Annotated in this window: 50 protein-coding genes and 1 pseudogene (3 of these 51 cut by a window edge); 27 read left to right on the forward strand and 24 right to left on the reverse strand. The window is 71.5% G+C overall.

Annotated features, from left to right (window positions below; translation table 11 throughout):
• The 4 genes from AB0C12_RS41850 to AB0C12_RS41865 form a co-directional block, all read left to right on the forward strand.
• A protein-coding gene (locus AB0C12_RS41850; RefSeq protein ID WP_360556551.1) for a hypothetical protein crosses the window boundary here: on the forward strand, nt 1-86 show its final stretch. The gene continues 103 nt to the left of window position 1, outside the view; 86 of the gene's 189 nt are visible here — the last part of the coding sequence; the start codon falls outside the window, past its left edge; the stop codon is at nt 84-86.
• Entirely contained in the window at nt 83-1471 is a 1389-nt protein-coding gene (locus tag AB0C12_RS41855) for an NAD(P)/FAD-dependent oxidoreductase (RefSeq protein WP_360556553.1), read from the forward strand. Before AB0C12_RS41850 ends, AB0C12_RS41855 begins: the two co-directional genes overlap by 4 nt.
• Nucleotides 1471-1683 carry a DUF2007 domain-containing protein gene (locus tag AB0C12_RS41860; RefSeq protein ID WP_360556554.1) on the forward strand — a complete coding sequence of 71 codons (213 nt, stop codon included), beginning with the start codon at nt 1471-1473 and terminating at the stop codon, nt 1681-1683. The genes AB0C12_RS41855 and AB0C12_RS41860 overlap by 1 nt, the downstream gene beginning before the upstream one ends.
• A 246-nt stretch (nt 1684-1929) precedes the next feature.
• Nucleotides 1930-3129, forward strand: coding sequence for an MFS transporter (locus tag AB0C12_RS41865; RefSeq protein WP_360556556.1), 1200 nt, complete (start codon nt 1930-1932; stop codon nt 3127-3129).
• A gap of 17 nt (nt 3130-3146) precedes the next feature.
• Here the strand turns inward: AB0C12_RS41865 and AB0C12_RS41870 are convergent, their stop codons facing one another.
• Both AB0C12_RS41870 and AB0C12_RS41875 read right to left on the reverse strand, forming a co-directional pair.
• On the reverse strand, nt 3147-3494 hold the full coding sequence (locus AB0C12_RS41870; RefSeq protein ID WP_360556557.1) for a hypothetical protein: 348 nt from the start codon (nt 3492-3494) through the stop codon (nt 3147-3149).
• 73 nt (nt 3495-3567) lie between these two features.
• A complete protein-coding gene (locus tag AB0C12_RS41875; RefSeq protein WP_360556559.1) occupies nt 3568-12378 on the reverse strand; it encodes a DNRLRE domain-containing protein in 8811 nt (2936 codons plus the stop codon).
• Between the two features lie 400 nt (nt 12379-12778).
• Here AB0C12_RS41875 and AB0C12_RS41880 point away from each other — a divergent pair, with 400 nt between their 5' ends.
• Complete coding sequence (locus tag AB0C12_RS41880) at nt 12779-13894, forward strand: hypothetical protein (protein WP_360556560.1); 1116 nt, start codon at nt 12779-12781, stop codon at nt 13892-13894.
• A gap of 34 nt (nt 13895-13928) precedes the next feature.
• On the opposite strand, the gene AB0C12_RS41885 is transcribed toward AB0C12_RS41880, so the two are convergent.
• Together AB0C12_RS41885 and AB0C12_RS41890 are read right to left on the reverse strand one after the other, a co-directional pair.
• A complete protein-coding gene (locus tag AB0C12_RS41885) occupies nt 13929-15422 on the reverse strand; it encodes a hypothetical protein (RefSeq protein WP_360556561.1) in 1494 nt (497 codons plus the stop codon).
• On the reverse strand, nt 15413-15778 hold the full coding sequence (locus AB0C12_RS41890) for a hypothetical protein (protein WP_360556562.1): 366 nt from the start codon (nt 15776-15778) through the stop codon (nt 15413-15415). Before AB0C12_RS41890 ends, AB0C12_RS41885 begins: the two co-directional genes overlap by 10 nt.
• Nucleotides 15779-16034: 256 nt before the next feature.
• Here AB0C12_RS41890 and AB0C12_RS41895 point away from each other — a divergent pair.
• From AB0C12_RS41895 to AB0C12_RS41905, 3 genes and pseudogenes are all read left to right on the forward strand, one after another.
• Nucleotides 16035-16262, forward strand: a pseudogene (locus AB0C12_RS41895) (MFS transporter); the annotation flags it as partial.
• Between the two features lie 94 nt (nt 16263-16356).
• Nucleotides 16357-16548 (forward strand): MFS transporter, encoded by a 192-nt coding sequence (locus tag AB0C12_RS41900; RefSeq protein ID WP_360556564.1) that lies wholly within the window; start codon nt 16357-16359, stop codon nt 16546-16548.
• 92 nt (nt 16549-16640) lie between these two features.
• Complete coding sequence (locus AB0C12_RS41905; protein WP_360556566.1) at nt 16641-17858, forward strand: cytochrome P450; 1218 nt, start codon at nt 16641-16643, stop codon at nt 17856-17858.
• 19 nt (nt 17859-17877) lie between these two features.
• On the opposite strand, the gene AB0C12_RS41910 is transcribed toward AB0C12_RS41905, so the two are convergent.
• The 6 genes from AB0C12_RS41910 to AB0C12_RS41935 all read right to left on the reverse strand — a co-directional run bounded on the left by AB0C12_RS41910 (nt 17878) and on the right by AB0C12_RS41935 (nt 25361).
• Nucleotides 17878-18528: a hypothetical protein gene (locus AB0C12_RS41910; protein WP_360556568.1), complete on the reverse strand. Its 651-nt coding sequence runs from the start codon at nt 18526-18528 to the stop codon at nt 17878-17880.
• Between the two features lie 26 nt (nt 18529-18554).
• The gene (locus tag AB0C12_RS41915) at nt 18555-20816 is read right to left on the reverse strand and encodes a heavy metal translocating P-type ATPase (RefSeq protein WP_360556570.1); all 2262 of its coding nucleotides are present in this window, start codon (nt 20814-20816) and stop codon (nt 18555-18557) included.
• A gap of 12 nt (nt 20817-20828) precedes the next feature.
• Nucleotides 20829-21758, reverse strand: a complete 930-nt coding sequence (locus tag AB0C12_RS41920) for a hypothetical protein (RefSeq protein ID WP_360556572.1) — start codon at nt 21756-21758, stop codon at nt 20829-20831.
• A 2-nt stretch (nt 21759-21760) separates the two neighbouring features.
• A complete protein-coding gene (locus AB0C12_RS41925) occupies nt 21761-21967 on the reverse strand; it encodes a heavy-metal-associated domain-containing protein (RefSeq protein WP_360556574.1) in 207 nt (68 codons plus the stop codon).
• 47 nt (nt 21968-22014) lie between these two features.
• Complete coding sequence (locus tag AB0C12_RS41930) at nt 22015-23985, reverse strand: heavy metal translocating P-type ATPase (RefSeq protein WP_360556666.1); 1971 nt, start codon at nt 23983-23985, stop codon at nt 22015-22017.
• Between the two features lie 614 nt (nt 23986-24599).
• Nucleotides 24600-25361 (reverse strand): methyltransferase domain-containing protein, encoded by a 762-nt coding sequence (locus AB0C12_RS41935; protein WP_360556576.1) that lies wholly within the window; start codon nt 25359-25361, stop codon nt 24600-24602.
• A 74-nt stretch (nt 25362-25435) separates the two neighbouring features.
• Between AB0C12_RS41935 and AB0C12_RS41940 the strand changes: the two genes are divergently transcribed.
• Complete coding sequence (locus AB0C12_RS41940) at nt 25436-25852, forward strand: MerR family transcriptional regulator (protein ID WP_360556578.1); 417 nt, start codon at nt 25436-25438, stop codon at nt 25850-25852.
• Nucleotides 25853-25875: 23 nt separating this feature from the next.
• On the opposite strand, the gene AB0C12_RS41945 is transcribed toward AB0C12_RS41940, so the two are convergent.
• Both AB0C12_RS41945 and AB0C12_RS41950 read right to left on the reverse strand, forming a co-directional pair.
• Nucleotides 25876-26535: an alpha/beta hydrolase gene (locus AB0C12_RS41945; protein WP_360556668.1), complete on the reverse strand. Its 660-nt coding sequence runs from the start codon at nt 26533-26535 to the stop codon at nt 25876-25878.
• A gap of 797 nt (nt 26536-27332) precedes the next feature.
• Complete coding sequence (locus AB0C12_RS41950) at nt 27333-28298, reverse strand: helix-turn-helix domain-containing protein (RefSeq protein ID WP_360556580.1); 966 nt, start codon at nt 28296-28298, stop codon at nt 27333-27335.
• A gap of 70 nt (nt 28299-28368) precedes the next feature.
• On the opposite strand from AB0C12_RS41950, the gene AB0C12_RS41955 reads away from it, so the two are divergent.
• The 9 genes from AB0C12_RS41955 to AB0C12_RS41995 all read left to right on the forward strand — a co-directional run bounded on the left by AB0C12_RS41955 (nt 28369) and on the right by AB0C12_RS41995 (nt 37388).
• On the forward strand, nt 28369-29373 hold the full coding sequence (locus AB0C12_RS41955) for an EamA family transporter (protein WP_360556582.1): 1005 nt from the start codon (nt 28369-28371) through the stop codon (nt 29371-29373).
• Entirely contained in the window at nt 29343-30695 is a 1353-nt protein-coding gene (locus AB0C12_RS41960; RefSeq protein ID WP_360556583.1) for an extracellular solute-binding protein, read from the forward strand. Before AB0C12_RS41955 ends, AB0C12_RS41960 begins: the two co-directional genes overlap by 31 nt.
• A 1-nt stretch (nt 30696) precedes the next feature.
• A complete protein-coding gene (locus AB0C12_RS41965; RefSeq protein ID WP_360556585.1) occupies nt 30697-31596 on the forward strand; it encodes a sugar ABC transporter permease in 900 nt (299 codons plus the stop codon).
• Between the two features lie 4 nt (nt 31597-31600).
• Nucleotides 31601-32494, forward strand: coding sequence for a carbohydrate ABC transporter permease (locus AB0C12_RS41970; RefSeq protein WP_360556587.1), 894 nt, complete (start codon nt 31601-31603; stop codon nt 32492-32494).
• Nucleotides 32495-32502: 8 nt separating this feature from the next.
• The gene (locus AB0C12_RS41975; protein ID WP_360556589.1) at nt 32503-33471 is read left to right on the forward strand and encodes an NAD(P)/FAD-dependent oxidoreductase; all 969 of its coding nucleotides are present in this window, start codon (nt 32503-32505) and stop codon (nt 33469-33471) included.
• Nucleotides 33472-33565: 94 nt separating this feature from the next.
• Nucleotides 33566-34387, forward strand: a complete 822-nt coding sequence (larE, locus tag AB0C12_RS41980; protein WP_360556591.1) for an ATP-dependent sacrificial sulfur transferase LarE — start codon at nt 33566-33568, stop codon at nt 34385-34387.
• Nucleotides 34380-35060 (forward strand): nickel pincer cofactor biosynthesis protein LarB, encoded by a 681-nt coding sequence (gene larB, locus AB0C12_RS41985; RefSeq protein ID WP_360556593.1) that lies wholly within the window; start codon nt 34380-34382, stop codon nt 35058-35060. The genes larE and larB overlap by 8 nt, the downstream gene beginning before the upstream one ends.
• Nucleotides 35057-36283, forward strand: a complete 1227-nt coding sequence (larC, locus tag AB0C12_RS41990; protein WP_360556595.1) for a nickel pincer cofactor biosynthesis protein LarC — start codon at nt 35057-35059, stop codon at nt 36281-36283. Before larB ends, larC begins: the two co-directional genes overlap by 4 nt.
• Before the next feature lie 25 nt (nt 36284-36308).
• Nucleotides 36309-37388, forward strand: coding sequence for a LacI family DNA-binding transcriptional regulator (locus AB0C12_RS41995; RefSeq protein WP_360556597.1), 1080 nt, complete (start codon nt 36309-36311; stop codon nt 37386-37388).
• Here AB0C12_RS41995 and AB0C12_RS42000 read toward each other — a convergent pair.
• From AB0C12_RS42000 to AB0C12_RS42035, 8 genes are read right to left on the reverse strand one after another with little or no spacing between them, the layout of a single operon-like run.
• On the reverse strand, nt 37289-38611 hold the full coding sequence (locus AB0C12_RS42000; protein ID WP_360556599.1) for a lactate racemase domain-containing protein: 1323 nt from the start codon (nt 38609-38611) through the stop codon (nt 37289-37291). The two genes, AB0C12_RS41995 and AB0C12_RS42000, sit on opposite strands and share 100 nt — an antisense overlap.
• A gap of 5 nt (nt 38612-38616) precedes the next feature.
• On the reverse strand, nt 38617-39495 hold the full coding sequence (locus tag AB0C12_RS42005) for a sugar phosphate isomerase/epimerase (protein WP_360556601.1): 879 nt from the start codon (nt 39493-39495) through the stop codon (nt 38617-38619).
• Entirely contained in the window at nt 39492-40541 is a 1050-nt protein-coding gene (locus AB0C12_RS42010; RefSeq protein ID WP_360556603.1) for a Gfo/Idh/MocA family oxidoreductase, read from the reverse strand. The genes AB0C12_RS42005 and AB0C12_RS42010 overlap by 4 nt, the downstream gene beginning before the upstream one ends.
• Nucleotides 40538-41365 (reverse strand): sugar phosphate isomerase/epimerase family protein, encoded by an 828-nt coding sequence (locus AB0C12_RS42015; protein WP_360556605.1) that lies wholly within the window; start codon nt 41363-41365, stop codon nt 40538-40540. The genes AB0C12_RS42010 and AB0C12_RS42015 overlap by 4 nt, the downstream gene beginning before the upstream one ends.
• Nucleotides 41366-41387: 22 nt before the next feature.
• Nucleotides 41388-42374, reverse strand: a complete 987-nt coding sequence (locus AB0C12_RS42020) for a Gfo/Idh/MocA family oxidoreductase (protein ID WP_360556607.1) — start codon at nt 42372-42374, stop codon at nt 41388-41390.
• A gap of 5 nt (nt 42375-42379) precedes the next feature.
• The gene (locus AB0C12_RS42025; RefSeq protein WP_360556609.1) at nt 42380-43285 is read right to left on the reverse strand and encodes a carbohydrate ABC transporter permease; all 906 of its coding nucleotides are present in this window, start codon (nt 43283-43285) and stop codon (nt 42380-42382) included.
• Complete coding sequence (locus AB0C12_RS42030) at nt 43282-44283, reverse strand: sugar ABC transporter permease (RefSeq protein WP_360556611.1); 1002 nt, start codon at nt 44281-44283, stop codon at nt 43282-43284. The genes AB0C12_RS42025 and AB0C12_RS42030 overlap by 4 nt, the downstream gene beginning before the upstream one ends.
• Before the next feature lie 6 nt (nt 44284-44289).
• Nucleotides 44290-45627, reverse strand: coding sequence for an ABC transporter substrate-binding protein (locus AB0C12_RS42035; protein ID WP_360556612.1), 1338 nt, complete (start codon nt 45625-45627; stop codon nt 44290-44292).
• A 178-nt stretch (nt 45628-45805) separates the two neighbouring features.
• Here AB0C12_RS42035 and uxaC point away from each other — a divergent pair, with 178 nt between their 5' ends.
• Together uxaC and AB0C12_RS42045 are read left to right on the forward strand one after the other, a co-directional pair.
• Nucleotides 45806-47203: a glucuronate isomerase gene (gene uxaC / locus AB0C12_RS42040; RefSeq protein WP_360556613.1), complete on the forward strand. Its 1398-nt coding sequence runs from the start codon at nt 45806-45808 to the stop codon at nt 47201-47203.
• A complete protein-coding gene (locus AB0C12_RS42045) occupies nt 47200-48501 on the forward strand; it encodes a mannitol dehydrogenase family protein (protein WP_360556615.1) in 1302 nt (433 codons plus the stop codon). Before uxaC ends, AB0C12_RS42045 begins: the two co-directional genes overlap by 4 nt.
• A 7-nt stretch (nt 48502-48508) precedes the next feature.
• On the opposite strand, the gene AB0C12_RS42050 is transcribed toward AB0C12_RS42045, so the two are convergent.
• Together AB0C12_RS42050 and AB0C12_RS42055 are read right to left on the reverse strand one after the other, a co-directional pair.
• Nucleotides 48509-49066: a hypothetical protein gene (locus AB0C12_RS42050; protein WP_360556617.1), complete on the reverse strand. Its 558-nt coding sequence runs from the start codon at nt 49064-49066 to the stop codon at nt 48509-48511.
• Nucleotides 49063-49533, reverse strand: a complete 471-nt coding sequence (locus AB0C12_RS42055; protein WP_360556619.1) for a MarR family transcriptional regulator — start codon at nt 49531-49533, stop codon at nt 49063-49065. Before AB0C12_RS42055 ends, AB0C12_RS42050 begins: the two co-directional genes overlap by 4 nt.
• Before the next feature lie 71 nt (nt 49534-49604).
• Here AB0C12_RS42055 and AB0C12_RS42060 point away from each other — a divergent pair, with 71 nt between their 5' ends.
• Together AB0C12_RS42060 and AB0C12_RS42065 are read left to right on the forward strand one after the other, a co-directional pair.
• Nucleotides 49605-50636: an LLM class flavin-dependent oxidoreductase gene (locus AB0C12_RS42060; RefSeq protein ID WP_360556621.1), complete on the forward strand. Its 1032-nt coding sequence runs from the start codon at nt 49605-49607 to the stop codon at nt 50634-50636.
• A gap of 3 nt (nt 50637-50639) precedes the next feature.
• On the forward strand, nt 50640-51332 hold the full coding sequence (locus AB0C12_RS42065; protein ID WP_360556623.1) for an NAD(P)-binding domain-containing protein: 693 nt from the start codon (nt 50640-50642) through the stop codon (nt 51330-51332).
• A 6-nt stretch (nt 51333-51338) separates the two neighbouring features.
• On the opposite strand, the gene AB0C12_RS42070 is transcribed toward AB0C12_RS42065, so the two are convergent.
• Nucleotides 51339-52058 carry an SDR family oxidoreductase gene (locus tag AB0C12_RS42070; RefSeq protein WP_360556624.1) on the reverse strand — a complete coding sequence of 240 codons (720 nt, stop codon included), beginning with the start codon at nt 52056-52058 and terminating at the stop codon, nt 51339-51341.
• 10 nt (nt 52059-52068) lie between these two features.
• On the reverse strand, nt 52069-53559 hold the full coding sequence (locus AB0C12_RS42075; RefSeq protein WP_360556626.1) for a DHA2 family efflux MFS transporter permease subunit: 1491 nt from the start codon (nt 53557-53559) through the stop codon (nt 52069-52071).
• Between the two features lie 237 nt (nt 53560-53796).
• Here AB0C12_RS42075 and AB0C12_RS42080 point away from each other — a divergent pair, with 237 nt between their 5' ends.
• The gene (locus AB0C12_RS42080) at nt 53797-54414 is read left to right on the forward strand and encodes a VOC family protein (RefSeq protein ID WP_360556628.1); all 618 of its coding nucleotides are present in this window, start codon (nt 53797-53799) and stop codon (nt 54412-54414) included.
• A complete protein-coding gene (locus AB0C12_RS42085) occupies nt 54411-54566 on the forward strand; it encodes a hypothetical protein (protein WP_360556630.1) in 156 nt (51 codons plus the stop codon). Before AB0C12_RS42080 ends, AB0C12_RS42085 begins: the two co-directional genes overlap by 4 nt.
• A 49-nt stretch (nt 54567-54615) precedes the next feature.
• Nucleotides 54616-55191 carry a TetR/AcrR family transcriptional regulator gene (locus tag AB0C12_RS42090; RefSeq protein WP_360556632.1) on the forward strand — a complete coding sequence of 192 codons (576 nt, stop codon included), beginning with the start codon at nt 54616-54618 and terminating at the stop codon, nt 55189-55191.
• 126 nt (nt 55192-55317) lie between these two features.
• Nucleotides 55318-56228: the 5' portion of a chlorophyllase gene (locus AB0C12_RS42095; protein ID WP_360556633.1), read on the forward strand. Its footprint extends 1 nt past the window's final position; the window shows 911 of its 912 coding nt (coding positions 1-911); it begins with the start codon at nt 55318-55320; its stop codon straddles the right edge of the window (only 2 of its three bases are visible, at nt 56227-56228).
• Nucleotides 56226-56228: the 5' end (the start) of an LLM class flavin-dependent oxidoreductase gene (locus AB0C12_RS42100; protein ID WP_360556635.1), read on the forward strand. Its footprint extends 855 nt past the window's final position; the window shows 3 of its 858 coding nt (coding positions 1-3); it begins with the start codon at nt 56226-56228; its stop codon lies off the right edge, out of view. The genes AB0C12_RS42095 and AB0C12_RS42100 overlap by 4 nt, the downstream gene beginning before the upstream one ends.

Below are 56228 nucleotides of genomic sequence, written 5' to 3' on the forward strand. Positions count from 1 at the left end.
CCTTCGTCGTCGCCCGCCGGCAGGGCCGGACCGCGGAAGAGGCGTACCGGGACGCCACCGCCGCGCTGGAGGGGACGCCGCGATGAGCACCGACTTCGACGTGATCGTGCTGGGGGCCGGCGCGCCCGGGGAGCACTGCGCCGCGGCGCTGGCCACTGGTGGGCTGCGCGTGGCCATGGTCGAACGGGAGCTGCTCGGCGGCGAGTGCTCGTACTGGGGCTGCATTCCGTCCAAGACTCTGCTGCGGCCCGGGGAGGCGCTGGCAGGGGCCCGTAACGCCCCCGGCGCCAAGGAGGCCGTGACCGGGACCGTCGACGTGAAGTCGGCGTTGGCCTGGCGTGACTTCATGGTGTCGAACTACGACGACGCCGGCCAGGTGGCGTGGGCGCGCGGTGCCGGGATCGAGGTGATCCGCGGCCGGGGCCGGCTGGCCGGACCGGGTGCTGTCGAGGTGGACGGGACGACGTACACCGCCCGGCACGTCGTGGTCGCCACCGGTTCGGATCCCGCGTTCCCGTCGCTGCCCGGGCTGTCCGAACTGCCTGGGGTGTGGACGGACCGGGAGGTCACCGGCCTCACCGAGGTGCCGCGGCGGCTGCTGGTGCTCGGCGGCGGGGCGATCGGGGTCGAGATGGCGCAGGCGGTCACCCGGCTCGGCGGGTCCGTCACGCTCGTGCAGCGCGGCGACCGCCTGTTGCCGCGGGAGCCGCGGGCTCTCGGTGACCAGGTGGCCGAGGTCCTGCGGGCCGACGGCATCGAGGTGCGGCTCGGCCAGGCGCCGACCGCCGCTCGGCTCGACGGCGACGAGTACGTGCTGGCGTCAGCGGACGGCTCCGAGGTGCGCGGTGACCGCCTGCTCGTGGCGACCGGACGGCGGCCGCGGGTCACCGGCATCGGGCTCGAGACGGTCGGCATCACGCCGGACCCCCGCGGGATCGCCGTCGACAGCCGGCTCTCCGCCGGGCCGAACCTCTGGGCCATCGGCGATGTCACCGGGCTGTGGCTGCTCACCCACGTCGGCGAGTACCAGGGCCGGGTCGTCGCGTCGAACATCCTCGGCGGGCAGCGCGAGGCGCACTACGAGGCGGTGCCCCGGGTGATCTTCTGCGACCCGCAGGCGGCCGCGGTCGGTGCGGCTGAGGGCGACTTCACCGCCACGATCCAGCTCAGCGGGGTCCCCCGCACGTCGACCTACACCCGCGCCTACGACACCCAGCCAGGCTTCCTGACCCTGGTGTCGGACGGTGAGCGGATCACCGGGGCCTGCGCCCTGGGACCCGAGGCGGGCGAGTGGCTTCAGCAGGTCACGCTGGCCATCCGTACGGGCACTCCGGTGCCGGTGCTGCTCGACGTCATCCAGCCGTTCCCGACGTTCTCCGAGGCCGTGTTCCAGGCCCTGCGCGACCTCGACGCGCAGATCGCCGGCGCGCGGGCCGCCGCCGTGGCCGCGCCCGCCGGTCAGGAGGCGTGATGAACCGCGCCGCGGTGTCCGTGGCGGTCGTCGGCAGCCGCACCGAGGCGGAGCTGATCGTGGGCCTGCTGCGCAGCCACGGTCTCCGGGCCGCCTCGGCGGCCGACGACGCCGGTGGGCAGGAGCCACAGTTGCAACTGCAGGGGGTGCACGTGCTGGTGGCCGCCGCCGACGAGGCGGCGGCGCGCCGGTTGCTCGCCGACGTCGACTGAGCCGCTAGAGTTGCAGCCGTTACGGCGCGTCCGCCCGGAGACATTCCGCCCGGAGAAATGAGGAGCACTGATGGCCACCACGATGACCGGAGCTTCCGTTCGCCCCTTGGTGACCGCGGTCGCCGGCTGCTAGAGCCGCGCGGGTAGCAACACAGCACCCATCCCGGTCGCCCGGGGCGAGGTGACACCTGTCACCGGCCCGTGGCGCTGTCTGGCGTCTCCGTTCGCCTTTCCGGGAGTTCCGCTGTGTTCGCTCGTCCGCGTTCCGCCGCTACACCTGTCCCCCGCAACGTCCGCCTGCTGAGCTGGTTCAACTTCTGCGGTGACTTCCGCCTGTACGGGCCCATCATGGTCATCTACTTCGCGCAGGTCACCGGCTCGTACACCGCCGCCGCCAGCCTCCTGGCGGTGAAGATGCTGTCCTCGGCGGCGTTCGAGGTCCCGACCGGGGTGCTCTCCGACCGCCTCGGGCGGCGCGGCACCATGATCGCCGGTGCCGTCGTCATGGTGGCCGCCCATCTCGGGTACGCCGCCGCTCCGGGCTACGGCCTGCTCCTGGCTGCTGTCGTGCTGGAAGGCACAGCCACCGCACTGTGGAGCGGCAACAACGAGTCTCTGCTCTACGACACGCTGCTCGAAGCCGGCCGGGAGGACGAGTTCCCGCGGCACTCGGGCCGGGTGAACTCGATGTTCCAGCTCGCGCTCGCCCTGGCGGCGGCCGTGGGGGGCGTGGTCGGCGACGCGTGGTCCCTGCGCGGCGTGGTCGTACTGTCGGTCGTACCGCAGGTCCTGTGTGTCTTCATCGCCTGGCGGGTCCGGGAACCGCGGGTGCACGGCCCGCTGGAGTCGACCGTACTGGTGCATCTCGGATCGGCCCTGCGCGGCATCCGCCGTAATCCGGTGCTCCGCCGGATGACTCTGGTGTCGGCCCTTCGCTACAGCAGCGAGAGCGCGGCGCAGTTGTCGCCGGTCTTCGTGGCCGGGCTGTGGCCGCTCTGGGCGCTGGGCCTGTGGCGGACCTTCGGCCACGCCGTGGCCTTCGCCGGCTTCCGCGTCAGTGGCTGGGTGATCGGCCGGCTGGGCGCGACCCGCACTCTGCTGTCCGGTGAGCTGTTCGACACCGTGGCGAACGTCGTGGCGCTGGTCAAGCCGACGGTGTTCTCGCCGGTGCTGCTGGGCTCACCGGCCTACGGCATGTCGACGATCGCCCAGCAGACGCTGCTCCAGCGGGAGTTCACCGACCGGGAACGCGCGACGATGGGTTCGCTCGCGTCGCTGCTCGGCAGCGTGCTGTACGCGCTCGTCGCGCTCGGAGCCGGACTGGTGGCCGACCGCTGGGGCATCGTCGCCTCGCTGCTCGCGATCCAGGCGGTGGTGCTGACCGCCCTCCCCCTCGCCTGGTGGGTGCACGCGCACGCCTCTTCCCGGCGGCTGCTCGGCGCGTAGGACCCGCAGCGAGCGGCTCACCGCGCGGCGCCGCCGGATCGGACCTCCACCGTGGCCGGAGCCATGTCGTCCGAGCTCATCCTGGCCTCGAGGCCGGCGGACCGCAGGATCTCCAGGATCGCGGTCGCCATCAGGTGCTTGACCCGTCCCATGTGCAGGACCGCCTCGTGCTCCGTCTCTCCCGCCATCATCTTGTCGAAGGCGACGGAGCTCATGGCCTCGGACGGCGTCCAGACCACCGAGACGAAACCGTCGTCCGGTTCGACACCGAAGCCGCCGGCCCGGGGCTCGTCGAATGACGAAGCCTGCAGTCCGGCGGCCCGCAACTCCCGCGCCACTGTGGTCTCGAGTGCGTCGTCAGCCATTCGCCGAGACTAATCCATTCACCGCACGACGACAGAAGGGGCCCGGGAATTCTTTCCCGGGCCCCTCGCCGCACTACCGTCCGCCGCTGGCTCTTCGGATCATCCCGGCCAGCATCTCATTGGCCACGGAATTGACCAGCGCATTGTCGCCCCAGGGGACCGACCACGTCACTCGCGCATTGTCCGCCAGATAACCGGACAGCTTGCTGGCACACGCGGAGCAGGGTTGCCGTTCGCTGTACAGTTCGGTGATTTTCCCGACGTTGTTGCCCTTGGCCTTCATCGCGTTGATCTGGTCGATGATGTGGTCCTCGGAATGGTAGCCGTCGCCCTTGCTGAATCCGGTGATCAGGCCGTTGTGACCGTCGACCTTGGCCACCGCGACGTTGCCGCCGGGCGCCTTGGTCCGCGGACCGGTGGGGAATCCACCACCCCCACGGGCCTTGTACGCCGCGGTGCTGAGACCGTCGCTGTTGTACGGGATCTTGCCACCGCAGTTGTGCACCAGAACCGTGGCGGTCCCGACGACGACGTAGTACGTGTGGATGCCGTCGACGGTCAGGTTGTGGACCTGCCGGGTCTCCTTCCAGGTGTGCGTCGCCTTGACCTCGAGGAGATTGCCGTCGACGTCCTCGACCAGGTCGCCGGTCTGCAGCTCCGCGGCGGGGACGAACTTGCCCAGCTGGTCGACCCAGAACGGGTGGCCGTCGGTCGCGATGACGCTTCCCGTGGCTTTCCCGGCCGCGCCGTCGGTGTCGACGGTGATCTCGACCAGTTGCTTTTCCCCGTCACCGGTGATCAGGTCCGTGACCGGCCGGCTCTCGGTGATACCCAGCTCCGGGTCGCCGGCCAGCACCTCGTCGCCGAGGTCGATGTCCTCGATGGGCTTCAACGAGCCGTCCGCCATGAGCACGGCCGTGCCGGGCACGAAGCTGTTGCTCGCACAACTGCCCCCACGGGAGGCCGCCGTGCCGCCGCTCTTCGCGCCACCACCGCCGCCACCACTGCCGCGTGCCTTGGCTGGTCCTGCGCTACCACCGCCGCCGGTTGCCTTGGCGCCGCCGGTCGGTCCACCGCCGCCGGACGATGCCTTGGCGGGCGACGGTGCTGCTTTGCCGCCACCCTGGGCCGCGTTGGCCGCCTTCGACCCGCTGCGCGCGGCGTCGGCACCCTTGGCCGCCGACTGGGCGGCGTCCACGCCCTTGGCGGCGTACTTGGCGCCCTTGGCGGCGCTGGCCGCGTAGCCGGCGAACGGGATCGCCGAGGCCGCCGACAGGGCCGCGTTGCCGTAGTCGCCCTCGGCCGCGTACCAGGCCGCGTTGGCCAGGTCGGCGACCTCTCCGACACCGGGGACGAGGCCGGCGACGTCCAGCGCCGCGTGGCCGACGTCGCTGAGGGAGAAGTGGCCGTCGATCTCCACCTGCGAGATCGGGTTGCCGCCGCCGAAGGCGTACCGGTTGTTGGTGAACGGGTCGGTCGACAGGTTCATGTCGTCCAGGGCGCCGTTGTAGCTGTCCTGGGTCAGGAACCGGTTCAGGCCGGGGTCGTAGTCACGGAACCCCATGTCGTACGAGCCGGAGGACTGGTCGAACCGCTTGCCGTTGAACCGGTAGGCGTTGTACGGCTCCTTGTTCGGGTCCTCCGGATTGCCGGCGTCGGGCTTGTCGGCGCCGCTGAACTGGGCGTCGTCGTTGCTGCCGTACGCGGTGTAGCCGTACGTCGCCCGGGAGTCGCCCTGCTCGTCGGTGATCTGCTCGACGTCGGTGTGCGGGTTGTAACCCTGGTAGGACGTCTCGAAGCTGCCGTCGTCCTTGAACTTCGCCTGCGACAGCAGGTTACCGTCCGGCCCGTACTGGTAGGTCTTGCGGAGCTTGCCGCCCTCCTCCTCCGACAGCACCTGCTCGGCCAGCCCGAGGTAGGAGAACTTGGTGGTCTTGTCGTTCTGCTTGCGGGTGAGCTGACGGTCCAGCGGGTCGTAGGTGTACTCGGTGTCGCCGCCGGGCGTCTTGGTGTACTTGGTCGTGCGGTCGAAGCCGTCGTAGGTGTACTTCTCGGTCTCCTTGCCGTCCGTCGTCGTGCTTTCCTGCCGGCCGAAGTCGTCGTACTTGAACGTCGAGCTGACCGAGACGCCGGCGGTGGTGGACGTGGAGGTCTTGAGCCGGTTCCTGTCGTAGTTGAACGTGGTCCTGGTGTTCTTGACCGACTGCTCGATGACGTTGCTGTTGGCGTCGTGGACATACGTCTCGGTGCCGGCACCGCTACCGGTCTTGACCTGCTTGCGGATCCGGTCCCTGGGGTCGTACTCGTACGTCGTGGTGGTGTCGATCGTCGCCGACTTGTTGTCCGCGTTCTGCTTCTTGGCGACGTCCTTGGCGCGGTGGCCGTTGGCGTCGTACTCGATGGCGTGCTCGTTGACCACCGTGCCGCTCGACTTCTTCTCGACCTGCTTCTGCAGCTGCTCGTCGAGGTAGTAGTCGTAGGTGACGGTGTTGCCGTTGCCCTTCTTCTCCGTGGCGACCTGGCCCCGCTTCGTGTACGTGAAGGTGGTCGTCTTCGCGTCGGAGTCGGTGGCGGTCTTGCCGTTCTTCAGCTCCGAGACCAGGTCGCGGGCGTCGTAGGTGTACTTCGAATACGTCTTGTCGTGGGTCAGCTCGAGCAGGTTGTCGTTGACGTCGTAGCCGTACCGGGTGGTGTTCTTGACCGAGCCGTCGAGCTTCTCCTCGACCTTCTCCATGCGGTTGACCACGTCGTACGTCATCGCGTACGTGTCGACCCTGGCGTCGGTGCTCTTGTCGAGCATCGTGGTCAGGTTGGCGTTGGCGTCGTAGGAGAACTCGAAGTTCTTCCGGGCGGTGCCGGACCCGGCGCCGTCGTCGGACTGGGTCTTCTGCTTGCCGTCCGGGAAGAACGTCCAGTTCATCTGCCGGGTCTTGTTGTTCGCCCCGGTCACCTTGCGGGAGGTCTGGTTGCCGATGGTGTCGTAGTCGTACTCGGTCCGGATGCCGAAGGCGTCGGTGCTGGTGCGGTTCCAGCCGTTGTCCCAGTACGTGTACCTGGTCTCGGGCCGGGTCGTCTCACCCTCCGACGGTGGGGAGCTCACCGTCTTGGTGTTGCCGACCTCGTCGTAGGTGTAGACGGTCTTGTCGGCCGTCTTGTACCGCTCGTCCCCGGAGGCGTACGGCTCCTGCTGCTCCTTGACCCGGTTCAGCACGTCGTAGACGGTCACCGTGGCGAAGTCGTTCAAGTCGCCGGTGGTCTCGACACCCCGTGGTGAGATGGCCCGGGTCTTGTTGCCGACCTCGTCGTACTCGAACTTCGAGGTGCGGTACGTCGTCGTGCCGTCGACGGTCTTGTGCGGAGCCTTGATCTCCTCGACCGCGGAACGCGCGTCGAACTTGACGGTGGTGCGGTTGTTCTCCCGGTCCACCGTGGCGGTCGGGTTGCCGTCGCGGTCGTACTCCGTCTTCGTGACGTTGCCGGCCGCGTCGGTGATCGCGATCTGCCGGTGGTTGAGGTCGTAGTCGTACTTCGCGTTGTAGTCGTCGGGGTCGGTGGTGGCCGACTTGCGCTGGTCCGCCGCGGTCTTCAGGTTCCCCACGTTGTCGTAGGTGGAGACGACCCGGCCGCCGAGCGGATCGGTGGCCTCGACGACCTGGTTCAGCTCGTCGTAGCGGTAGGTCGTCGTGTAGTCGTCCGGAGTCGCCGTCAGGTTGCCCTTGGGCTCGGTGTCACGCAGCAGGTTGCCGACGTTGTCGTAGTCGTAGGTGGTGATGCGCTCCGGCGCACCACTGCCGTCACTGGGCTCCTTGCGGAACTCCAGCCGGTCGGTCGGATCGTGGCCCGACTCCGTCACGGCCCCGTTGGCGGCCTCCTCGCGGACGACGTTGTCGTTGCCGTCGTAGGTCGGGCCGGGCGTGACGATGAAGACGTTGTTCGCCGCGTCCTTCGGTTCCCGGGAGTTCAGCGGCCGGCCGAAGACGTCGTAGGTGTACGTCGAGGTCTTGCCGGCGGCGTCGGTGATCGCGACGACGTTGCCGATGGCGTCGTACTCGTAGGTCTCTTTCTGGTTGAGGGCGTCGATGATCGTCTTCGGGTAGCCGACCGGGTCGTAGTCCTCGTACTTGGTGGTGTTGTCGTTGGCGTCGGTCGACGTCTTCTGCTGACCCCAGGTGTCGTACGTGTAGACCGAGGTGTAGTCACCGGCGGCCGCGGTCGCGTTGCCCTTGGGGTCGGTGACCGAGGTCAGGTTGCCGTAGGCGTCGTAGCCGAAGGTGTGCCTACGGCCCTCCGGGGACGTCTTGGCGGTCAGCTCGGCGGTGTGGCCCTTGAGACCGAACCGGTATTCGAGCTTCTGCGCCGGCCAGTTGTTCTTGTTGGCCTCCGGATCCTTGATCTCCAGCGGCAGGCCGGTCTTCTCGTCGTAGACCCAGGTGGTGACCGCGCCGTTGTCCTCGGCCAGGCGCCGCACGTTGTTGTCGGCGTCCCAGGTCAGCTCGGTCTTCTGCTGCTTGGCGTTGGTCAGCAGGGTGGGCCGGCCGAAGCCGTCGAGCAGGTACTTCGAGGCGTGCCCGTTGGCGTCGGTGACGACGTTCTCGATGAACGAGCCGGTCGAGCCGTCCGGGTCGGTGTAGGTGAAGTCGATGTTCTTGTCGTTGCGGTCGACGACCTTCTCGGTCCGCCACTTGAGCAGGTTGCCCGCGGAGGCCGGGAAGTAGCCCAGCTTGGTGCCGTGGCCGCGGGGGTCGTCGACCCGGACGAGCTTGGGGTTGTTGAGTCCCGACGCGTCGTCGTAGTAGAAGCCGAACGGCTTCTCGTCGGCCGTGCCCTGCCCGTCGAGGACCTCACGCAGCAGGCCCTTGTCGTTGTAGGTCAGGGTGATGCGGCGCCCGGTGACGTCGGTGATGGCCCGCAGCTGGTTGACGATCTGGCCGTTGGCCAGGTTCGTGCCGGACTGCTTGGAGTCGCTGTTGCCGGTGAAGAAGGCGAAGTTGTCGCCGCTGTTGAAGTACTCGAAGGTCAGTGTGCGGCGGCCGGTGGCGTCGGTGATGTACTTCAGCACCCCGGTGTTGCGGTTGCCGACCTTGACCCGCTCGTAGGTGAACCGCAGGTCGTTGCCGTTCTTGTCGATGACGGCGGTCTGGTAGCCGTCCACGTCGAAGTAGAACTGGCTGCGGTCCGGCCGGGTCATCACCCAGGTACGGGTCGGGTCGTCGCCGTTGCGCTGCAGATAGAGGTGCATACCGGAGGGACTGTCGTAGTCCCAGTCGGCCTCGTTGGTGCTGTCGTGCTTGTTGAGGTCGAAGAAGTGGCTGGTGCCGTCACCGTCGGTCAGCGTGACCTTCGCCGGCCAACGATCGGTGCCGCCGGAGAACTGCAACGGTGAGCCGAGCCGGGTGACGGTCGAGGTCGACAGCGACCAGCCGTACCCGATGTAGGAATTGGAACTGTCCTGGCTGTTGTACGACAGCCGCAGGAACGTGGACAGGCCGCGGCTCGGGTTGCTGAACGCGTTGTAGCTGAACACAGCGTTGCCGGAGAACTGGTTCACCATCACGGTCGAGCCGGCGCCCGCGTTCTGGCCGGTGTACTGGTAGAACTTCTCCAGCCCGAGCTGGTCGGAGGTCGGGTCCTCGACGGTCACCGGCTGGGCCAGCGGCGGGATCTCCCACACCTGCGACAGCCACTGGTTGGTGGTCTTGTTGCGCAGGTCCCACTTGAGGACGAACTTCTGCCGCTTGTTGCCCTGGTCCGAGCGGACCGGCGTCATGATCTTCGCGTTGACCGTGGTCACCGCGCCGGAGGCGAGATCCACCGGCAGCGGCGTCTCACGCTGGTTGTCGCCGTTGGTGACGTCCGTGCCGTCGGCCAGCTCCCACCGGTACGACAGCACCCAGTCCGCCTTGTTCAGCGGAGAGCTCGTCGAGTTGGTGATGGTGACCGGCGACGTGTACTCGTCACCCGGGATCATCCGCGAGGGCACGGTGGGCGCGTAGTACGTGTTCTCCGTGGCCGGCGCCGTGTAGATCACCTCGAGGCGGGGCCGCTGCCGGATGTCCGGCACCTCACCCGCGGTGAACAGCACCCGCTGGGTCGGCGTGGACTCGTTGGCCAGCCGGAACAGCACACCCTTGTTGCTGCTCGGGGTGTTCACCCAGCCCTGCACCAGCGCGGTGGCGTTCCAGTTCTGCCAGCGCGGATCGGTGCCGATGTTGGTCACCGAGCCCGACGCGGTCGCCGTGTAGTCGCCACCGGGGGTGGTCCAGGCGGTCGAACCGGCGGCCTTGTTCCACGAGCCGGTGGCCTCGTCGAAGTCACGGGTCAGGCCGTGCATGGCGAAGGTGGCGCCGCCGTCGCCCTCGGAGTACGCACCCCAGAGGCCGACCTTCGCGCTGAGCACCTTGGTGCCCGTGGGCAGCCCGGTCATGCTCGGCCACTTCACCACGGCCCGGCTGGTGCCGAAGATCGAGCCGTTGTTGCCGATCTGGACCAGCCCGCCGCCGTCGAGCACGTCGTGGCCGGTGTCGGGCTGCTTGCTGGTCAGCGTCGTGTCGGTGGAGTTGCCCTGCAGCACGCGCACGATGTGGCCGGCCTTGGGCAGCTGCACCTGCTCGGCCGGGGACGGGATGAGCTGCCCGTCACGGGTCTTCACGACGATCATGTAGTAGAACGGGGCACCGAACTCGGTGGCGTTGTTCGCCGGCGTCGGTGTGCCGCTGGTGTCGCTGTAGGACGTGCGGTCCTTGAGGACGGGTGCGACCAGGGTGCGCTCCGAGGGGATGAAGCTCTGCGCGGAGCTGCGGTGCACCTGGTACTCGACGATGTCGTCGCCCGTGCTGGTCGACGGGTCGGCGTAGGCGCTCCAGGCCAGCTCGGCGCCGGTGGACCGGATCGTCGTCGGCATCTGCAGCGTCACGCCGGGCCGGCCCCAGGTCAGCAGCAGCGTCGGGAAGGTGTCGACCTCGCCGCCGAACGCGTTCTCCGCGCCCTCGTAGCGCGGGCCGCTCAGCACACTGGCCTCGTTCGGGGTCTTGAGCACGAAACCGTTGTTGGCCTGCTTGCCGTCGATCCAGTCCTGCACGATCGACCGGACGCTGAACGTGTGCCAGGCGTGGTTCTGGAAGGCGCCCTTGCTGTCGGCGGCCTTCTTGACCAGGCGGACGCCGTCGGCCACGACGGTCTTGTTGGCCACGTCGCCCAGGACGACCTTGTGCGTGGTGCCCGCGTTGAAGGAGAACTCACCCAGCGACACCCAGGTCCCGCTGCCCGACCCGGTGGTCTGGTTGACCGTCTTCACGGTGCTGCCACCGGTGTGGAAGACCGTGTACGGCGCGTTCGTGGCCCGGTCGGAGCCGGGGACGTAGTGCACCTGCACGTCGTACTTGCCGGCCTCGGTGACCCGCGGCACCCAGGTGTAGGTGTCGCCGGTGGTGGCGCCGCTGTTGGTGCGGTAGCTGCCGCCCACGGCCGCCGTGGCGCTGACCGAGGGCCACTCGCCCACGGCCGCGGTCTTGCCGGAGTCGGCGTTGTCGATCTGCTCGGTGTTGGTGCCGATCTCGCCGACCGCGGTGTTGATGTTGTTCCAGGTGACCGTGCTCTCGTTCCACGGCGCGGTGACCCGGTGCGCGTTGATCGGCACTACGGTGCCGTCGAGCGCGTTCACCATGTTCTGGTCGAAGTACATCTTGAGCTGGGCCGAGTCCAGCTTCGTACCGGCCGGGACCTCGCTGAGCGGGAACTTGACCAGGCTGCGGAAGATCGCGTTGGTGGAGCCACTGACCTGGTTCGTGCCGACCGACAGCCGCCACGAGGTGTCGTAGTTGGCCGCCGGGTCGTACGAGTTGATCATCCCGTCCTGGGCCTGGCCGACCTGCGGCTGCACCTTGATGGTGGGGTCGATGACCACGGGGTACTTGCGGGCGCTGTCGCGCAGCCACTTCTCGTCGGCCGTGACGGTGAGCCGCAGCGTGGAGCCGGAGCCGGTGAGGACCTGGGTGACCTTGTTGCTCCACCCGGTGCCGGTCGGCGTGGCCGGGTCGGCGCCGCTGTCGTACATGTACGGCTTCGGCAGGTAGAACAGCGGCGCACCGTCGGCGTCGGCGGCGCGGAAGGCGACCGAGCCGTCGGGCTGCGCGGCGGCGGTGACCCCGTCGAGCGCGAGCGTGAAGGTGTACGACGCGGCCCCGGCCGGGGCCTTGTCGAGCACGATCTTCTCCTTCAGTGCCGAGGCGTTCACGTCGTACGCGACGTCGGCGCCGCCGAACACGTCCGGATAGCGGACCGCGCTGCCCCGCACCCTGGGTGTCACCTTGCGGGCGGCCCCGGCGACGCCGACGGACACCGAGCGGCCGCCCAGGTCGTAGCGGACGAGCCGGTCGGTGCGGTCGCCGAAGCGGCTGTCGAAGGCGTTCTTCCGCGCGCGGTAGACGTAGCCCTGCTCGTTCGTGGGCCGGACCGTGGTGTCGATGTCCTGCCAGCGCCCGGCGTCGTCGCGGTAGTGCAGCGGCGTGCCGCTGACCTCGGCCTGCGTGCGGCCGTCGGCCAGGGTCCACACCTTGGCGTTCGAGGTACGCGCCGAGACCTTCTCCGCGACCCGTTTCGCGGCCGGCAACGTCTTGCCGGTGGGCGCCTTCTGCCGGTCGGGCAGGCTGCTGCCCGGTCCCGGCGCGGTGGCGGCGACCGGGCGGCCTTTGACCGGCGGCACGCCCGGGGGCGGATCGGCCAGCACCACGGCGTCCCGGGCGCGTTCCTCGGCGGACTTCGACGACGACCCGTCGTCACCGAAGCGCTGCGTGGCGACCAGGCCCGAGCCGATGAGCAGCAGGCCGAGCAGGCCCGCGCCGATGGCGGTACGACGACGGCGATTGTGCGGAGAATGGGTGTCCATGCTCGTCGAGCTCTCCTCGATGGAGGTGCGGACAGGCGACGGAACAGGCAGCCTCGATCGCCACACGTCGCCAGAGAAGAAATGGGCGTGCGGGAAGGGCGGATGTGCGCTGGTGATTGTCGCTGGCCGACTCGGTTGACAGAAGAATTGCGACGCGTACAAGCGCGTCGGACCGAGCGGATCCGGCCCCCCGTGTGGTGGTACTCAGCCGATAGCTGGCAGCGACCGTATCAGCCGGATCCGTCACCGGCAATGACCGTCCTCAATGGTCCGACGCTTGTCCCGTAGTCGGAATGTCCCAATCCCCGGCCCCTGCGATACGACGGCGCCCGGGACAGCGGGACCCGGAATGGCGTGCATAACCTGCCTGCGCCATCGTTGTGTCACGGGGGAGGAATCAATGAAGGTGCCGAACAGCCGCATATTCGCAGGTGCGGCCGTCGCTGCCCTGGCTGTTACGACAATCGTCTACTCAGGAGGGCCGGCTCAGGCCCTCGACCACCAGCTGGGGCTGCCCGCCTTCGGCGACCTCGTCGTCGATCAGGACCACGACCAGGTCTACATCACCGGCGGGTCCGGCTCGAACGGCGTCGTCGTCACCGACCTCGACGGCCACGTGAAGAAGACCATCACCGGTCAGTACGGCGCGACCGGCCTGGCCCTGAACGCCGACAACCACAAGCTCTACGTGGCCCTGGCCGCCGGCGACGCGATCTCGGTGATCGACACCCACACCCTCAAGGAGACCGACCGCTACAGCACCGGCGCGCGGACGTGCCCCACCCACCTCGTACGGGCCGGCGAGCTGCTCTGGTTCGGCCACGGCTGCGACGGCACCTGGAGCGGCGGCGTGGGCCGGGTGAAGTTCCCGGAGCCGGTGGAGCCCGACCCGTCGGCGTCGCCGTCCGCGGCGCCGTCGCCCTCGCCGACCCCGAGCACCCCGCCCAAGCCGACGATCGACCTCAACACCCAGGGCGACGTCCGCTTCCAGCGCGCTCCCCTGCTCGCCGCCCGCGCCGACGAACCGGCCGGTCCGCTGGTCGCCGCACAGCTCAACCTCAGTCTGTCCACCGTGTACGTCTACGACATCGCCGAGGACGGGGCCCTGACCACGAAGACCTCCGGCACCGCGCCGGGCAGCAACCTCAATGACATCAGCATCGACAAGTACGGCCAGACCCTGCTGACCGGGGCCGGCTCCCGCAACGCCACCCAGGCGTACGCGACCGACGACCTGTCCGGCCGCGGCTCCTACTACACCGGGTACTACCCGGTCGCCGTCGCCGCGGCGCCCGACGACTACCACGTCGCCAACGGGGTCAGGGCCTCCGGCGACGACATCTACGTCTACGAGACCGGCGGTGTCGTCCCCGAGCGGCGCATCGACCTCAGCAGCGACGTGCTCGCCCCGCGCGGACTGGTCTGGTCCCCCGACAGCGAGACCCTGTACGCCGTCACCCAGCCGGCCGCGGGCGGCGCACCGACCCTGCACGTCATCGACAACCCGACCTCGTGACCGGTGGGGCGCGGCCGTCGGGCCGCGCCCCGCTTCACGTGCCCCGGCGGCTGTTCAGCAGCAGCGACACCTGCAGGATGCCGCAGCTGAGCAGGGCGGCCGCCGGGTGCAGGTCGAGGCTGCGCTCGGTCAGGTGCCGGCTGACGGCCGCGGCGATCTCCGCGTCGGCGTACGGGGTGATCGCCAGCAGAGCCGGGCCGCCGGCGTCGACCGCCAGCGACGGGTCGGCGTGCAGCAGCGTGCGCAGCGCCGTACCGACGTGCGGCCAGGTCGCCGCGGCCGCGGCGAGGAAAATGAGTCCGCGGCCGGCGTGGCCGGGCACTCGCCCGGCTTCGCGGGCGAAGACGTCGGTGAGCGAGCTGCCGCACCAGGTGTCGGCCAGGCTGTCCGGCTGATCGGTACGCAGGGTGAGCCCGATGAAGTCCTCGGCGAGACGATCGGGGTACAGCGGTTCCAGGACCGTCCCGGCGGTCGTGGGCGGGTAGCAGCGCGCGTGGGCGTCGAGGATCTGCTGCGCGCTCGTGCCGGCCGCCGCGGGCAGTCCGGTGCGGTCGAGGAGGGCGGCGCCGGCGGGCTGGGGCAGGCCACCGGTGATGCAGGCGAGGAAGACGGCCCGCGCGGCCGTGGTGGCCCGGTGTTCGCCGTGCGGCACCGTCCAGTAGTGACACTCACGGTTGAGCAGATACCGCGACAGGTCCCTCGCGCCGCGGGGGGCGAGCCGACGCTGAGCGTTCGCGTCGACGACAGCCAGTGCAGCCATGTGCACGGTCAGCACCGACCCGTAGGCGCGGTCGGCGGGACCACCCGGGACGGCGAACCCGGTCGACGCGGGCAGCCCGTAGATCTCGGCGAAGCGCCGGCAGGCCGTCTCGAACAGCGCCTGCCGGTCGGCGTCGGTGCCGGCGAGCGGCTCCAGCGGCACCGGCGCGCCGGCGATGATCCCGAGCTTGTCGCAGATCGAGTCGGCCACCGACCACCAGCTCAGCGACCGGGCCAGCAGGAGCACGCGCAGCGGGCCGGGGTGGCGGGCGTACCGGTCGAGCAGCGACTGCAGGTGGGTCAGCGGCCAGCGTTCGGCGTAGTCCACGACGATGAGCAACGGCTGGTCGCCGGTCACGGTGAGCGGATCGCCGCCGCCCGGGGTGTCGGTCCGGTGCCGTGCCCAGCCGACCGTCCACCCGGCCGCGGCGGCGTGCTCGGCGGCCCGCGCGGCGAGCCGGGTCTTGCCCTCGCCACCGGCGGCGTAGATCAGCCGGGCCGCCCGCCGCGGTCCGTGGTCACGCCAGCCCGCCAGGTCGGCGAGCTCCCGGGCCCGGCCACTGAACGGGATCACCCGGCGGCGGGCGTTGAGCAGCTTGCTGGGCTGCTCCCGCAACGCGGCGAGGTCGGCGAACTCGTGGGGCAGGTCGGGCGGGGGCGTCTCGACGGTGAACGTCGGGCCGTCGCCGCCGTACACGTGGGTGGTGATCGGAGCGTGCACGTCCCCGCCGACGCTGACCGCGCCGGGTCCGGCGGGTGTCACTGCCACAACCGCACCTCGGTACGGATGGCCGCACTGCTGGTGCCGCCGACCACGACGGACGCGGGCCCGCTCGCGCCGGGTGCCGCCGGTGGGACCGGGCCGGCGAACCGGGTGCTCACTTCCGCGTTGTTGTCACCGCCGACCGCGACCGCGCCGGGACCGGCGGCCCTCACCGGGGACGCCCCGGAGCCCGGCGGCGACACCAGGTACTGCCAGCACAGCGCCACCACGGCGAGCACGGCACAGACGGCGCTGGCCACCTTGTCGGCCGTGTCCAGGCCGGTCGCGGCGAACAGCACCACGAGCCCGAGGACCAGCAACCCGGCCACGACGCATCCGGCGCGCCGGCTGAACTCCATCACGGCACACATTAGAAGGCCGGCCGCGCGGCTGAGCCAAGCGCGGTCACCCCATCGTGGCGAGGTCGCACCGCCAGGATCTCCGGCTCGGCGGTAGAGCGTGGCAGGTCCGGGTAGACCGGGACCGACACCCTGGTCGCGGTAGGCGTTCTGCTCACCATCCTGACGTTGCCGGTCCCCAGCCGGCCTCCGCCTCCGCACGCCCTCCTTCGTCATCTTCGCGGTCGTCCTGTGGCACTGGCGGCCGCCGGCCGCCACGATGGGCACCGCGCCGGAGCGCTTCGCCGCCGCGGTCCGCTCCGGCGGTCGCTACGTCCGGCATTCCCCGGTCGTCCGCCGCATCCTGCTGCGCGCGGGGCTGTTCCTGGTGCCCGGCAGTGCGCTCTGGGCCCTGCTCCCCCTGGTCGCCAGTCGTCGCCTGGGGCTCGGCTCCGGCGGGTACGGCGTCCTGCTCGGCGCAGTCGGCGTCGGCGCGGTGGCCGGCGCGCTGCTGCTCCCCCGGCTACGGGCCCGCTGGTCCCTGAACCGGCTGCTGCTGGTGGCCGGAGGCGGTACGCCGCAGCCGGCTGCGGACCGGCGCGGTGCGCTGGGGCCTGTTCCGCGACGGGGAAGAGCCGGACCGCTTCGTCGAGGCGTACCTGGTGCCGAGCTGGAACGAGCACCTGCGGCAACATGGCGGCCGGCTGACCGGGGCCGACCGGGCGGTCGAGGAACGGGCCCGGGCGCTGGCCGACGGACCGCCGCAGGTCAGTCACCTGCTCTCCGCGCGCTGACCGCCGGCGACAGGCCGGCCCGTCCGTCGTTTCCCGGACAATGCCGATGAAAGCATTGAGAACGATCACTGCATTCCGTCAGAATCGCGACCATGAGTGACGACATCGCAACGGTACGGGACTACGACCTGTTCACCCCGGAAGTGATGGCCGACCACAACGCGTTCCTGCACCGGGTCCGCGCCGAAAGCCCCCTGGCCCGGCTGCCCCAGCTCGACGCCTACCTGCTCACCCGGTACGCGGACATCAACGCCGCCCTGCGCGACAAACGCATGGACAGCGCCAACATGGCCCAGGTCCTCCAGCGTCTCACGCCCGAGGAGCAGGAGGAGCTGGCCCCGGTCCGCCGGTCCATCGAGATGTGGATGGGACACACCGTCCCGGCCGACCACGTCCGCTTCCAGCAGCTGCTCAAGCGCTACTTCACCCCGGCGATGGTCGACCGGCTGCGGCCGCGGGTACGCGCGTTCACCCACGAACTGCTCGACGTCGTCGCCCCCAAGGGACAGATGGACGTGGTCCGCGATCTCGCGTACCCGTTGCCGGCCAACGTGATCGCCGAGCTGCTCGGGATGCCGACCACCGACCGCGAGCAGCTGCAGGCGTGGTCGCGGGACATCGTGCCGATCTTCGGTAACGGCGACCTGCAGCAGATGCGCCAGGCCCAGCGCAGCATGCTGGAGATGCACGACTACCTCCGGACCATCGCCGCCGAACGCCGCCGGGCTCCGCGCGAGGACGTGCTGAGCATGTTCATGGCGGCCGAGGCCGAGGGCGCCGTCACCGAGGACGAGGCGGTCGCCAACTGCGTACTGCTGCTCTTCGCCGGGCACGAGACCACCGCGAACCTGATCGCCAACGGCCTGGTCCTGCTCTTCGACCACCCGGATCAGCTGGCCCGGCTGCGGGCGGACCCGGAGCTGATGCCGTCGGCGGTCGAGGAGATGCTGCGCTGCGACGGGCCGGCCGGCGTGATCGGGCGGGTCACCAAGGAGCCCGTCGAGGTGGCCGGGCATCCCGTACCGGCGGGGCGGCACATCTATCTGGCGCTGATGGCGGCCAACCGCGACCCGGAGATCTTCCCCGACCCGGACACCTTCGACATCACCCGCAAGCGCAACCGGCACCTGAGCTTCGGCATGGGCACCTACTACTGCCTGGGTGCGGCGCTGGCCCGGATGGAGACCGACGAGTGCCTGCGGATCCTGCTGGACCGGTGCCCGCGGCTGCGGCCGGCGTACGAGACGCCGGACTGGACGCCGGGCGCACCGTTCGGCCACCGGCTGGAAACGCTCGACGTCCAGTTCTGACCACCGTGGAAAGGACGGGTCACGCGCGGGCGGTGACGATCCTCGGTAGCCGCATCGCCAGGGCCGCGGTCACCGCGGCCAGGGCGAAACCACTCCACGGCTGGACCGGTTGCAGGAAGAAGCCGGACAGGGCGAAAACCGCGATGAGGACGGCGTAACCGACGCCGTACCAGCGCAGCTGCCGGCTCGTCCGGGCGATGGCGGTGCCGAGCACGACCGCCGCGACGATGAGCAGGAACGTGGCGCTCAGGGCGGTGGCGAACAGGGCCGGCCCGTACGCGGTGTCGGCGTTGAGATCCGGCATGCCCGCGACACCGTCGAGGTGGGCCCGGCCGATGCCGGGCTGGACGAAGGCGGCGCTGCCGAACGCCGCGGCCAGGTAGACGTTGGCCAGCACGGTCAGCACCAGCCCGGTGATCGCGGCGCGCGCGGCCCGGCCGTGCACCAGCAACGCGGTGACGGCGGTGGCGCCGAGGACGGCCAGGCCGGCGCCGAGGATGCTGGCACCGAGATGGCTGAGCAGGAACACATCGGTGGTGACGTAGCGGGCGTAGGCGTCGAAGTCGTCGACCGAGGGCTGGTGGGTCACGGTGCTCAGACCCAGCAGCACCCCGTACGCGGGCAGGGCCCAGAGCCCGGCGCGGGCCGCGGCCGTGGAACTCGTGGACATGGCGACAGGTTCCCTTCTCGCGCGGATCAGACGGCGCTGGCGAAGCGGCGCAGGCGCAGGCTGTTGGCCACCACGAACACCGAGGAGAACGCCATCGCGGCGCCGGCGATCATCGGGTTGAGCAGGCCCGCCGCGGCCAGTGGCAGCGCCGCGACGTTGTAGGCGAACGCCCAGAACAGGTTGCTCTTGATGATCCGCAGGGTGCGCCGGGACAGCCGGATCGCATCGACCGCGGCCAGCAGGTCGCCGCGGACCAGGGTCACGTCGGCGGCCTCGATGGCCACGTCGGTGCCGGTCCCCATGGCCAGGCCCAGGTCGGCCTGGGCCAGGGCGGCGGCGTCGTTGACTCCGTCGCCGACCATCGCGACGACCTTGCCCTCGGCCTGGAGCCGCTTGACCACGTCGGCCTTGTCGGCCGGCAGCACCTCGGCGACGACCTCGGTGATGCCGACGTCGGCGGCCACGGCCCGGGCCACGGTCGTGTTGTCGCCGGTCAGCAGCACCGGCGTCAGACCCAGCGCGCGCAGGGCGGCGACGGCCTGCCGGCTGGTCGGTTTGACGGCGTCCGCGACCGCGAGAACGGCGCGGGCCCGGCCGTCCCAGCCGGCCACGATCGCGGTACGCCCGGCCGCCTCGGCGTCGGCGGCGGCCTGCTTGATGCGGGCCGGGACGTCGAGTCCTTCGCGCTCCAGCAGCCGCAGCCGGCCGACCAGGACCTCGACGCCGTCCACGGTGCCGCGGACGCCGAGGCCCTCGAGGTTGGCGAAGCCGGTCACGGCCGGAAGCACGCCGGCCCGGTCGGTGGCGGCGGTGGCGACGGCCCGGGCGATCGGGTGCTCGGACGCGGCCTCGACCGCGCCGGCCCGGCGCAGCACCTCGTCGGCGTCGACCCCGTCGCCGGGGACGACGTCGAGCAGGGTCATCCGGCCGGTGGTGACGGTGCCGGTCTTGTCCAGCACGACCGTGTCCACGGTACGGGTCGACTCGAGCACCTCCGGCCCCTTGATCAGGATGCCGAGCTGGGCGCCGCGGCCCGTGCCGACCAGCAGCGCGGTCGGCGTGGCCAGGCCCAGCGCACAGGGGCAGGCGATGATGAGCACCGACACGGCAGCGGTGAACGCGGCCGTCCAGCCGCTGCCGGTGCCGACCCACCAGCCCAGCGTGGCGGCGGCGAGGGCGATGACGATCGGCACGAAGACCCCGGAGATGCGGTCGGCGAGGCGCTGGACCGCGGCCTTGCCGGTCTGGGCCTGCTCGACCAGGGTCGCCATCTGCGCGAGCTGGGTGTCCGCGCCGATGCGGGTGGCCCGCACGACCAGCCGGCCGCCGGCGTTGACGGTCGCGCCGACCACGGTGTCCCCGGCGCCGACCTCCACGGGTACGGACTCACCGGTGAGCATGCTGGCGTCGACCGCCGAGACGCCGTCCTCGACAATGCCGTCGGTCGCGACCTTCTCCCCCGGCCGTACCACGAAGCGGTCGCCCACCGCGAGCTGACCGACGGGGATGCGGGTCTCGACGCCGTCGCGCAGCACGGCGACATCCTTCGCGCCGAGCTCCATCAGCGCGCGCAGGGCGGCGCCGGCGCGGCGCTTGGAGCGGGCCTCGAAGTACCGGCCGGCCAGGATGAAGGTGGTGACCCCGGCGGCGGCCTCGAGATAGATGTTGCCGGCGCCGTCGCCGCGGGTGACGGCGAAGCTGAACGGGTGGACCATGCCGGGCATACCGGCGGTGCCGAAGAACAGGGCCCACAGCGACCAGCCGAACGCGGCCAGGGTGCCCAGCGAGATGAGCGTGTCCATGGTGGCGGCGCCGTGCCGCAGGTTGGTCCACGCCGCCCGGTGGAACGGCAGCCCGCCGTGGACGACGACCGGCGCGGCCAGCGTCAGCGACAGCCATTGCCAGTAGGTGAACTGCAGCGCGGGGATCATCGCCAGGGCGATGACCGGCACACTCAGCACGATCGAGGTCCACAGCCGGGTCCGCAGTCCCCGCAGCTCGTCGGCCGGCTGCGCCTGCTCCGCCGGGTCGACCGCCGTACGCGGCGGGGGTGGCACCTCGGCGGTGTAGCCGGTCTTCTCCACCGTGGCGATCAGGTCGTCAGCGGTGACGGCGTCCGGGAACGTGACGGAGGCCTTCTCGGTGGCGTAGTTGACCGTGGCGGTGACCCCGTCCATACGGTTGAGCTTCTTCTCGATCCGCGACGCGCAGGAGGCACAGGTCATGCCTCCGATCGACAGCTCGATCCGGTTCGGTGCCGTCAGCAGCGGCTCGGCGCCTGATGCCATGGCTGCTCTCCCTCACTCGTGGCTGTGGTCGGTTGCGGACGGGGTGGCCGCGGGCGTGCCCGCCGTCGCGGTGAACTCTGCGGTGCGCACCCTGCCGGCGTGCTGGAAGTCCAGGTACAGCCGGTAGCTGCCGCTCGACGGAACTTCAGCGTAGAAGGTGACCTGCGGACCGGCAGCGGTCCTGCCGTCGCCGGGGGCTCCGTCGGGGTGGACGTGCAGGTAGGCGAGATCGCCGGCCCGCAAAGCCACCAGGTGCCCGTACGCCCCCAGATACGGCTGGAGGTCGGTGACCGGCGCGCCGTCCTTGGCGATCGACAGGGTCAGCTTCGACGACGCACCCGGAACCAGGTCGCCCTCCAGAGTGACGGTGTAGCCGTCGACGGTGGCCGTCCGCGAGGCCGCGGGCAGGGGCCGTGGCCGGTAGTCGCCCGGCGCCGGCACGTCCGCGCCCAGCGTGAGGCCTTCCGCGCGCCCGGCGGGCCGGAAGTCGGCGAAGACCCTGTACTGCCCCGCTGCCGGGACTGCCAGCGGGATGGACCAGGTGCCGTCCGCGGCGAGAGCGGGGTGCACGTGCTGGAAGCCGGACAGGTCCCGGCGTACCACGATCAGGTGCAGGTCCTTGTCGTGACTGGTGGTGTAACCGGTGACGGGCGCGCCGTCAGGTCCGGCGATCCGGAAGGCGAACGGCTGCGGCCGGCCGACGGCCAGGGCCGGGGAGAGCGGCTGGAGCTGATAGCCGTCCTGGGTGATCTGCAGACCGGCGGGCACGTGCTCGCCAGGGCCGGCCGCCGCGACGGCACCGTCGTGACCGCCGTCGCTGTGGGCCGTCGTGGTGGCGGTCGCGCTGTCGGCCGGGCCGGCCAGGCTCCCGAGGCCGAACGCCGCGGAGAACACGAAAACCAGGCCGAGCGCGAAGGACCCGAGCTTGAGTGGGGTGCCCATCGCTACTTCACCACCTCGTAGCCCGCTTCGTCGACGGCAGCGGAGACCGCCTCGTCGTCGGCGGGCTGCTCGCTGGTGACCGTGACCGCGCCGGTGGCCAGGTCGACCCGCACGTCGGTGACGCCGGGGAGCCGGCCGACCTCGGCGCTGACCGCGCCGACGCAGTGCGAGCAGGTCATTCCGGTCACGGTGTACGTCGTCGTCGTCATGAGTGTCAGCATACCCATACCCCCCAGAGGTATCAAGACAAGGCGGTTCAGGCCGCGGTGAGCCGCACCCGCCGCAGCAGCTGCGCGTTGAGCGCCACGACGATGGTGGACGCCGACATGAGCACGGCGCCGACCGCCGGGCTGAGCGTGAACCCGGCCCAGGCCAGGACCCCCGCGGCGAGCGGGATCGCGATGACGTTGTACCCGGCGGCCCAGCCCAGGTTCTGCACCATCTTGCGGTACGACGCCCGGGACAGCCGGATCACCGCGGTCACTCCGCGCGGGTCGGACGAGGCGAGCACCACGCCGGCCGACTCGATGGCCACGTCCGTACCGGCCCCGATGGCGATGCCGACGTCGGCGCGGGCCAGCGCGGGCGCGTCGTTGACGCCGTCGCCCACCATCGCCACGGTCATCCCCCGGCCCTGCAACTCCGCGACCGCGTGGTCCTTGTCGGCCGGCCGCACCTCGGCGAAGACCTCGTCGATGCCGGGCCGGAACCCCAGGTCAGCGGCGACCGCCTCGGCCACCGGACGGGCATCCCCGGTGATCATCACGATCTTCCGTACGCCCTGCGCCCGCAGCTCGGCGATGGCCTCGCGGGCCTCGGGGCGAACCTCGTCCGCCAAGGCGAACGCGCCCAGCACCTGCGGACCGCCGTCCGCGGGCAACCGCAGGAGATGCAGGACCGCGGCGCCACGCCGCGACCACTCCTCAGCGGTACGGCGCAACCCGGCCGGCACCTCGGCGTTCAGCTCACGCAGCAGGGCAGGTCCGCCCACGGCGTACGCGGTGTCGTCGACGACGGCCTGCACGCCGCGGCCGGTGAGCGACCGGAAATCGCGGGCCGACGCGCGCAGTCCGCGCTGCCCGGCGACGGCGACGATGGCCCGGGCCAGCGGATGCTCGCTGTCCGCCTCGACCGCGCCGGCCAGGCGCAACACGCCGTCCTCGGTCTCACCGTCCACGGCGGCGATGCCGGCGACGGTGTGGGCGCCCTTGGTCAACGTCCCGGTCTTGTCGAACAGCACGGCGTCGACGGTGCGCATCCGCTCCAGCGCCAACCGGTCCTTGACCAGGATGCCGGCCCTGGCCGACAAGGCCGTGGACAGCGCGATCACCAGCGGAACAGCCAGGCCGAGCGCGTGCGGGCACGCGATGACCAGGACCGTCACGGTACGGACCACAGCCCCGTCCACATCACCCAGCAGCCACCACACCACGAACGTGAGCGCCGCCGCGGCCGTCGCGATGGTGAACAGCATCGCGGCGAACCGGTCGGCCAGAACCTGCGCGCGGCCGCTGGAGGCCTGCGCCTGCGCGACGAGACGGCCGATGCCGGCCAGCGCGGTGTCCGCACCGATCGCGTCGACCCGTACCCGAAGAGCGGAGTCCGTCGCGACCGTGCCGGCCACGACCCGATCGCCGGCCGCCCGGGCCACCGGGCGGCTCTCCCCCGTGATCATGGACTCGTCGAGCTCGGCCGACCCCTCGACGATGCGGCCGTCGGCGGGCACGCGGGCGCCGGAGCGCACCAGCACCGTGTCGCCCACCACCAGGTCGGCGACCGGCACCCGGTCGATGTCACCGGCGGCGGTGATCCGCTCGGCGTCGTCGGGCAGCAACGCGGCCAGGGCGGCGAGCGCGCCCTGGGCCTGGCCGATCGCCTTCATCTCCTGCCAGTGCCCCAGCAGCATGATGGTCACCAGGGCGGCGAGCTCCCACCAGAAGTCCAGGTCGAACGCCCCGAAGCTGGTGGCCAGCGACGCGGCGTAGGCGACGGTGATGGCCATCGAGATGAGCAGCATCATGCCGGGCGCCCGGTCCCGGACCTCGGCGACGGCGCCGGCCAGGAACGGCCATCCGCCGTAACCGAACACGAACGTGCCGAGCAGCGGGCCGACCAGGGAGATCCCGGGGAAGTCCAGGGAGTAGCCGAACCAGTCCATCACCATGTGGCTGGTGAGCACGATCGGCAGGGTGAGCGCGAGGCTCAGCCAGAACTTGCGCCGGAACATCTCGGGGTCATGGCCGGCGTGCTTGTCATGCCCCTGATGCCCGCCGTGCTCGTGATGCTCATGAACCGCCGCCGTGGTGCCGTGGGCCGAATTCTCACTGTGCGCAGTCTTCACCGTGGCCACCTCCACGCGTCAAGTTATACCCCCAGGGGGTATGAGGCAACGTCTGTCTCGTCACAGCTTCGGGAACCGTCGTGGAGTCAGCCGCCGGGCGTGCCGGACCACGTGGTCATCCCTCCGCTCAGCGGCTGGGCCTACTGCCGGCCCGCCCGTCCAAGCCGCTGGGCTTCAAGCCGACCCGTTCTCCTCTCCAGCCGGGCCGGCGACGAGCCCGTGCCCTCGGAACAGCCGGGCCGGCGACGAGCCCGTGCCCTCGGAACAGCCAGGGCAGCGACCAGCCCGCTCTCCTCTCCGGCCGGGCCGGCGACCAGCCCGTGCCGTTGGAACAGCCAGGGCAGCGACGAGCCCGCGCCCTCGGAGCAGCCGGACCAGCGACCAGCCCGTGCCCTCGGAGCAGCCGGATCAGCGACCAGCCCGTGCCCTCGGAGCAGCCGGACCAGCCACCAGCCCGCGCCCTCGGAGCAGCCGGACCAGAAGACAGCCACCTTTGAGCTTCAGCGGTTTGCCGCGGCCATGAAAAACGGGATCGCGACCAGCAGCCGCCCGGCGGCGGCACGCCGGGCCTGCTCGCTGATCCACGCCTCGGCCTCCTCCTCACTGATCGCACTCGTGTTGCGGGCGGCCGCAGCGTGCCCCGATAGCAGGGGCAACGTTGAGGTTCCGGTGAGGACCATGGTGTGCACCTCAAGCTCCACCTCCCGGAAACCGGCGTCCGACAACAGATTGCGGTAGGCGCGGGCTACTCGAGGGTGGCGGATGGTGTCCGCACGGGCGTGCACGATCCGGCGGGTCAGGTCGGCCTGATCGGAGTCGATCACCATCGTGTCCCAGTCCTGGCCGAGCAGCACGATGCGGCCGCCGGGCGCGAGGACCCTGCGGGCCTCGGCGAGGGCCTCGGACGGATCGGGCAGCACGTGGTAGACCTTGTCCGCCCGGTAACCGTGCGCCTCGCCGTCGTCCAGCGGGAGGTCGGCGGCGTCGGCGGCGCGCAGGTCGAGGTCCGGGAAGCGGTCGCGGGCCGCGTTCAGCATGACCGGGTCGAGGTCCACGCCGATGGCGCGGACGCCGTGCCCGGCCAGCTCGGCCACGGCACGGCCGGTGCCGCAGCCGACGTCGACCACCGTCCTGCCTGTGGACAACCGGAGCAGGTCATAGCTGCGCGCGCGTAGCGTGACGGCGGCGGGCGTGTTCTCGGCGGCGTCGAGCGCTCGGATCAGAGTCTCGGCGTCCGTGTGGGCGCTGTGGGTCTCGGGCATGCGGCCGAGTGTGCGACTTCAGGTTGACCTGAAGTCAACACGGTGCACCTGAACTGGCGCGGGAGGAACAGCAGATGGAGTATTCGATCGGGGAGCTGGCGGACCGTTTCGGCCTGGCCACGCACGTACTGCGCCATTGGGAGGACATGGAGTTGCTGACGCCGGAACGACGGGTGGCCGGCCAGCGGGTCTACCGCACCGCCGACGTGACCCGGGTGGCGGAGATCCTGCTGGGCAAGGACGCCGGGTTCAGCCTGGAGCAGCTGCGGGAGCTGTTCACCGCCCCCGACCGCAGGCAGCGGCGCAAGGTGTTGCACAGTCAGCTGAGCCAGGTACGCGAGCGCATCGCCCGGCTCACGCTGTCGCAGACGTTGCTGGAACACGGATTGCGCTGCCGGCACAAGGACTACCAGTCCTGCCCGCGCTTCCAGGCGATGGTGCTGGCCCGGGTGGACGGTGTGGACCTGGCCGAGGCCCTCGATCACCACTGACGTCCACCCGGACAGCCGGAGCCTCAGTGCAGGTGGCGGGTGAAGAAACGTAGCGCGCTGTCCAGCTCGAACATCGGTACCTCCGCGTGCCGGCCGGGGTTGGCATGCAACGTCTTCTCCGCGGAGGCGAACAGGTCGAACAACGCCAAGCCCGCCGCCCGCGGCACCAGCTCGTCGTCCCACTGCACGAGGAACTCGACCGGGACCGTGATCTGCGCGGCGGCCCCGGTCGAGGTCTCCGATCCGTTCAGGCCCAGCACCGCGGCCCGGACGCGCGGCTCGGCGGCGACGAACGGAACGCCCAGGCCGCTGCCCATCGACAGACCCCAGTAGCCGACCGGCCTCGCGCCGACATGCTCGAGGTGCTGGAGCGCGTCGAGGGCCGCCTGCCACTCCGGGACGGCCTGCCCGGCCAGGAGGTTGTGCAGCGCGGTGACCACGGGGCTGAGTTCTCCACCGTTCTGGCGGCGGGTGCGCAGTTCGGCGATGATCCGGTCCTGCTCCGCGCTCCGGGGCCGGTCACCGTGACCGGGTGCGTCCAGGGCCGCCACCGCGAAACCGCCCTCGACCACGAAACGGCGAGCGCGTGCCACGATGCCGGGGGACTGCTTGTGCTGGCCGCCGCCATGACCCATCAGGATCAGGGCACGAACGCCGGTCGCTTGGTCCGGCGTCCAGAGCACGCCGGGGACCTCACCGGAGGTTGAGGTGAAGGTGAAGAGCTGTTCGGTGACGCCGTCCGACGACGTCCGCGAGATGAAGTGCACGAGGAAAGCCTTTCGGGATGCCTTCTGCGGGCGCTCCCTAGACCATGCGCGGGAGGGAGCCCCGACCTGTCACAGCGTTGATCGGTCTCACCTCCTCGGGTCACATCAGCGGCGCTGAACCTACCACGGGCGCCGAACGCGACGATCCGCGTGGCCGTCGACGAGGCGCCGCCGAATCGGCATGTTCGGGATCAGGTCCAGGACCGGGATTGGATCGGGATCGGGATCAGGTCCGGGTCCGGGTCCGGGTCCGGGATCGAGATCGGCACCGGGATCAGGATCGGGATCCAGTCCGGGTCCGGGTCCGGGTCGGGTTCGGGGATCGCGATCGGGATCGGGATCCGGTCCGGGTCCGGGTCCGGGTCCGGGTCCGGGATCGGGTCCAGGATCGCGATCGGGATCGGGATCGGGTCCAGGATCGGGATCGGGATCCAGTCCGGGTCCGGGTCCGGGGATCGGGATCGGGACCAGGACCGAGGCCGGGTCCGAGACCGCCTCAGCCTTTGCGTCGCCGTTGGCCGACCTCGCCCCGCGTTGCATCGGCGCTGACGCCTTCCTCAGCCTTGCCCTGAAGCCAACCTCAAGCCTGGGACCCGGGATCGAAGTCAGAGTCAGCGCGGCCCGAGAACCAGGGCCGCCGCCGACCTCGAGGAGCCCTGAACGCCGAATGCCGTTGTCAGCAGCGCGAGTGCGCGCGACCGACAAACCTCAGGTCAACAGGAAGGCGCGCCGAACGCCGTGCGGTACTGCTCCGGGCTGACGCCGCGTACGGCCCGGAAGTGCCGCCGCAGGGTGTCCGGGCTGCCCAGCCCGCACCGCCGCGCTACAGCGGCGATCGTGGCCCCGTCGCGTTCCAGCATCTGCTCGGCCAGCCGGACCCGTTGCGAGCGGACCCAGGCGGCCGGGCTGGAGCCGGTGGCGGCCGCGAAGTGCCGGGCGAAGGTTCGCGGTGACATCGCCGCCCGGGCCGCCAGCGCACCCACGGACAGGTCGGCGTCCGGGTGCGCGGCGGCCCAGTCCAGCAGGTCGGCGAGGGTACGCGAGCCCGGCAGCTGCGGGGCGCTCACCGGCGTACGGGTGAACTGCGACTGCCCACCGCTGCGGTGCGCCGGCACGACCAGCTCGCGCGCGACCCGGTTGGCGATGTCGGCGCCGTGGTCGGCGCGGATCAGGTGCAGGCACAGGTCGATGGCGGCGGACGCCCCGGCGCTGGTCGCGATGGGCCCGTCGACCACGTAGATGCTGTCCGGGTCGACGGTCGTGCCGGGGTGCCGGGCGGCGAGGTCGTCCGCGTACCCCCAGTGGGTGGTGGCTCGGCGCCCTTCGAGCAGGCCGGCCTGGCCGAGCACGAACGCTCCCGTGCACACCGCGGCCAGCCGGGCGCCGCGGGCGGCGGCCCGGCGCAGCGCCGCGAGCAGCGCGGGCGTCGGTGGCGGGATCGGCGGTGCGGCGCCGGTGACGATGATCAGGTCGGCGGTGGCGAGCCGGCGCAGGGTGTGGGTCGGGGTGACCGAGAAGCCGGTGGAGGTGGGCATCGGCGTGCGCCGCTCGGCGCAGACCGCATACCGGTACGACGGCAGCTCCGGGTCCAGCCGGCGCAGACCGAACAACTCACTGACGATGCCCAGCTCGAAGGCCGGCACCGGGGCGGCGACCACCACCGCGACGTCCGACGGCATCGTCCCATCTTGGCAGAAACTGCGGGATGCCTGGCAAGTCTGCCGTTGCGGATCGGGGCACGGTGAAGGCATGCCTCTTCTCGGACCACTCGCGATCGTGTACGTCGTCTGGGGCTCGACCTATCTGGCCCTGAAGGTCGCCGTCGAGCACCTGCCGCCGCTGACCTTGAGCGCGGTGCGTTTCCTCGTCGCCGGGCTTCTTCTCTACGTCTGGTGTGCCTGGCGGCGCCGACGGCGGCCGGACCGGGGCTGGCACCGGCCCACCCGGGCGCAGTGGCGGGCCGGCCTGGTCCAGGGCCTGTTGTTGCCGGCCGCGGGCACCGGCGGGGCGACGTGGGCGGAGCAGGAGATCTCCTCCGGTACGGCGGCCCTGCTGCTCGCCACCATCCCGCTGTGGATGGTGCTGGGCACCCGGATCATCGACCGGGAACGGATCAGCGCGCCGGTCGCCGTGGGTCTGATCGCCGGGATCGCCGGTGTGGGCGTGCTGGTGAATCCGTTCTCCGGCACCGCGCCCGACCCGCTCGCCGCGGCGGTGGCACTGGGCGGGGCGATGTGCTGGGGTCTCGGCTCGGTGTACGGCCGGCACGCCGCGCACCCGGAGCAGCCGCTGCTGGCCAGCGCCGTGGAGATGATCTGTGCCGGCGCCGCCCTGGCCGTGCTCGGCGGGCTGGGCGGCGAGTTCGCCCGGATCGACCTGTCCGCCGACGTGACCGGCTCGCTGCTGGCGGTCGGCTACTTGATCGTGTTCGGCAGCCTGCTGGCCTACAGCGCGTACGAGTGGCTGCTGCGGCACGCGCCGGCCCGGGTCGCCGGCACGTACGCCTTCGTCAATCCGGTGGTGGCCGTGCTGCTCGGCTGGTGGCTGCTGGACGAGCCGCTGGGTGGTCGCACCGTCCTCGCCGGCCTGGTGATCGCCGGAGCGGTGGCGCTGATCGTGCTGCCCGGGCGACCCACGGCCGGCTCCCGGCGTCCCGAATTGCGGAGGGATCGACGCGATCCTATATTCCGGCTACGGGAACGTGCGCCGATGGGAGAACATCGATGTTCATCCGATCGATCCGGGCGGCAGTGAGTGCCGTCCTCGTGGTCGCGCTGGCGGCCGGCTGTGGCGGGGTGGGCAGCTCCGGCAAGGATTCCGGCAACGCCACGGTGACCCTGACCATGATGGGGTTCGGCACCGGTGACGAGGTGGCGCAGACACGGTTCGACGCCGCCAACGCCGCGATCGCCCCCAGCAGCGCCAAGGCGTCCGAGGGCAGCTTCAGCGCCCAGCAGTTCCTGTCCGCGGTGGCCTCGGGCAGCCCGCCCGACCTGGTCTACCTGGAACGACGGCTGCTCGGCACGTACGCGGTGAAGAAGGCGATCGTGCCGCTGACCGACTGTGTCGAGCGCGAGAAGATCGACCTGGGACAGTTCCGGCCGGCCGCGGTCGCCGAGGCCACCCTCGGTGGCACGCTGTACGGCCTGCCGGAGTTCTACAACAACCGGGTCCTGATGATCAACGACACCGCCTTCACCGAGGCCGGGCTGGACCCCGCGACGTTCTCCACCGCCGACTGGCCGGCCCTGACCGCCGCCACCCGGAAGCTGACCGCGGTGCGCGGCGGCAAGCTCGCCCGGATCGGCTTCGACCCCAAGATCCCCGAGTTCCTGCCGCTGTGGGCCCACGCCAACGGCGGCGCCCTGGTCAGCGAGGACGGGAAGAAGGCGCAGCTGACCGACCCGAAGGTGGTCGAGGCGCTCACCTTCACCGTCTCCCTGATCAACGCGCAGGGCGGCTGGGCGAAATTCAAGTCCTTCCGCGACTCGTTCGACTTCTTCGGCGCCAAGAACCAGTTCGCCACCGACCAGCTGGGCGCGTTCCCGATGGAGGACTTCTACCTGAACGTGCTGACCGAAAGCTCTCCCGACGTGAAGCTGACCGTCGCGCCGTTCCGGGGTGTCGACGGTCAGCCGGTGGACTGGATCACCGGCAACGCCTGGGCCATCCCGGCCAAGAGCCCGCACGCCGCCCAGGCCTGCAAGTGGATCAAGACGATGACCGAGAGCGGCTCCTGGATCGCCGCCGCGAAGGCGCGGGCGGCGGCCCGCCAGGCCGAGGGCGCGCCGTTCACGGGTCTGTTCACGGGCAACGTCAAGGCCGACGAGGTGATCTTCAAGGACGTCGTGAAGCCCACCGGCCATCCCGGTTTCGACAAGGCGGTGCAGACCGTCCTGCAGACCCAGCAGGCCGGGTTCTCGGAACCGGCCCTCGCTGCCGGCGAGGAGTTCAAGGCAGCCTGGCAGGACGCGGTCAACCGGGTGCTCTCCGGCAAACAGCGGCCGGCCGAGGCGCTGGCCCAGGCCCAGCAACAGGCCCAGGCGGCGCTGGACAAAGCCAACAGCGGCTCCTGAGATGACCGCGCGCCGCCGCGAGACCTGGGCCGCGTACGGCTTCCTCTCCCCCTGGATCGTCGGCTTCCTGGTGTTCCTGGCCGGCCCGATGGTCGCCAGCCTGGTGCTGTCCTTCACCGACTACGACGTGCTGACCAGTACGGACTTCGTCGGCGGGGAGAACTACCGGATGCTGCTGGCCGATCCGAAGGTGCGCGGCAGCCTGGCCAACACGATGTTCTACACCGTGCTGCACGTGCCGTTGACCATGGCCGTGGCCCTGGGGCTGGCGATGCTGCTGGCCCGGGCCGGGCGCCGGTCAGCGGGCTTCTTCCGGACGATCTTCTACCTGCCGACGATCACCCCCAAGGTGGCCGTGGGCGTGCTGTTCCTGCTGCTGTTCAACGGTCAGGTCGGCCTGGTCAACGGGGTGCTCGGGTTCCTCGGCATCAACGGGCCGGACTGGACCTCCGACGGGGCGTGGATCAAGCCCGGCATCGTGCTGATGAGCGCCTGGAGCCTGGGCAGCACGGTGATCATCTATCTGGCCGCGTTGCAGAACGTGCCGCGCGACCTCTACGAGGCGGCCGAGATGGACGGCGCGTCACCGTGGGCCCGGTTCCGGGCGGTGACCGTGCCGATGATCAGCGGCGCGCTGTTCTTCACGCTGATCATCAACACGATCAGCTCGCTGCAGACCTTCGACGAGGTCTACACCGCGTTCTTCGGCAGCGCCAACCAGCAGACCTACGGCAACGACGCGGCCCTGTTCTACGTCATCTACCTGTTCCAGCAGGCGTTCCAGTTCCTGCACATGGGTTACGCGTCGGCCCTGGCCTGGCTGCTGTTCCTGATCATCATGCTGATCACCCTGGTCCAGGTCGGGCTCAGCCGCCGCTTCGTCTACTACGAGAGCGAGTGAGGCGATGACCGCGCTGCAGGAGCCGCAGGCTCTGGCCCCCGTCGAGACCGGCCCGGGCCGGCACAGCGGACGCCGGCAGCGGCACCGGTGGGTGCTGTGGACCGCCCTCTCGGCGGCCGCGGTGATCTTCGTGTACCCGTTCGTCTGGCTGGTCAGCGCGTCGCTCAAGCCGCGTCCCGAGGTCTTCGACAACGCGCTGGTGCCGCGGCACTGGGCGCCGGAGAACTACGCCACCATCTGGTCGGCCGCGCCGGTGTTCACCTGGCTGGTCAACAGTGTCGTGGTCGCGCTGGCCGCGGCCGCCGCGGTGACCGTGTCGAGCGCGATCGTGGCGTTCGGCTTCGCGTACTTCCGCTTCCCCGGGCGCAACCTGCTGTTCGCCTCGGTGATCGGCACGATGATGCTGCCCGGCGCGGTCACGATGATCCCGACCTACCTCATCTGGAACGAGCTGGGCCTGGCCGCCACGCAGGTGCCGCTGTGGGCGACCAACCTGTTCGGCAGCGCGTTCTACATCTTCCTGATCCGGCAGTTCTTCCTCGGCGTGCCCCGGGAGCTGTTCGAGGCGGCCCGGGTGGACGGCGCCGGCTACTGGCGGCTGTTCTGGCGGATCGCGGTGCCGCTGTGCAAGCCGGCGCTCATCGTGTCGTTCGTGTTCGAGCTGCGGGCGAGCTGGTCGGACCTGCTCAAGCCGCTCATCTACCTGCGTGATCCCGCGCTGTTCACGATGCCCCGGGGCATGAAGTCGATCCTCGACCAGTTCGGCCAGGCCGGCGAGGCGCGGTGGGAGGTCGTGCTGGCCGGTGCCGTGCTCACCACCGTACCGATGATCATCGCCTTCTTCCTGTGCCAGCGATACTTTGTCGAGGGCGTGGCCACTCAAGGCCGCAAGGGGTGAGCAAAGAGATGCGAGCAGTCGATGTCGCCGTCATCGGAGCCGGCCCCACCGGGCTGTTCGCCGCGTACTACGCGGGCTTCCGCGGCCTGACCGTCGCGGTGGTGGACACGCTGCCGGAACCGGGCGGGCAGATCACCGCGCTGTATCCGGAGAAGGACATCTTCGATGTCGCCGGCCTGCCGTCGATCAAGGGCCGCGACCTGGTCACCAACCTGGTCGCCCAGGCGGCGCCGTTCGCGCCGCACTATCTTCTCGGGGTACGCGCGGAGGAGCTCTCCTACCGCGACGGGCTGCCGGTGTTGCACCTGGCCGACGGCAGCGACCTGGGCTGCGGCGCGGTCATCGTGACCGGTGGCCTGGGCAGCTTCACGCCACGCCCCCTGCCGGCCGCCCAGGGCTATCCCGGCACCGGGATCGTCTACTTCGTGCCACGGCCGGCCGACCTGGCCGGACATGACGTGCTCATCGTCGGCGGTGGCGACTCGGCCTTCGACTGGGCGCTCGCGCTGCACGCCGTGGCCCGCTCGGTCACCCTGGTGCACCGGCGCGACCGGTTCCGGGCCCACGCCGCCACGGTCGCCCGGGTCCAGGCGCTGCCCGTGACCATCCTGGTGAACGCGCAGGTCACTGCCCTGCACGGGGGCGAGACGGTGACGCACGCGGACGTGGCGGTGGACCGCGCCGGGACGAGCCGCGTACCAGTGGACACCGTGGTCGCCGCGCTCGGCTTCACCGCCGACCTCGGCCCGCTCGCGGAGTGGGGGATGCGGCTGGACCGCCGGCACATCGTGGTGAGCAGCACGATGGCCACCAACCTGCCCCGGGTGTTCGCCGCGGGCGACATCGTGGACTATCCGGGCAAGGTCCGGTTGATCGCCACCGGCTTCGGCGAGGCGGCCACCGCCGTGAACAACGCGGCCGTGGCCATCGATCCCGGCGCCCACCTGTTCCCCGGCCACTCCTCGGAGGGCGGCTGACGCGGCACAACTTCTGGCAATCGCTTGCCAATGCCCGGGACGGACGCATGGGATGGTGGGCGGACCGGACGTCCCGGCGAGGGAAGGACACTCCATGATCGGTGCGGCCGCTGTCACCGACCGGCTCGCCGGGATCGGCCGGCTGGGCGTCGCGTTCTCCGGCGGCGTGGACTCCTCCGTCCTGCTCGCCCTGGCGGTCCGGGCGCTGGGCCGTGACCGGGTCGTGGCGATCCTGGGCGTCTCCCCCAGCCTCGCCGCCGACGAACGTGCCGCCGCCCATCGGGTCGCCGCCCACATCGGCGTGACCGTCGTCGAGGTGGTCACTCACGAGGGCGACCGGGCGGCGTACCGGGCCAACGGGCCGGACCGCTGCTTCCACTGCAAGGACGAGCTGTTCACGGTGATCGCGGACGAGGTCGTGGCCGCGCACCGGCTGGACGCGGTCGCGTACGGGGAGAACGCCGACGACGCCCGCCGGCCGGACCGGCCGGGTGCCCGCGCCGCGGTCGAGCACCGGGTGCTGCGGCCGCTGGCGGACGCCGGGCTCGACAAAGCGGCGGTCCGCGACATCGCCCGGGAGCTGGGGCTGCCGTGCGCGGACAAACCGGCTGCGCCCTGCCTGGCGTCCCGGATCCCGCATTTCGCCGAGGTCGTGCCCCGCAAGCTGCGCCAGATCGACCAGGCCGAGGCGGCGCTGCGCCGGCTGGGCTTCACCGACCTGCGGGTACGCCACCACGGCGACATCGCCCGCGTCGAGTTGCCGCCCGGCGACCTGCCGCGCGCGGTCACCGATCCGCTGCGTACGGCGATCCGCGACGCCGTCGTGGCGGCCGGGTTCCGCTTCGTCACCGTGGACCTGACCGGCGTGCAGTCCGGCGCCTTCACCCTGCCGCTGGTCCGGGCCGGCGATGTCTGACGAGCTGTCCGGTTTCGCGCGGCTGGATCTGGAGCGCACCGCCCGCCGCGGCTATCCGGAAGCGGTCTACTGCGCGGGCAAGACGCCGGAGCAGGTGGCCGGCATCGCGGCCGCCGTGCGCGCCCGCCCCGACGTGGTCACGCTTTTCACCCGGGCCGGCCCGGAACACGCCAAGGCGATCCTGCAGGAGCTGCCCGACGCCGTCCACGACATCGAGGCGGCCCTGCTCGCCTGGCCGCCCGGACCGCCGGAGAGCACCGGCGGACTGATAGCCGTGGTCGCGGCAGGCACCTCGGACCTGCGGGTGGCCCGGGAGGCTGTGCAGACCGCGCGCTACCTGGGGCGGCGTACCGAGCTGGTGGTCGATGTGGGCGTGGCCGGTCTGCACCGCGTGCTGGGCCAGCTCGACCTGCTGCGCCGGGCGCGGGTCGTCGTCGTGGTCGCCGGGATGGACGGGGCTCTGCCCAGCGTGGTCGCGGGCCTGGTCGCCGCCCCGGTGGTCGCCGTGCCGACGTCGGTGGGCTACGGCGCCGCCTTCGGCGGACTGGCCCCGCTGCTCACCATGCTCAACTCCTGCGCGCCCGGGGTCGCGGTGGTCAACATCGACAACGGTTACGGCGCCGGCCACCTCGCCGCCCAGATCGCCGCCCCGGCCCCGGCGGACGACGCGTGAGCCGGCACGCGTGGATCGACGCGTCGGCGGGCGTGGCCGGCGACATGCTGCTCGGTGCCCTCGTTGACGCGGGAGCCGAGCTCGCCTCGGTTCAGCGGGCGGTCGACGCGGTGCTCCCCGGCTCGATCGAGCTCACGGCGACAGCGGTGACCCGGGCCGGGCTGCGGGCCCTCAAGGTCGACGCGCAGCCACTCGTGGCCGACCCGCCGCACCGCACCTGGCCCGGCATTCGCGAGCTGCTCACCCAGGCCGACCTCACCGGCCGGGTCCGCGACCGGGCGGGCGCGGTGTTCGCCCGGCTCGCCGACGCGGAGGCGCGGGTGCACGGCATACCGGTCGACGACGTGCACTTCCACGAGGTCGGTGCGCTGGACTCCATCGCGGACGTGGTCGGGGTCTGCGCCGCCCTGGAGGAGCTCGACGTCGCCACCGTGTCTGCCGGTGAGGTGGCGGTGGGCTCCGGGCGGGCGCGGTCCGGACACGGCGACCTGCCCGTCCCCGTGCCGGCTGTGGCCCAACTGGCCCGCGGCTGGCGGGTCCGGGCCGGTGGCCCCGGCGAGCTGGCCACCCCGACGGGGATGGCGGCGATCCGGGCCCTCGCGTCGTCCTGCGGAGACCTGCCGGCGATGACGGTCGAGGAGGTCGGGACCGGGGCCGGGGGGCGCGACACCCCGGGGCGGGCGAACGTGGTCCGGGTCCTCGTGGGCGTGCTGACGGCCGCGGAGCCCGCCGAGTCGATGATGGTGTTGGAGACCAACGTCGACGACCTCGACCCGCGGCTGTGGCCGGGAGTGCTGGCCGGGCTGCTGGCCGACGGGGCCGCCGACGCGTGGCTCGTACCCATCGTCATGAAGAAAGGCCGTCCCGCGCACACGTTGAGCGTGCTGTGCCGGCCGCAACGCGCCGGTGTGCTGCGCGAACGGATGCTCCGCGACACGAGCACGCTGGGTGTCCGCGAACAGGTGCTGCACCGCTACGCCGTCCCGCGGACCTTCGTGGACATCGAGCTGGACGGCGGCACGATCGCGGTCAAGGTGGCCCACCGGGACGGCGTCATCACGCAGGTCATGCCCGAGTTCGACGACGTCGCCGCGGCGGCCCGCCGGCTGGGGCGCCCCGAGCGGCTGGTGCTGCAGCAGGCCGCCGCCGCAGCGACCGCGGCCGGGCTGGTCGTGGGGGCCGCATACCACGACAGCCATGAATACCGGACCGGCGTCTTTTGACCGGACCCGGCCTACGATGAGCGACATGGGGCGACGCCCGACGATCTACGACGTCGCGCGGGAAGCCGGCGTGGCCGCCTCCACCGTGTCCCGGGCCTACTCGCGGCCGGGCCGGGTGCACGCCGAGACCGCCCAGAAGATCTTCCAGGCGGCGGAACGCCTCGGCTACCGGTCCGGTCCGCTCAACGGCCAGCAGCCCGGCGGCCGGCCCACGCACCGCTCGATCGGGCTGGTCATCGCCGACGTCACCAACCCGTTCTACGGCGAGATCATCAAGGGCGGGTACGAAGCCGCGCGCGAAGCCGGCTACCAGCTGGTCCTGTTGCACACCAACGAGTCACCGGAGGTCGAGCGGCAGACCATCGAGCGGGAGATGGAGCAGGTCGACGGCATCGTCATCGCCAGTTCCCGGATGAGCGACTCCGCGCTGCGGATGATGGCCAAACAGAAGCCGGTCGTGCTGCTCAACCGGATCATCCCCGAGGCCAGCTGCGTGGTGAACGACAACGAGCGCGGGATCCGGCAGGCGGCGGAACACCTGTGCGCGCTCGGCCACGATTCCGTGCTGTACGTGGCCGGCCCGGAGATCAGCTGGGCCGACGGGGTGCGCTGGCGGGCGTTGCGGGAGGCGGCGGCTCAGCTGCCGCTCGACGTACGGCGCATCGGCCCCAACGAGCCCACCGTGCTGGCCGGGCTGAGCGCCGCGCGCCGGGTGGCCGAGCTGGGTGCGACGGCGGTGCTCGCGTACAACGACATGCTGGCCATCGGGATCATGAACGGGCTGCACAAGCTCGGCGTCAGCGTCCCGCACGACGTGAGCGTGGTCGGCTTCGACAACATCGTCTACGACGAGCTGGTCAATCCGCAGCTGACCACGATCGCCTCGCCGCTGTACCGGATGGGCCTCACCGGGGTGCGCAACTGCATCGCGGTGTGGCACGGCACCCGGCCCAGCGGCACACCCCTGGTCCTCCCGGTCCGCCTGGTCGTCCGCCAGTCGACGACTCAGCGCAGGCGGAACAGCACCTCCCCGGCCCGCGGCACGACCAATGTGCCGGGGTCGGCGGTGAACTCGGCAACGTCGATCGTCGCCGGGTCCCGGTAGCCCAGGTTCAGCGCGCGGCAGGTCTCCTCGGGGATGCCGGTCGCCAGTGTCACGTCCACCCGCAGCCGTTCCTCGCCGGTCGCCGGGTCGTACGTGCCGGCCCCGCGCAGGTGCGTGGAGTGCGCGAGCACCCCCCAGTGGATGTGCTGGAAGGCGTCCCACTGCTCGACGAAATAGTCGCGGCAGTGGTAGCCGATCTCGTGGATCTCCGGGTGGCTGGTGGCGATCTCGCGGATGTGCGGGGCGTACAGGATGACCTCGCCGCCGTCGGCCACCACCGGCTCGACCTTGTAGAAGCCCTTGGCGCCGGTCCAGATCTCGCCGTACATGGCCGGGACCAGCGACAGCACCCGGCGGACCGGCGCGTCGAGGTAGGTCACGTGGGTCGCGGCGCTGATCTCCGCGGCGCTCTCCCAGGACGAGACGCAGTCGCCGAAGGAGACCGAGTGCAACGCGGTGCTGCGGTCGCTGTCCGCGGGGATGCCGTCGTCCTCCTCCGGCGTCTCGGCGGTCACCACGCACAGCGCGTACGTGCGTGCGGGGATCAGGGCGGCGCCGTCGTTGATCAGCGCCCGTACCGGGGTGACCTCGGTCGTACCGATGATCTCGGCCGAGGTGATCAGCGCGCCCAGCCAGTGCGACACGTCGATGATCTTCTGACCGGCCACGCCGGGGAAGAAGTACTTGTTGCCGCCGGACATGCCCACCACCTCGTGCGGCAGCACCGGCCCGACCACCAGGGCGATGTCGTGGTCGACCACCGCCCGGTTGAGCAGCACCTCCACGTCGCCGCTCATCCGGCCCTCGGACAGCTCCTCGATCCGCGCCGACGGAATGGTGCCGAGGTCGGCGAAGGTCTGCGGCTTCCACCACTCGTGGTTGCGCACCGTCGTGCCCGGATAGACCTCGGCCAGGTCCCGCCCGCGGTAGCCGAGGTGCTCGGCCAGCGCGTCGTCGCTCATCGCCCCGTGCGTGCCCAGCGCGATCAGCACGGTGAGCCGGGAGGCCCGCCCGTGCAGGGCCCGGTGCACCGCGCCGACCAGCAGGGGCAGCGGGCAGTTGCGGGTCGCGTCGGGGACCAGCACGCAGACGCTGAGCCCGTCGGCGTCGATGCCGGCCAGCTGTTCGGCGATGAAGTCGGTGACCTCGCGGGCGCCGAGGATCCGGTCCGCGCCACCGACCCGGGCGGCGCGCTGCCGGGTTCCGGTCGTCAGGGAAGTCATGTCCCTCATCCTCCGCCCTGCACCGGCAGATTGTGCCGGGCCCACTCGAACGAGATGCGGTGCGACTCGGCGCGGGAGTCCATGCTGGGCTCGTCCACCTCGATCATGAAGTCGCCGTCGTAGCCCGCCGGCACGGCCGCGAGCACCGCCGCGAAGTCGACGACGCCCAGGCCGGGCTCGGCCCACAGGCGCTTGGTGGCCTGCACCTCGTGGTAGCTCATTCCCTTCCGGCTCTCCGGGCTCAGCAGGTCCGGGAAGCAGTCCTTGACATGGATGCCGCCCATCCGGTCGGCGTAGCGCCGGATGAACGGCGCGGGGTCGATGCCGGCCCAGCGCAGGTGTCCGGTGTCCGGTCCGAAGCCGATCACGCCGGGGCCGAGGTCGTCGAGCAGGCGGACGATCTCGTCCTCGGTCTCGAAGACGCCGCCGACGTGCGAGTGGTGCAGCGGGCGCAGCCCTTCGGCCTGCAACACCCGGCAGACCGCGCCGCAGTAGTCGATCGCGCGGGCCAGCCGGCCCGCGTCGAAATCGGCGCCGACCGCCGGTTCGGCCATCCGGGCGGGCACGGCCATCGAGGAGATCATCGTACGGTCGAGGCCGAGCGCCACCTGGGTCGCCGCGAACCGTTTGGCCCGCTCGACCTCCGCGGCCGGGTCGACCGTCTCGTCGAACGGTGAACTGAACAGGCTCAGCGCCGGGGCCAGGCCGTAGCCGGCGATCCAGTCCCGGTACTCCGCCGGGGTCATGTCGTCGGGTACGTCGGCCTTGACCGCGGTGAAGCCGATCTCCTGGAAGTCGCGGAAGGCCTCGGCGAACACCTCCCGGGTCTTGCCGGCCCGGCTCCAGTACGGGATGGGATTCGCGGCGATGCGTGGTGTGCTCATGACAGGCGCACCGGCCTTCCGGTCCGCGCCGACTCGTACGCGCCGGTGATGACGCCGATCGACTGCCGGTTGGTCTCCAGGTCCACCCGCAACTGCTCGGTCCCGTCGAGCGCACCGAGGAAGTTGAGGTACTGCAACCGGTGGGCGTCGGACAGACTCCCGGGGTTGCTGCCCGCGGTGGGGACCGAGGTGCTCTGCGTCGTACCCATCAGCTTCTCCTCGGGCTCGCGGCCCGCCGCGGTGGCGTGGAAGAACGCGAGCTGGTCGTTGTCGATCACCGCCGAACCGCGGTCGCCGTGCACCTGGAGCCGGGCACTGAGCCCCGGATAGGCAGCCGTGGTGGCGTGCAGCACGCCCAGAGCCCCGTTCTCGAAACGCACGACGCCGGCCGCGACGTCCTCGACCTCGATCCGCTCGTGGGCCAGCGTGCCGGCGTACGCGAACACCTCCACCGGCCGGCCCAGCGCCGCGACCAGCAGGTCCACCGTGTGCACACCCTGGTTCATCAGCGCGCCGCCGCCGTCGAGCTCCCACGTGCCCCGCCAGTCACCGGAGTCGTAGTAGCTCTGCCCGCGCCACCAGTCGATCGACGCGATGCCGGAGGTCAGCCGGCCGAACTCCCCCCGGCCGATGGCGGCCAGGGTGGTCTCGGTGGCCGGGTCGAAGCGGTGCTGCGAGATCACCGTGACCAGCGTGCCGGCCTTGTCCCGGGCCGCGATGATCTCGTCCGTGCGGGCCACTGTCAGCTCGGCCGGCTTCTCGACGATGACGTGCTTGCCGGCCCGCAGCGCCTCGACGGCCACCTCGCCGTGCAGCCCGGTCGGCGTGCACACCACGACCACGTCGATCTCCTCGGCGGCCAGCGCGGCGGTGAGCGACGGGTACGGCCGGCCACCACGCTCGGCGGCGAGCTGCTCGGCCCGTACGGTGTCGACGTCGGCCACCGCGACCAGCTCGGCCCGGTCCGCCAGCTGGCTGACCACCAGCCCGTGGTGCCGTCCGATGACCCCGGCGCCCACCAGGGCGATCCTGCGCAGGTTGCTCATCTGTACTCGATTCCCTGGGTCGTGAGCAGGTCGGTGAACGCCTGCCAGGCGGTGCGGAACAGCTCCTCGCCGGAGAACCCGCCGGTGGCCGTGGCCGCGCTCAGGTGCGGTTCGAGCGAGAAGAACCCGTCGAAGCCGTCGTGGTGCAGCGCGCGGATGGTCCGGTCGACCTCACCGTCGCCCTTGCCGGCCGGGACCACGGTGCCGTCCCCGGCGAGCGCGTCCTTGATCTGGATGTACTCCACGTGCGGGCGCAGCACGGCGTACCCGTCGGTGTAGGGCCGGACCCCGACCTGGACGAAGTTGGCCGGGTCCCAGGCCAGCCGCAGGTGCGGCGAGCCGACGGAACGGACCACGTCCAGGCACCGGGCCGGCACGTCGCCGTAGATCTCCTTCTCGTTCTCGTGCAGCAGGATCAGGTCGGCGTCCTCGGCGACCCGGGCCAGCGCGCGCATCCGGTCGATGACCTCGTCGCGGTGGGCGGCCGGGTCCGCGCCGGGGCGCAGGAAGAAGGAGAAGATGCGCACGTACGGCGCGTCGAGCAAGCGCGCGACGTCGGCGGCGTGCCGCATCCGGTCCAGGTGCGGGGCGAAATCCTCGTCGATGAAGATCTTGCCGATCGGCGAGCCGATGCTGGACACCCGCAGGTCGTGGTCGGCCAGCGTGCGCTGCAGGACGCCGAGCTGGGCCGGATCCAGGTCGAGGATGTTGACCTGCCACGCGCTGCGGATCTCGGCGAACGTCAGGCCGAGGCCGGCCGCCACCCGGCACTGCTCGGTGAAGTCGGGGGAGATCTCGTCGATGAATCCGGAAAGAGTCCACACGGGCGCGTCTTCCTTTCCTGCGTCAGTCGTGCTGTCGGTAGATCTCGTGGACCAGACGCAGCGATCTGGCCCCTTCCCGCGGTCCGATCCAGAACGGCTCCGGGTCGGACCTGGTGCGGTAGAAGTCGGCGATGAGCAGCTCGTGCGAGGCTCCCCAGTAGGCCCGGCCGGCGGCGCCGGCCCGGCGTTCCGCGACCGTCTCGGTACGGCCGTCGGGGTAGCTCACCGTCAGATCGCCCCGGATCGTCAGCACCGCGCCCTCGGTGACGATCTCGATGGTCACCGGCGCGTCCGTGACGTGGGCGACGGTCGCGAAGAACACACTCCGGGCGCCGCCGGCGTGGTCGAGCACCGCGTGGGCGGTGTCCTCCACATCGACGATCCCGTCCAGCGCGTACTGCCCGGCGTGGCCGCGCACCCGTACCACGTCGCCGAGCAGCCACTCCAGCAGATCGAGGGTGTGGATCGCCTGGTTGATCAGGACTCCGCCGCCGCTGTCGCGCAGCCGCCCGCGCCACGGCCGGGACGCGTAGTACGCCGCGTCGCGGTGCCAGAGCACGCTGGCCGAGCCGCCGAGGACCGCGCCGAGCTGCCCGGAGGCGAGCAGTTCACGGGCCGCCCGGGTGGCCGCGTTGTACCTGTTCTGCAGGCAGATCCCGGCCCGCAGATCCGGGCGGGCCGCCGCGGCCTTGATCAAACGGTCCGCCTCGGCGATCGTGTGCGCGACCGGTTTCTCCACCAGGACGCCGGCGCCGGTGTCGAGGCAGTCGATCGCCACCTGGACGTGCTGGTGATGCGGGGTGCACACGTGCACGACCTCGGGGCGGGTGGCCTCGAGCAGCTGCCGGTGGTCGGTGAACGCCGGGACGCCGTACCGCTGGGCGGCAGCCCCGGCCCGGCCCGCGTCGGTGTCGCAGACGCCGACCAGCTCGACCCCCGCCAGGCCCTTGATCGCCTGCAGGTGCACCACCGAGACGTCCCCGCACCCGATGACCGCGGCCGTGATCATCGGGGTCACTTGACCCCGCCGGCGGTCAGCCCGCCGACCAGATAGCGTTGGAACAGCAGGTACAGCAGCACGACCGGGGCCGCGCAGACCAGCGCCGCCGCCATCATCTGCGAGTACACCGGCAACGCGCCACCCTCCTGGGTGGTCCCGAAGATCTGCAGCGCGACCGCGGCGGTCTGCGTCTCGGGCCGGGTCAGCACCGAGGCGAACAGCACGTCGTTCCAGCCCAGCAGGAACGCGAAGATCCCCGACACCACGATGGCCGGCAGGCTCAGCGGGACGATGATCCGGAACAGGATGGTCAGCGTGGACGCGCCGTCGACCCGGCCCGCCTCCTCCAGCTCGCGCGGCAGGCCGCGCAGGTAGGTGACCATCACCCAGGTGGAGAACGGCAGGGCGAAGGTGAGGTACGCGACGAACAGTCCCCAGCGGGTGCCGATCACCGTGACGCCCAGATAGGTGCCCGCCGAGGAGAACAGCACGAACACCGGCAGCAGCATCAGCGTGCCGGGGACGCTCTGCAGGCCGACCAGGCCGCGCAGGATGGTCACCCGGCCGACGAACGTGTAGCGGACCAGCACGTACGCGGTGATCGTGCCGAGCAGGGCCGAGGCCACCGCCACCAGGCCGCACACCAGCAGGCTGTTGAGGATGCCGGTGGACAGCCCGGCCGTGGTCCAGATCCTGGTGTAGCTCTCGCCGGAGAACGAGCTCGGCCAGAATTCCCCCTCGGCCACCCCGACGTCGGTGTTGAGCGAGGCCAGCACGATGTAGAGGATCGGCACCAGGACCAGCACGCACAGCCCGACGGTGATGATCGCCAGCAGCGGCGCGGGCAGCAGCCGGTGGGCCTCCCCCGCCGCGGTCCGGCGCCGGGAGCGGGCCGGGGGCGCGATCGCGGATGTGCTCATCTGCGGCCTCCCTCCTCGTGCACGTCCAGCCGGACCGCACGCAGATAGACGAACAGCGGGATGGCGATCAGCACCAGCGACACGACCGCCATGGCCGCGCTGAGCCCGAAGCGCAGGCTCTGGAAGCTGGTGACGTAGACCAGCATCGGCATCACGTTCACGTCATCCGGAGCAGGGGCACCGAACAACACGTACGGCAACGTGAAGTTGTTGATGTGGTTGAGGGTGGCCAACAGGCAGGCCAGCAGCACCGGGCCGCGCACGTACGGCAGGATCACCCGGCGCAGCTTCGGCCACCAGTCGGCCCCGTCGATGGCCGACGCCTCGTGCACCTCGCTGTCCACGCTCTGCAGCCCGGCCAGCGCCATCAGGTAGATGAACGGCCACGCGGCCCAGATCTCCACCAGGATCAGCGTCCAGTACGACCGCGGCCCGCTGAGCCACAGCCCGCCGTCGACCCCGATCCGGGTCAGCGTCGCGTTGACGATCCCGTCCGGCTGGAGCATCGTGCGCCACACCGAGGCCACCACGAACGACGGCAGCACGTACGGGATGAGGAACACCGCCCGCACCCAGCCCCGCCCCCGGTACGCGTTCTGGGTCACGATCGCGGCGGCCACCCCGAGCGGAACAGTGGCCACGGTCGCGATCACGGCGAACGAGACACTGATCCAGACCGAGTGCAGCAGCCCCGACTCGAACGCCTCGACGAAGTTGTCCAGCCCGATGAACGGGGCCTGCAGCCACCGCCGCAGCGTGTACTGGTCGAGATCGATCAGGGCGATGTAGAAGGCCAGCAGCAGCGGGATCCCGATGACCAGCGTCATCAGGGTGCCGCCCGGGATCAGCAGCCACAGCGGCCGCTGGCGTTCGGTGACGCCCCGGCGCCGCGGCCCGGCCTTCGCCTCCGGCGGCTCCCGGCCGGCCGGGTCGCGACCGGCGGTGGTGGCCGCCGGCCCGTCCCCGACCGTACGCGTGGTCGTGCGGTCGTCCGTCATGACGCTCTACTTCGCCCGGTCCAGCGAGGACTGCGCGGTCTTCTGGGCCGCGGCCAGCCGGCTGTCGATCTGGGCGTCGCTGATCGAGCCGCTGGACAGGTCGGGGATCGACTGCACCACGGCGTTGGTGAGCGCGAGCTGGATGTCGGCCCAGGCCCCGGTGAACGGGGTGGCCACCGACTTCTTCTGCGCCTCGACGACCGCGGCGAGCTTCGGGTCCGACAGCAGGGTCTGGGCCGCCGCGGCGTTCGCGGGCAGCTGGCCCAGCTTGGCGTAGATGTCCAGCTGGGCGTCCTGGTCGGTGATGAGCTTGACGAACTGGAACGCCAGGTCCTGGTTCTTGGAGTAGTCGGCGACCAGCAGGTTGTCGCCGGAGAGGATGCTGGCGGCCTCGACGCCGTTGGCCGGCCGGGCGGTGGCGCCCGGCGGCACGGTCGGCAGCAGGGTGAAGGCCCACTTGCCCTTGACCGCGCCGGCGTCCAGCGTCTTGGCGGCCAGGGCCGAGGTCAGCGCGAAGTACCCGGTCTTGCCCTTGGCGAACGCGGCGACGGCCTGCGAGTTGGTCCAGCCGACCGCGGCCGGGTCGACCACCTTGTCCTTGGTCAGCCAGCCGAAGTACGTCTGGTAGGCCTTGCTGACCGTGGGATCGGCGATCCGGGCCGTCCTGCCGTCGACGATGGGGTTGCCGGCCTGCACCGACATGCCCCAGATGAACTTCCACGGGTCGAAGTTGTCCTTGTAGGCCACGGCCAGGCCGTACTGGTCGCCCTTGGTCAGCTGCTTGGCGTGCTGGGTGAGCTCGTCCCAGGTGGTCGCCGGCTTGGTGATGCCCGCGGCCTTGAGCAGCTCGGTGTTGTAGACCATCACGAACGGCCGGCCGACCCACGGGATGCCGATCTGGTGCTGCGCGTCGGGTCCGGAGATGCCCAGCGAGGACGGCACGAACTTGTCCTTGCCGCCGACCTTCTGCCACTCCTTGTCGCCCAGGGTCACGAACGCCTTGGTCGAGTAGGCCGTCGGGGTCAGGGTCGTGCCGATGGCGTAGACGTCCGGGCCGGTGCCCGAGACCACCGAGGTCTGGATCTTGGTGAGCTCGTCGTTCGCGCTGGCGAACGTCTCCCACTTGACGTCGGCGCCGGTCTGCGCCTTGAACTTGTCGCTGACCGACTTCTGCCAGTCCTGCTGCTCCTGCGGGTACTGCGTATTGGCGCCGATCAGCACGTTGAGCGTCTTGCCGCCGCCACTGCCCCCGCCGTCGTCATCGCCGCCGCAGGCGCCGAGCGCGACGGTGAGAGCCGTCGCACCGGCCAGCGCCACCACTGCACGCAAAGTCCTCGAGCCCATCGTCGATCTCCCTTGGCTTGTTCGCCGGTGCGATGTGATCCGCATTACGGCGGGAGTGTTACGAGATGGTTGCGTCGCGGGTCAGCGCCAGGCAATCAGTTGCACGTTGTTGCTTGCCCGTGCCGACAACAGATGGCAATTGCTTGTGGACCGGGCGTCACACCACGAGGCTCAGGCGATGGCCACCTTGACCGTGCACCCCGACCGCCTGCTGCCGGCCGACCCCGGCGTGCGCGACCTCGCCCGCCGGCTGTACACCGCCGTCCGGGACCTGCCGATCGTCTCGCCGCACGGGCACGTCGACCCGCGCATCCTCGGAGAGGACACGCCGTTCGCGGATCCGACCAGCCTGTTCATCCAGCCCGACCACTACGTGACCCGGCTGCTGCACGCCGGTGGCATCCCGCTGTCCGACCTGGGCGTGGGCGAGGGGCCGATGGGCGAGGACCGGGCCCGGGCGGCCTGGCGGCTGCTGTGCGGCCACTGGCACCTGCTGCGCGGCACGCCCGTGCGGTACTGGTTCGACAGTGAGCTGGTGGACATCTTCGGCGTCACCGAGCGGCCGTCCGCGGCCAATGCCGACGCGCTCTACGACCTGATCGACGCGCAGTTGCGGCAGCCCAGCCACCGGCCGCGGGCCCTGCTCCGCCGCTTCGGCATCGACTTCCTGGCCACCACCGACGACCCCGCGGACGACCTGGCCGTGCACGACGCGCTGCGCGCCGACCCGGACGTGTCCACCACCGTCGCGCCCACCTTCCGGCCGGACCGCTACCTGGAGGTCGGCCGCCCGGGATGGCCCGAGGCGGTCAAGGAACTGGGCGGCGACTGCGGCCACTACGCCGGCTACGTCGCCGCGCTGGAGGAACGCCGCCGGTACTTCGTCGCGCACGGCGCCGTCTCGGCCGACCACGGTCACGCCGACGCGGGCACCGAACCGCTCGGCCACCGCGACGCCGAACGCATCTACCGGAGGGCGCTCGACGGCACCGTCACCCCGCCGGAGGCCACCGCCTTCCGCCAGCACATGACCTTCGAGATGGCCCGCATGTCCTGCGAGGACGGCCTGGTCATGACCCTGCACCCGGGCGTGTACCGCAACCATCACCCGGCCACGTTCGAGCGGTACGGCCCGGACACCGGTCACGACATCCCGGTCGCCGTCGAGCTGACCCGCTCGTTGCGGCCGCTGCTCACCCGCTTCGGCACGTACCCGGGCTTCCACCTGGTCCTGTTCACCGTGGACCCGGACGTGTACAGCCGGGAGATCGCCCCGCTGGCCGGCTTCTACCCCGCCGTGTACGCGGGCGCGCCCTGGTGGTTCCTCGACAACCCCGCCGAGATCGGGCGCTTCCAGGCCGGGGTGACCGAGACCGCCGGATTCAGCCGGCTGTCCGGCTTCATCGACGACACCCGGGCCTTCTGCTCGATTCCCGCCCGGCACGACATGTCGCGCCGCCTCGACGCGGGTTTCCTGGCCGGCCTGGTCGCCGCCCACCGGCTCGACGAGGACGAGGCCCACGACACGCTGACCGCCCTCGTCAGCGACCAGCCGCGCAAGGTGTTCAAGCTGTGACCGCGCCGGTCCGGATCGTCCACCTCGGTCTCGGCGGCTTCTTCCGGGCGCATCAGGTCTGGTACACCGGGGCCGCCCCGGACGCCGCCGGCTGGGGCATCGCCGCGTTCACCGGGCGCTCGCCGGAGCTCGCCGACCGGCTGGCGGCGCAGGACGGGCGGTACACGCTGATCGTTCGCGGTCCCGGGCACGACGAGATGGCCGTACAGACCGCGGTGGTCGCCGCGCATCCGGGCACCGACCTCGCGGCCTGGTGCGGATACCTGTCCCGGCCCGAGGTGGCGGTGGTGACGCTCACCGTGACGGAGGCCGGGTACCGCCGTGACCGTACCGGCGGGCTCGACCTGGACGACCCCGCCGTACGGGCCGATCTCGACGCCGTGCGCACCGGCGCGTCGGCGGTCACCGTACCGGGCCGTCTGGTCGCCGGCCTGGCCGCGCGCCGGGCCGCGGGCGCCGGACCGCTGGCCGTGGTGTCCTGCGACAACCTGCCCGGCAACGGCGAGGCCACCGCCCGGGTCGTGCTCGACCTGGCCGCGGCGGCCGACCCCGCGCTGGTCCCGTGGATCCGCGACACGGTGTCGTTCGTGACGACCATGGCCGACCGGATCACCCCGCGCACCACCCCCGGCGACGTCCAGGCCGTGCGGGAGCGGACCGGCTTCGCCGACGCCGTCCCGGTGGTCACCGAACCGTTCAGCGAATGGGTGCTCGGCGGCGACTTCCCGGGCGGGCGGCCGGCGTGGGACGCGCGCTTCGTCGCCGACGTCAAGCCGCACGAGACCCGCAAGCTGCTCCTGCTCAACGGCGGGCATTCACTGCTGGCGTACGCGGGAAGCGCCCGCGGCCACGGCACCATCGCGGAGGCCATGGCCGACCCGGTCTGCCGGGACTGGCTGGCCCAGTGGTGGGACGAGGCATCGCGGCACGTGCCGCTGCCGGCGGGCGAGCTGGCCGACTACCGGGCGGCGCTGACCGCCCGGTTCACCAACCCGCGGATCCGGCACCTGCTGGCCCAGATCGCCGCCGACGGCTCACAGAAGATACCGATCCGGGTGCTGCCGGTGATCCGCGGCGAGCGCGCCGCGGGCCGGACCTCGGCCGGCGGGGCCCGCGTCCTGGCCGCCTGGATCGGTCACCTGCGCGGCATCGGGGCACCGGTGGACGACGCGGGCGCTGCGCCGTACCGCGAGCGCGCCGGATCCGTGCCGGACCTGCTGGCGCTGCTGGCCCCGGAACTCGCCGGAGACCGCGACCTGATCAAGGCGATCGAGTCCCAGGTGCCCGCGCGGGGGTGACAGAGACTCAGTCCTCCGGACCCATGACGTAGCCGAACTGCTTCATCGATCCGGCCCGGTCGATCTCGTCGAGGGCGGCCGGGTCGAGGCTCGCCAGCGGGGGCCGTGCAGCACGCTCGCGCCACCTGGCCAGGGGAACGGAAAGGTGTTCCATCTCGGCGTAGCCGTTCGAGGTGTGGAAGCCACCGTCACGCTCGAACAGCAGGAGCAACGGTTCGAACGGGTCCTCCAGACCCTCGGGAATCTCGAAGCCGGGCTCGGCGCGCAACGCGGCCCAGTGCAGGATGAACGGCACCACCTGCTGGGCGTTCCAGCCGCCCTTCGCCGCCTGCTGCACCGCTTCCTCGACCACCCCGGGATCCGCCCGGACGTCGGGGTCGAGGTAGACCGCGAGGTCGAAGAAGGGCACAGGCTCGTCCCACCCGTACGCGTCCAGCCACCGGGCGACACGCCGAAAATACTCCAGCATCAGCTTCGCCTTCGACCAGGTGCGGTAGCCGTGGCGCTGCCAGTCGACGGCGCCGAGGCGAGCGGCGGTGGCGCGTACCGATTCTTCGGGTGTCATCGATGGCCGAGGCGCTCGAGGTGCTCGCGCAGGGCGGCGGCGATGTCGGCCGCCGCCTCGACCTGGGCCGGCGTCAGCGCGTCGACGAACAGCTCCCGGACCGCCCGCAGGTGCGGCGCCGTGGCCTCGCGGAAGGCCGTCCACCCGGCCGGCGCCAGGATGATCTCCGCGCCGCGGCTGTCAGCCGCCGCCTTCTCCCGGCGGATCAGGTGCCGGCGTTCCATCCGGCCGAGGTGGTGCGACAGCCGGCTGCGTTCCCAGCCGACCTGGGCGGCCAGCTCCGACGAGCGCATCCGGCCGGGCCCGGCCTCGCTCAGGGCCAGCAGTACGGCGTAATCGCCCGGCGAGAGCCCGGTGTCGCTCTGCAGGCGTCCGGCGAGCACCGTACGCAGCGCCTCGGTGGTCTCGATGAAGTCCCGCCACGCGCGCAGCTCGGCGCGGTCGGGCAGTTGGCGCGGGCGCGGCATAACTCGGGGCCCTCCTGTGTTTGATGTGTCAATCATACTGGCTGACATGTCAATTACTGGAGGACAGCGCCATGAGTGAGCTCGTGCTCGGTCTCGACACCTTCGGCGACGTGCCGGTGGACGACGCCGGCGTACCCGTCTCCCACGCCGTCGCGATCCGGCAGGTCATCGACGAGGCCGTGCTGGCCGACCAGCTCGGCGTCGACGTCATCGCGCTCGGCGAGCACCACCGCCCCGAGTACTCGATCTCCACCCCGGAGACCGTGCTGGCCGGGATCGCCGCGCGCACCTCGCGGATCAAGCTGGCCTCGGGCGTCACCGTGCTCAGCTCCGACGACCCGGTCCGGGTGTTCCAGCGCTTCGCGACGGTGGACGCGATCTCGCAGGGCCGGGCCCAGGCCATCCTGGGCCGCGGGTCGTTCACCGAGTCGTTCCCGCTGTTCGGCTACGACCTCAGCGACTACGACGTGTTGTTCGAGGAGAAGCTCGAGCTCTTCGTCAAGCTGCTCGACGAGGAGCCGGTGACCTGGAGCGGCACCACCCGCTCGGCGCTGGAGAACGCCGACGTGTTCCCCAAGACCGAGTCCGGCCGGCTCGACACCTGGGTCGGCGTCGGTGGCTCCCCGCAGTCGGTGGTCCGGACCGCGCGGCACGGGCTGCCGCTCATGCTGGCCATCATCGGCGGCAACCCGGCCCGTTTCGCGCCCTACCTCGACCTGTACCGCCGGGCCACCGAGCAGCTGGGCACGGTCGCGCACCCGGTCGGGATGCATTCCCCCGGGTTCGTGGCGGACACCGACGAGCAGGCCAAGGAGCTGTTCTACCCGGCGTACAAGGTCATCCGGGACCGGATCGGCGCCCTGCGCGGCTGGCCGCCGCTGCGCCGCGCGGAGTTCGACGACGAGGTCGCGCACGGCTCGCTGTACATCGGCTCGCCGGAGACGGTGGCCCGCAAGATCGCCGGCGCGGTCCGGACGCTCGGCGTGGGCCGCTTCGACCTGATCTACACCGCGGGCGCCCAGCCGATCAGCGCCCGTACGCGCGCCGTCGAGCTGTTCGGCGCGAAGGTGGCTCCCCTGGTCCGCGAGATTCTGGAGGGTTGAGCCGTGACCACCATCGGCATTCTCGGCGCCGGCAAGGTCGGCACCGTGCTGGCCCGGCTGGCTCTGGCCGCCGGCTACCGGGTGCTCATCGCCGGTTCCGGCGACCCGGCCCGGATCGCGCTGATCGTCGAGGTCATCACGCCCGGCGCGATCGCCGTGACCGCGGCCGAGGCGGCTGCCGGCGCCGACATCGTCGTGCTGGCGCTGCCGCTCGGCAAGCACCGCGGGATGCCCGTGGACGCGCTGCGCGGCAAGCTGGTCGTCGACGCGATGAACTACTGGTGGGAGGTCGACGGGATCCGCGACGACCTCACCGACCCGCGTACCTCCTCCAGCGAGATCGTGCGGGACTTCCTGCCGGGCGCGCGGCTCGTGAAGGCCTTCAACCACATGGGTTATCACGATCTGGAGAGCGGGGCCCGGCCGGCGGGCGCGGCCGGGCGCAAGGCCATCGCGATCGCCGGGGACGACCCGGCCGACGTGGCCGCGGTCGCGGCCCTGGTCGACGATCTCGGTTTCGACCCGGTCGTGGCCGGGCCGCTGGCCGAAGGGGTACGGATGGAGCCCGGCTCGGAGCTGTTCGGGGCGAACACCGACGCCGCCGGGGTACGGGCCATGCTCGACCGCTTCCCCGCCTCGGACCGGGGCCGGCTCGTGGCCGCGGCCCGAGGAGTGCCCGCCCCGGCGGCTGACTGACCCCGCTCAGCGCAGGAGCTGCTGGCCGCCGTCGACGTCGTAGGTGGCGCCGGTGAGCGCGGTGTTGGTCATCAGGTGCAGGGCGAGCGCCGCCACGTCCTCCGGTCCGACGACCCGTCCGATCGGCAGCGTGGCGCGCAGCTCCGCCCGGCGTGATTCGAGCTGATCACCGAGCAGGCGGGCCGACAGCGGGGTGTCGACGAAGCCGGGGGCGATCGCGTTGACCCGGACCGGCGCGATCTCCAGGGCGGCGTTGGCCGTGATGGCCGGCAGAGCCGCGGTGCCGATGGCGGCGAGCACGAGGCCGTGGCCGGGGCGGCGGGCGCCCGTACCGCTCAGGAACGTCAGCGATCCGCCGGGACGGACCCGGGTGGCGCACTCGCGGGCGATCCGTAACGCTCCGACCAGGTGCTCGTCGAGCGAGGCGCGAGCCTGCTCGAAGTCCATCTCGGCGATCGGTGCGTAGGTCGGGCCGCCGCCGGAGACCAGCACGTGGTCGACCGGCGCGGGCAGTTCGGTGAAGAAGCGGTGCAGCCCGGCCGGGTCGCCCAGGTCGAGCTGGATCGTCGAGGCGCCCAGCTCGTCGCGGACGGCGTCGAGCCTGCCCTGGTCACGACCGGTGACGATGACCTTGGCGTCCGCCGCGTGGGCCTGGCGGCCCGTCTCCAGCCCGATGCCGGAGGTGCCGCCGATGATGACGACGGTGCTTCCCGAGAGACTGTGCATGGTGTCCTCCTCAGACGGCCGCGGCCGGTTCGGGCGCGGCACACGTGTGTAGCCGGGGGTTGGGCGCGGCGTGCTGTCCGGTGCTGCGGCGGCTGGGGACGAGCAGGGCCGTGAGCGCGGCGGCGGCCACGGTCAGGCCGGCCATGACGAGCATCGCGGACTGGTAGTTCGCGGCGAGCGGCTGCGTGAGACCGGGCGCACCACCGGCCCCGAGCAGGGCCGGGACGAGCGCGACCAGGACGACCCCGCCGACCCGGGACGCGGCGTCGTTGATCGCCGACGCCTCGCCGAGGTCGCTGTCGTCGACGGCGGCGAGCACCCCAGCGGTGAGCGGGGCGACGGCCAGCCCGATGCCGAGGCCCCAGAGGATCGCGCCGGGCAGGATCGCCTGGGCGTACGAGTCGCCGGGGCGGGCCGCCGACAGCCAGCCGAACCCGGCGGCCACGATGAGGATGCCGGCCGCCATCGGCCGGCGGGTGCCGACCCGGGCGACGAGCCCGCCGACCAGCGGGGAGACGACCAGGAACACGGCGGACTCGGGGATCAGGGCCGCCCCGGCCGCGGTGGCGCTGTAGCCCAGCCGCAGCTCCAGCTGGAGGATGACCAGGTAGCTGGCGGCGGCCAGGGCGCCGTAGAAGAGCAGGGTGGCCGCGTTGATCGCGCTGAACGGCCGGGACCGGAACAGCTCCGTCCGCAGCATCGGGCGGTGCCGGCGCTGTTCGACCGGGACCAGGGCGACCAGACACACCAGCCCGAGCAGGCCGGACGCCAGCACCGGTCCGGTCGTCCATCCCGACTCCGGCGCCGCGGTGAGGGCGTAGATGACACCGCCCAGGCCGATCACGGCGAGCAGGGCCCCGACGGCATCGACGGAAAGCGGTCGCCGCGGGCTCGCGGTCGGCGGGACCCTGCGCAGCACCCAGAGCGCGGCGGCGATGAGCGGCAGGTTGAGCAGGAAGACGTAGCGCCACGACGTGTGGTCGACGAGCCAGCCGCCGCCGTACGGGCCGAGGGTGGTGCCGAGGGTGGAGATGCCGGCCCAGATGCCGATGCCCCGCGCCCGGTCCGGCCCGCGCAACGTGCCGTTGAGCAGCGCGAGGCTGCTCGGCACGACGAACGCCCCGCCGACGCCCTGCACCAGCCGGGCCAGGATCAGGGTCAGCGGCGTCGGGGCGACGGCGCAGCAGAGCGAGGCGACCAGCATCACCAGCAGCCCGGTGATCAGGATCCGCCGCGGCCCGAAATGATCGGCGAGCGCCCCGGCGAGCAGCAGCAACGCCGCGACCGTGATCAGGTAGCCGGTCAGGACCCACTGCAGCTCGCTCACGCTCGCGTTCAGGTCACGCCCGATCGCCGGGACCGCGACGTTGATCATGTACGCGTCGAGGAAGCCGACCATCGAGGCCAGCACCGTCGCCGCGATGAGCGCCGTGCCGCGCGCCCCGCGCAGCGGGATGAGCCCCGCACCGGGGTCTGCCGCCGTACCCGGGTCGGCGCTCACGGCAGTGTCACCGCGCCCGCCGAATCGGTGGGTTGCGGGCTCAGCGGGGTGGCTTGCATGTCGGACCTCCTCGGGAGACATCTCCTGCGGGGTCCACGATCCGGCCACCGGGGCCCGCTTCGCGCCCGTGGCACTCCCTGGTCCCGGGCCGACCAGGGACATACACGGGCGCGACCCCGGCGCCGGGACGGCGACATTGGGTGCGTTGGGATTCCGGCCGAGCGGGAGGCGCAAGTCATGGACATGAAACTCGAGGTCGTCGTGGTACCGGTGTCGGACGTGGACCGGGCCAAGGACTTCTACACGGCGCTGGGCTGGCGGCTCGACGCCGACATCGCCACCGGCGAGACCTTCCGGGTGGTGCAGGTGACGCCGCCCGGGTCGCCGGCCTCGGTCATCTTCGGCACCTCGGTCACGGCGCAGGCGCCCGGTACGGCCCAGGGCCTGCACCTGATCGTGACCGACATCGACGCGGCGCACGACGAGCTGAAGCGGCTGGGCGCCGAACCGAGCGAGGTGTTCCACGACGCCGGCGGCATCTTCCACCACGCCGGCACCGACGCTCGGGTGCCGGGGGCCGATCCGGCCCGCCACAGCTACGGCTCGTTCCTGTCGTTCAGCGACCCGGACGGCAACGGCTGGGTCCTGCAGGAGGTCACCACCCGGCTCCCGGGACGGGTGGACCCGGCCGCCACCACGTTCGCCTCGACCACGGACCTCGCCGACGCGCTGCGCCGGGCCGCGGCCGCGCACGGCGAGCACGAGGCGCGCATCGGCGCGGCGGACCCCGACTGGCCGGCCTGGTACGCCGACTACATGGTGCGCGAGCAGGCGGGCACCGCCCTGCCGGCATGACCGGCGCGGCCGGTCACGCCGTCGCGGTGCCGGCCGACATCACCGAACCGGAGCAGGCCGAGCCGGCGGTGATGGGCACCCTGGAACGGTTCGGTCGGCCGGACGTTGGTGCGCGCGGGCGACCAGCTCTGGTGGCCCGCGCGTTGACGTAAGCTCGAACCGGAACGCTCTTCCAGTTGAGTCCCGGTGAGGTGTGGTGTCGTGAGCACGAACGGGGGCCGGCGGGTGCGGGTGGACGCGCAGCGCAACATCGACGCGTTGCTCGACGCCGCCAAGGTCGTCTTCAGCACCTCAGGGGTGGACGCGCCCGTCCGCGAGATCGCCGCCCAGGCGGGGGTCGGGGTCGGCACCTTCTACCGGCACTTCCCGCTGCGGTCCGACCTGGTCACGGCCGTGTTCCGCCGCGAAGTGGACGCCTGCGCCGAGGCCGCCCCGGTCCTGGCGGCGGAGCACGAGCCCGGCGAGGCCCTGAGCCGCTGGATCTTCCGGTTCACCGACTTCATCGCCACCAAGCGGGGCCTGGCCGCGGCCCTGCACTCGGGCGATCCCGCCTTCAACGTCCTGCCGGACTACTTCCTGCAGCGGCTCGGCCCGGCCCTGGGCGGCCTGCTCGACGCCGCCACCGCGGCCGGCGAGGTACGCGCCGAGGTCAGCGCGCAGGAACTGCTCTACGCGGTGAGCACCCTGTGCATGTCCGGCGAAGAAGGCGACCACGGCCGGCGCATGGTCGCGCTGCTGATCGACGGCCTGAAGTACGGCGCCACGAAACCCTCCTGACCCACACCGATTGCCGGCACCCACCGGTGGCCTCCATCACACTGCTTGCTAAGCGGAACACGCCTCCATATCTTCGGATGTGGAACGACGTTCCGCTTCAACGTCAGTCGTCGAGGAGTGACCACCATGTCCACCACCATCACCCCCGTTGTCTCCCTCCGCCCGGTGGTCCTGCCGGCCCCGGACCGCGGCGAGGACCTCCAGGTCCGGGTGTCCGCCCCGGTCACCGGCCGCGACCTGCCGATCATCGTGTTCTCGCACGGCTTCGCCTCGTCGATGCACGAGTACGAACCGCTGGCCGGCTATTGGGCCGCCCGCGGCTTCGTGGTGATCCAGCCGACCCACCTCGACTCCGCGACGCTGGCCGTCACCCCGGACGACCCGCGCCACCCGGACATCTGGCGGATCCGGATCGCGGACCTCAAGCGCGTCCTCGACGAGCTGGACCACATCGAGGCGTCCGTACCGGGCCTCGCCGGCCGGCTCGACCGGACCCGGATCGCCGTGGCCGGCCACTCCTGGGGCGGGCAGACGGCGAGCACGCTGCTCGGCGCCCGGGTGCTGGACGCCGGCGGCGTTCCGGGCGAGGACCTGAGCGATCCGCGGATCAAGGCGGGCGTCCTGCTCGCCACCACCGGTACGGGCGGAGCCGACCTGTCGCCGTTCGCCGCCGAGCACTTCCCGTTCATGAGCCCCGACTTCACCGCCATGCGTACCCCGGCCCTGATCGTCGCCGGGGACAAGGACCAGTCGGCGCTGTCCGTACGGGGACCGGACTGGTTCACCGACCCGTACATGCTCAGCCCGGGTCCGAAGAGCCTGCTCACTCTGTTCGGGGCTGAGCACTCGCTCGGCGGCATCCTCGGTCACGGCCTGACCGCGACAACCGACGAGAGCCCGGAACGCGTCGCCCTGATCCAGCGGCTCACGTGGGCGTACCTGCGCAGCGCGCTGTATCCCGCGGACCCCGGCTGGACCGAGGCGAGCGCCGAGCTGGTGACGGGCTCGCACGCGCTGGGCCGGATCGAGTCGAAGTG

It is taken from the genome of Actinoplanes sp. NPDC048967 (genome assembly GCF_040649415.1).
GTDB lineage: Bacteria > Actinomycetota > Actinomycetes > Mycobacteriales > Micromonosporaceae > Actinoplanes.

Excerpts from the sequence above, each read along its gene's own strand:
- AB0C12_RS42010 (WP_360556603.1), bottom strand. The coding sequence starts at position 40,541 with ATGAGCAACCTGCGCAGGATCGCCCTGGTGGGCGCCGGGGTCATCGGA.
- AB0C12_RS41920 (WP_360556572.1), bottom strand. The coding sequence starts at position 21,758 with ATGGGCACCCCACTCAAGCTCGGGTCCTTCGCGCTCGGCCTGGTTTTC.
- AB0C12_RS42005 (WP_360556601.1), bottom strand. The coding sequence starts at position 39,495 with ATGAGCACACCACGCATCGCCGCGAATCCCATCCCGTACTGGAGCCGG.
- AB0C12_RS41860 (WP_360556554.1), top strand. The coding sequence starts at position 1,471 with ATGAACCGCGCCGCGGTGTCCGTGGCGGTCGTCGGCAGCCGCACCGAG.
- AB0C12_RS42020 (WP_360556607.1), bottom strand. The coding sequence starts at position 42,374 with ATGATCACGGCCGCGGTCATCGGGTGCGGGGACGTCTCGGTGGTGCAC.
- AB0C12_RS42025 (WP_360556609.1), bottom strand. The coding sequence starts at position 43,285 with ATGAGCACATCCGCGATCGCGCCCCCGGCCCGCTCCCGGCGCCGGACC.
- AB0C12_RS41915 (WP_360556570.1), bottom strand. The coding sequence starts at position 20,816 with ATGGCATCAGGCGCCGAGCCGCTGCTGACGGCACCGAACCGGATCGAG.
- AB0C12_RS41965 (WP_360556585.1), top strand. The coding sequence starts at position 30,697 with ATGACCGCGCGCCGCCGCGAGACCTGGGCCGCGTACGGCTTCCTCTCC.
- AB0C12_RS42085 (WP_360556630.1), top strand. The coding sequence starts at position 54,411 with ATGACCGGCGCGGCCGGTCACGCCGTCGCGGTGCCGGCCGACATCACC.
- AB0C12_RS41975 (WP_360556589.1), top strand. The coding sequence starts at position 32,503 with ATGCGAGCAGTCGATGTCGCCGTCATCGGAGCCGGCCCCACCGGGCTG.
- AB0C12_RS42000 (WP_360556599.1), bottom strand. The coding sequence starts at position 38,611 with ATGACTTCCCTGACGACCGGAACCCGGCAGCGCGCCGCCCGGGTCGGT.
- AB0C12_RS41925 (WP_360556574.1), bottom strand. The coding sequence starts at position 21,967 with ATGACGACGACGACGTACACCGTGACCGGAATGACCTGCTCGCACTGC.
- AB0C12_RS42080 (WP_360556628.1), top strand. The coding sequence starts at position 53,797 with ATGGACATGAAACTCGAGGTCGTCGTGGTACCGGTGTCGGACGTGGAC.
- larE (WP_360556591.1), top strand. The coding sequence starts at position 33,566 with ATGATCGGTGCGGCCGCTGTCACCGACCGGCTCGCCGGGATCGGCCGG.
- AB0C12_RS41875 (WP_360556559.1), bottom strand. The coding sequence starts at position 12,378 with ATGGACACCCATTCTCCGCACAATCGCCGTCGTCGTACCGCCATCGGC.
- AB0C12_RS42030 (WP_360556611.1), bottom strand. The coding sequence starts at position 44,283 with ATGACGGACGACCGCACGACCACGCGTACGGTCGGGGACGGGCCGGCG.
- AB0C12_RS41995 (WP_360556597.1), top strand. The coding sequence starts at position 36,309 with ATGGGGCGACGCCCGACGATCTACGACGTCGCGCGGGAAGCCGGCGTG.
- AB0C12_RS42070 (WP_360556624.1), bottom strand. The coding sequence starts at position 52,058 with ATGCACAGTCTCTCGGGAAGCACCGTCGTCATCATCGGCGGCACCTCC.
- AB0C12_RS41910 (WP_360556568.1), bottom strand. The coding sequence starts at position 18,528 with ATGTCCACGAGTTCCACGGCCGCGGCCCGCGCCGGGCTCTGGGCCCTG.
- AB0C12_RS42050 (WP_360556617.1), bottom strand. The coding sequence starts at position 49,066 with ATGACACCCGAAGAATCGGTACGCGCCACCGCCGCTCGCCTCGGCGCC.
- AB0C12_RS42060 (WP_360556621.1), top strand. The coding sequence starts at position 49,605 with ATGAGTGAGCTCGTGCTCGGTCTCGACACCTTCGGCGACGTGCCGGTG.
- AB0C12_RS41870 (WP_360556557.1), bottom strand. The coding sequence starts at position 3,494 with ATGGCTGACGACGCACTCGAGACCACAGTGGCGCGGGAGTTGCGGGCC.
- AB0C12_RS41960 (WP_360556583.1), top strand. The coding sequence starts at position 29,343 with ATGTTCATCCGATCGATCCGGGCGGCAGTGAGTGCCGTCCTCGTGGTC.
- uxaC (WP_360556613.1), top strand. The coding sequence starts at position 45,806 with ATGGCCACCTTGACCGTGCACCCCGACCGCCTGCTGCCGGCCGACCCC.
- AB0C12_RS41955 (WP_360556582.1), top strand. The coding sequence starts at position 28,369 with ATGCCTCTTCTCGGACCACTCGCGATCGTGTACGTCGTCTGGGGCTCG.
- AB0C12_RS41935 (WP_360556576.1), bottom strand. The coding sequence starts at position 25,361 with ATGCCCGAGACCCACAGCGCCCACACGGACGCCGAGACTCTGATCCGA.
- AB0C12_RS41930 (WP_360556666.1), bottom strand. The coding sequence starts at position 23,985 with ATGTTCCGGCGCAAGTTCTGGCTGAGCCTCGCGCTCACCCTGCCGATC.
- AB0C12_RS41855 (WP_360556553.1), top strand. The coding sequence starts at position 83 with ATGAGCACCGACTTCGACGTGATCGTGCTGGGGGCCGGCGCGCCCGGG.
- AB0C12_RS42055 (WP_360556619.1), bottom strand. The coding sequence starts at position 49,533 with ATGCCGCGCCCGCGCCAACTGCCCGACCGCGCCGAGCTGCGCGCGTGG.
- AB0C12_RS41970 (WP_360556587.1), top strand. The coding sequence starts at position 31,601 with ATGACCGCGCTGCAGGAGCCGCAGGCTCTGGCCCCCGTCGAGACCGGC.
- AB0C12_RS41905 (WP_360556566.1), top strand. The coding sequence starts at position 16,641 with ATGAGTGACGACATCGCAACGGTACGGGACTACGACCTGTTCACCCCG.
- AB0C12_RS41940 (WP_360556578.1), top strand. The coding sequence starts at position 25,436 with ATGGAGTATTCGATCGGGGAGCTGGCGGACCGTTTCGGCCTGGCCACG.
- larB (WP_360556593.1), top strand. The coding sequence starts at position 34,380 with ATGTCTGACGAGCTGTCCGGTTTCGCGCGGCTGGATCTGGAGCGCACC.
- AB0C12_RS41880 (WP_360556560.1), top strand. The coding sequence starts at position 12,779 with ATGAAGGTGCCGAACAGCCGCATATTCGCAGGTGCGGCCGTCGCTGCC.
- AB0C12_RS42035 (WP_360556612.1), bottom strand. The coding sequence starts at position 45,627 with ATGGGCTCGAGGACTTTGCGTGCAGTGGTGGCGCTGGCCGGTGCGACG.
- AB0C12_RS41950 (WP_360556580.1), bottom strand. The coding sequence starts at position 28,298 with ATGCCGTCGGACGTCGCGGTGGTGGTCGCCGCCCCGGTGCCGGCCTTC.